Here is a 57,671-nt window from a genome sequence, read left to right on the forward strand (position 1 = left end):
TGTGCAGGGGTTGGGGCTACCGGGCCCGGAGCATCGGGTCAGCCGATGGCGTCCGGGGCGGTCCAGCCGCCGGGCCGGATCACTGCCCCGGGTCGCTCGGCCCGTGGTTCAGGAACACGTTCGGCTCGGTGGCGGTCGCCGTCGGGGAGGGGGCGGCCAGGGTGATCTGGGCGATCGCCTCGGAGGAGAACTGCGGGCCCTGGTAGGTGGCCTGGACGGGCAGGGAGTAGCCGCCGAGGGTGGCGTCCCCGGGCGGGGTGACGGTCCAGGTGGCGGTGACGGTCTGGCCGGGCTTGACGTTGGGGAACTTGTTGCGCGAGGTCGCCACGGCGGTCCAGCCCTTGGGGGCTGCCAGGTTGAGCCGGAGGTCCTTGAGCGTGGTGGTGCCGTGGTTGGTGTAGGTGGTGGTCACGGTGGTGGCGGTGCCGGGGGAGGTGGCGGCGGGCGCGTCGATGGTGACCGGGGCGGAGACCTTCTGCGGAGTGCTGTAGGTGATGATGCGGATCTGGGCGCTCGAGCCGGCGGGCCCGGTCGCCCGGTAGCTGATGGTCTGGTCGCCGGCGGCGAGGGTCGCCGAGCCCTGCGCGGTGACGGTGTTGAGCACGTGCTGGGTGTGGTCGTACACCTTCGCGGTGCCGGTGCCGTCGGTGACCAGGGTGGCGCCCTTGGGCACGGTGACGGGATAGGTCACGGTCTTGCCGCCCACCGTGAACGAGGGGTTGGTGACGCTTCCCTTCGAGGCCAGCAGCTTGAACTGCAGGGGCTGCGCCTGGTGGGTGTTGGTGTACGTCCAGTCGGTCGGCCGGCCGTCGTTCGGCGCGCTCAGCGCGTCCTTCTGGTAGTCGACGTTGTAGAGGTTCCACTCCTTGCCCGGCACCGTGTTCTCCAGGTGCCAGTAGGAGTTGGTGTCCTTCATCGCCGTCATCTGCGCGTCGGTGAAGGCGTGGGCGTTGCGGGCGGCCTCCCACTGCTTCCAGGCCTCCAGCACACCGGCCGTGTTGCCGCTGCTGTTGAGGGCGCCCACGCTGGTCTGCAGTCCGGCGCCCGCGTTCCAGGCCGCCATCTGGGACAGCAGCCGTTCCTGGTCGAGCACCGTGTCGGAGTTGTTGTAGACGACCCAGCCCATCATGTCGGACATGTAGTTGCGCTGGTAGTACGCCTGGTGGCCGATGACCTGCGACCACGGCGTCCCGTGGAGGCCCTCTCCCCAGCTGACCCGGGCGGTGGCGTCCCAGGTGCCGGGCAGCAGGTTGCTGGCCTCGGAGATGAAGTTGTCGGTGTCCTTGATCTGCCGGTACATGCCGTTGACCAGCTTGTTGGTCCCGAAGGTGCCGTAACCCGCCAGGGTGGCGGTCTCCAGGCCGTCGAAGGACATCGACTTGATGCCGGTGGTGTTGAAGATCTGTGCCAGCCGGCCGGCGATCTCGGGGAGCATCGTCATGCCGGCGTCGAACTGGCTGTAGGCGTACCACTGCATGCGGGCCAGGTCGGCGCCCGCGGGGTAGGCGGCCGCGGTGGTGCCCCACCCGCCGCGGTTCTTGAGCGTCACCTGGTACTCGTTCGCGGAGCCGTCGACCTTCGTCACCGCGTCGTATTCCAGCAGTTCGTCGCCGATCCGGATGGCGTCCCCGTTCCCGCCCTTGAAGACGGTGTCGCCGTCGACGTAGACCGTGTCGGACGAGTCGTCCAGGGGCCGGGTCAGCTTGACCGAGCCCTGGGTCGCCAGGCCCTTGGCGGGTACCGGCTGCACGTACGGGTCGTTGTTGTCGATGGCGTTGGCCAGCGTGTGCACGCCGACCGACACCCCGTTGGCCGCAGCCGTGCGGGCCAGCCCGGCGGCGCCGGCGTCCGAGCTGCCGAACTGGGAGTTGAACTGGTAGTGCCCGGTGGACTGCCAGGGGCCCACCGCGTTCGGCAGCGAGTAGACGGTCCGGATCCCGGCCTTCCTGGCGTACTCGCTCGCCTTGGCGGCATTGCCGGTGCTGAGGTCGTCGAGGACCAGGAAGGACTGCGAGGCCCCCTGCGAGGTCTTCTCCCACTCCCCGTCGATCTTGGTGTGGATCAGGCCCTCGCCGGTCTCGATCCCGGACAGGGTGCCGAGCACGTTCCCGGGCGCGGAGCCGAACAGGGCGATCTTCGAGCCCTTGATCACCGCGTCGTCGCCGCTCAGCGGCGGCACCGCCACGTCCGGCTCGTTACCGCCCCACCCCACGTACCGGTGGCGGGTCTTGGTGTAGTCGTAGGTGTACGCCTGGAGGATGCTGCCCCACGTGGTCGGGGCGGCGCTGAACCAGCCGAACGCCCAGCCCCGGATGGAAGCGTCGGTCTTCGCCGGACCGTCGGTGTAGGTGAGGTTGTCGAACTCGTCGGGCCAGCCGCCGACGCTCTTGTCGTTGAGCCCGTGGATGCCGATCGCGAAGTCGTTGTCGCGGACCACGCCGACCGTCTCGCCGACGGTCTGGTTGATGGTGGTGGTGATCGGTCCCCAGAGCAGGGTCTGCACGTCCACGCCCTTGGGGGCGTTGACGCCGGTCACCTCGAGGGTCGCGTAGCCGGACTTGGAGGTGACCTTGACGCCGACCTTGATGCCCTTGGCGCCGAAGGTGAAGGTGTAGGTGGACGACGAGGGGTCGAAGGAGAGCGCGGTGGGCAGCTGCTGCCCACCGTCGGCCACCAGCTTGATCAGCGGCTGCTGGTGGTCGCTGCTGGCGTAGTCGTGGCCGTTGGCGGTGTCCAGCAGGCTGGTGACCGTGCCCGACGGGCTGAGGCCGATCCGCAGGGATCCGGCCGCGATGGTGAACGGCACGTGGGGGGCGGCCGCCGCCGTGGGCGCGATGCTCGCCGCGATGGCCAGGGTGAGGGCCGCCGTCGCGGCTCTGAGGGCGGTGTTCCGCTGCTTCTTCATGGGGGATTCCTCATCTGGGTGTTGACCGGCGACCCGGCCGGGGTTGGGTGGGGGACGCGCCGAACCTGAGGGGACGGGTGGGGGAGTTCCCGTCCGGTGGATGTGGTCATCGAAGGTGGGACGGGCCGGCCGGTCCCGGAGCGGCATCGGCCGGGGCCTCCGGCGATCAGGTCAGGGGGACGGCGGGCCTCCCTTCTGGCCGTCCGCGAAGTAGGCGGCCACCGTCGGGTCCACGGCGGCGACGTCGATCAGTTGTCCGCCGGCCCGGAGCGACATGGTGGCCGCGTACCCGGCGGCCACCGCCTCGCGGGCCGCGACCGGGGAGGTGACGGTGGCCCCGCCCTCCCGGACGAATCGCAGGAACTCGGCGACCAGCACCGGGTCGGCGCCGCCGTGGGTGCCGGACGGGGTGTGGACGCGGACCACCACGTCGGCCTCGGCGCGGTAGTCGGAGCGGCGGTTCCAGACCCGGACCTCGGAGCCCTCGGAGTCGCCGAAGTTCTCCAGCCGCCCCTCGGTGCCGATCACCGTGTAGTTGCGCCAGTAGTCCGGCGTGTAGTGGCACTGCTGGTAGCTGGCGAACACGCCGTTGTCGAGCTGCATCTGCATCATGCTCAGGTCCTCGACGTCCACCACCGGGTGGAGGCCGGTGTGGCTGAGCGGCGGCCAGTTGTCGGTCGACAGCCACTCGGTCATCCGCTCGCCGCTGCGGTCGCGGCGCGAGGTGATGTCGCCGTAGACCGTCAGCCCGCCCATGGCGTTCACCCGCCGGGTGTAACCGCCGGCCAGCCAGTGGATGACGTCGATGTCGTGGGCGCCCTTCTGCAGCAGCAGACCGGTGGTGTTGCGCCGGTCGGCGTGCCAGTCCTTGAAGTAGAAGTCCCCGCCGTGGCCGACGAAGTGGCGGCACCAGACGGCCTTGACCTCGCCGATCGCCCCGCTGTCGATCAGCCGGCGCATGGCCACCACGACCGGCATGTGCCGCATGTTGTGGCCGACGTACAGCGGCGTCCGGTGCCTGTGGGCGGCCGCGAGCAGTCGGTCGCAACCCTCGGTGGTGATCGCCAGCGGCTTGTCCAGGAAGACCGGGACGCCGGCCTCGAGGAAGTCCAGGCCGATCTGCTCGTGGGTGTGGTCGGGCGTCAGCACGAACACGCCGTCGAGTCCGGCGTCGAGCAGGTCGCGGTGGTCCCGGGTGGTCCCCACCCCGCTGCCGAAACGGGTCCCGGCGTTCGCCAGCAGCCGGGGGTCGAGGTCGCAGACGGCGGCGACCAGCGAGCCCGATCCGGGTCGGTGGGCCAGCTCGGGCAGGTCGCTGCGGTTGCCCAGGCCGATCACGCCGAGCCTGATGTCGTCCAAGACGATGTCCTTTCGGAGGTGTTGACTAGCCCTTGCTGCCGGTGAAGGCGATGCCCTGGATGAAGTGCCGCTGCAGGAGGACGAAGGCGACGATCATCGGCGCGGTGGCCATCAGCGAGCCGGCCATCAGCACCGAGTAGTCGGTGAAGTGCTCGCCCTGGAGGGTGGCGAGGCCGGCGGAGAGGGTCATCTTCTGCGGGTCGGTGTTGATCACCAGCGGGTACATCAGGTCGTTCCACGACCACAGGGCGGTCAGAATGGTGAGCGCCAGCAGGCCGGGCCTGGCCAGCGGGAGTGCGATGCGCCAGAAGATCTGCCACGGGTTGGCGCCGTCCAGCCGGGCGGCCTCCTCGACGTCGTGGGGCAGCGCCATGAAGAACTGGCGGAGCAGGAAGGTGCCGAAGGCACTGAACATCCCGGGGACGATCAGGCCCTGGAGGGAGTTGAGCCAGCCGAGGCTCTGGATGATCTCGTACTGCGGGATCAGGAAGACCAGGGCCGGGACCATCAGGACGGACAGGAACAGTCCGAACAGCAGCGCGCTGCCGCGGAAACGCATCCGGGCGAAGGCGTAGCCGGCCATCGCGCAGAAGACCACCTGGGCCGCGGTCCGTCCTGCCGTCATCAGCACGGTGTTGAGGAACATCCGCCCGAACGGCAGGGACTCGAACACCTTGGAGAAGTTCGACCACTCCCAGTGGTGCGGCAGCAGGGTCGGCGGCAGCTGGGTGGTTTCGGCGAACGGCTTGAGGGCGGTCACGACCTCCCACAGGAACGGGCCGACCATCAGGACCGCCCCGGCGATCAGCACCGTGTGGGTGGCCACCGACTGGGCCAGGTGCCGTGGGGCACGGGAGCGGGGCTGGGTTTCAGACATAGTGCACCCACCGCTTCTGCAGGCGGAACTGGACGAACGTCACCAGCACGATGAAGCCGACGAGGACGAAGGCGACCGCGGCGCCGAAGCCGATGTCGTGCTCGATGAACGCCTTCTGGAAGAAGAGGTAGGTGATCGACCGGACCTTGGGCAGTGCCGGGTTGGCGGCGCCGGCCGCGCTGCCCGGGGTGCTCATCATCATGTAGGCGAGGTCGAACATCTGCAGGGAGTTGATCACCGTCAGGATGGTGACGAAGAAGATGTTCGGGCTCAGCATCGGCACGGTGATGCGCAGGAAGATCCGTACCGGACCGGCGCCGTCCATCCGCGCGGCCTCGTAGAACTCGGTGGGCACCCCTTGCAGGCCGGCCAGGAAGATCACCATGTTGTAGCCCAGTGACATCCACAGGCCGATCGCGGCCAGCGAGTACAGCGCGATGTCCGGGTCGGACGCCCAGTGCGGTCCGTGGATCCCGACCGTGGACAGCAGGTAGTTCACCAGGCCGTAGTTTCCGTCGTACATCCACCGCCACAGCATCGCCACGGCCACCGGCATGGTCACCACCGGCAGGAAGTAGAGCACCCGGTAGACCGAGCGGCCGCGCAGGCCCTTCTGGTTCAGCAGCGCGGCCACCAGTACGGCCAGCGGGATGCCGGCCAGCTGGATCGCGGTGTACAGGAAGGTGTTGACCACCGCCTGCCCCACGGTCGGCTCCTGCGCCAGTGCGGCGTAGTTGGCGGTGCCGGCCCAGGTGCTCCCGCCGAACGGGCCCGAGGACGTGAAGCTGTCGTAGAAGGTCTGCGCGATGGGCCACAGGTAGAAGACCGACAGGCCGATGGTCGTGGGCGCGATCATGAGGTAGGCCCAGGCCCGCTCCCGGCGGCGTCCGGGGCGCCTCCCGCGCCGGGTCGCGGCGCGGGAGGGCCGGGCCGCGGGCCGGGCGGCCGCGGTGTGCGTCATGGGTGTGCTCACTTTTCCTTGCTCAGTGCTGCGTTCATCACGCCGGCCATCTTCTGAGCGGCGGTCGCCACGTCGGTCGTGCCCTCCCAGGCGGGACCGAAGACGACGGCTTCCTGGCTCTGCCAGGCGGAGGTGTTCTTGGACGTGGGGTACGTGACCGCGTACGGCACCTCGTCCAGGAAGGACTGCAGGTGGAACTGGGGAGTGGCGTTCACCCAGGACTGCTGGGTGGAGTTGAAGGCCGGGATGACCCCGCCCTCCTGCGCCTCGATCTCCGCGGCCTGCTTGGAGCCGAGGAAGGCGAGGAAGGCCGCCGCTTCCTTGGGGTGCTTGGTCTTCGCGTAGGCGACGTTGGCCAGGCCGTGGATGGCCACCGCGCGCTTGGTCCCCTGCGGCAGGACGGCGACGTCGACGTTGCCCTGCAGGTTGGGGTTCTTGGCGAACTCCAGCGTGTCCCAGCTGCCGCCGTAGTACATGGCGACCTTGCCTGACTCGAAGAGCTGGCTCGGGAAGGTGTCGGTCATGGTCTTCAGCGACGGCGAGGCCCCCGACTTGACCAGGTCGGTCCAGAACTTCAGGCCCGCGACGGCGGCCGGCTGATCGAAGCCCGAGGACGTTCCGTCGGCCGAGATGACCGAACCGCCGGCCTGGAAGATGGTGTCGTAGTAGTTCTCCTGGCCGAACGGCGGCGCCAGGATTCCGTACTGGTCCTTGGACGCGTCGGTGAGCTTGCGGGCCGCGTCCTGGAGGGTCTGCCAGGTCCAGGTGTCGTCCGGGTACTTCACCCCGGCGGCGTCGAACAGCTTCTTGTTGTACCAGAGCCCGACGGTGTCGAAGTCCTTGGGGACGCCGTACTGGGTGCCCTTGTAGCTGTAGAGGTTCACCAGGCTCTGCGGGTAGTCGGAGAGGCTCACGTGGTTGGCGGCGAGCTTGTCCGACAGCGGCATCAGGATGCCGTTCGACGCGTACAGCTGGGCGTTCGGGCCGTTCATCCAGAACACGTCCGGCGCGCTGCCGCTGGTGGCGTCGGCCTGGAGCTTCGTCCAGTACTCCGCGTTCGCGGTGAGCTGGACGGTCACCTTGACCGACGGGTTGGCGGCCTGGAAGGCGTCGACGATGTGCTGCATGGCCGGCTGCTGGCTCTTGTCCCAGATCCGGTACGTGAGCTGGACCGGGCCCGAGCCGTTCGTCGTGCCCCCGGTCGAGCCGCCCGCGCAGCCGGCGGCGCCGAGGGCCAGAGCGGCGGCAGCGGCGAGTGCCGCCGCCCGGCGTCTGCCGGTCCGACCGGCGGGTCCACTGGTACGACGAGTGTTCATAGGAGGGTCCCATCTGAGGTGCGAGGTCTGAGGAGTATAGATCTGATACATGCCAGATCGGTGGGACTGGCAGGGGGCCGAATTCTCCCGAAGCTCTCCGTCGATGACGGGGCTGGAGGGTGGCCGTCCTGATCGGACGGCCACGCGGGATAGGGCGAAACGGCCCAGGTGGGATGGGGACGAGTCTGGAGCGGTCGGACCCTGGCGTCAAGGGTTTGGATATGGTTCACTGAAAAGAGAGCAAGCTGATATATCAGAAACATGCAGTGCCGGTGGGTGTCGAGGCGCGTGCTTCGACCGGCGGCCTCGAGCGCGAAGTGAGGGAGAGCCGTTGACCGACTCTGGGAAGATCGCTGCACCCGCCCCTTCCCCCGTGGGTGCAAGGGGCGGTTACCGTCCCGGTTACGAGGTCGCCGCCGAGCGCATCCTCGAATGCGTGGTACGTGCCGGCCTGAAGCCCGGCGCCCGGCTGCCCACCGAGAAGGAGCTGGCGGACGAGGTGCAGATGAGCCGGACCGTGGTCCGGGAGGCTGTGAAGATCCTCTCCGCCCTGGGACGGCTGTCCGTGCAGAAGGGCCGCGGCATCTACGTGGCGCAGCCCGAGCAATCGTCCTGGCAGCAGTCGCTGGCCAACTTCCTGCCCGCGGACCTGCGGCAGGTGGACGAACTGTTCGAGTTCCGCCGCCACCTGGAGACCACCACCGCGCACCTGGCCGCCCAACGCGCCACCCCGGCGCAGGTCAGGGCGGTCCGCGAGGCCGCGCGGCAGTCCAGCGAGGCGGCCGACCGGGGCGACATGGACGCCTTCACCGCCGCCGACGAGGCCTTCCACGTCGGCATCGCGAGCGCGGCATCGAACATGTTCTTCGCCTCCACCGTCGACGCCGTGCGCCGGCTGCAGCGACAGGCGAGCGTGATCGGACTGGCCGGGGCCGCCGGCGGCTCGCTGCGCGTGGCCGCCGGGCAGCACGAGGCGATCGCCGAGGCGATCGCCGCGGGCGAGCCGGATCGCGCCCATGCCCTGATGGCCGACCACATCGACCTGACCGCCCACCAGTTCCAGCGGGAGATCTGGCGCCGCGTCGTACCCGGCGACGGCGACAACTCCTGATTACCCTGAACCTCCTGCCCTGAAGGACACCCATGCGAATCACCGACGTGACCGTGGAACTGGTCGAACTGCCGGCCCAGCCGCCCTTCCGGTGGCGTGCCGGACTACCCGGCTCCGAGCCGGCGGTGGTCGGCGGCATCCTGCGCGTCCACACCGACGAGGGCCTGCTGGGCGAGGCGCACACGAGGCGCGGGGTGATCGTCGCCGACCTGGTCGACCGCCGCATCCGTGCCGACCTGATCGGACGCGACCCCTTGATGCGCGAGCTGCTCTGGCAGCGGCTGTGGGAGCTGGACCGGATCGAGGAGCTTCCGATCTATGCCCTCGGCCTGGTCGACGTGGCGTTGTGGGACCTGGCCGGCAAGGCGGCCGGGCTGCCGGTCCACCGGCTGCTCGGCGGATACCGCGAGGCCATTCCCGCCTACGCCTCCACGGTCACCTTCGACACCGTGGAGGAGTACCTCGACGTCGCCGACCAGTGCCTGGAACTGGGCTACGTCGGCATCAAGCTGCACGCCTGGGGCGACGCGAAGGCGGACGCCGACCTGTGCCAGAAGCTGCGGGCCCACGTCGGCGACGACATCCCGCTGATGTACGACGGTTCGGCCGGCTTCGACCTCGCCGACTCGGTCTACCTCGGCCGCGCGATCGCCGAGGCCGGCTACCTCTGGTACGAGGAGCCGATGCGCGAGTTCAGCGTGACCTCCTACAAATGGCTGGCCGAGCAGGTCGACATCCCGCTGCTGGTCGCCGAGACCTCCGACGGCGCCCACATGAACGCCGGCGACTTCATCGCGGCCGGCACGGCGGGCCGGGTCCGGACCAGCGCGCAGCTCAAGGGCGGCATCACCGGGGCCATGCGCATCGCGCACCTGGCCGACAGCTACCAGCTGCGCGCCGAGGTGCACGGCTCCGGCGTGGTCAACGCCCACCTCTGCATGGCGATCCCCAACACCACCTACTACGAGTCCCTGGTCTACACCAACCCCGTGGTGCGGGAGCCCTCGGTGGGCTCCGACGGGCTGGTGAAGGCCCCGACCGCCACCGGCATCGGGTTCGGCCAGGAAGGCTGGTGACACATCTCCCGCCGGCCCTCGGCGCGGGCCGGCGGGACCCCACTCCCACCCACGCAGAAGGAGGCGGCACCGTGCCCGTCCAACGCTTCGCGGCGGTCATCCGCCTGCGCCCCGAGCTGGAGGCCGAGTACCGCGCCCTGCACGCGGCGGCCTGGCCGCAGGTGCTGGCGACCATCAAGCGCGCCAACATCGGCAACTACTCGATCTTCCTGCGGGACGGCCTGCTGTTCAGCTACCTGGAGTACACCGGCGAGGACTACGCGGCCGACACCGCGCTGCTCGCCGAGTGCCCGGTCACCCGCGACTGGTGGGCCCGGACCGACCCCTGCCAGCAGCCGCTGGACAGCGTCGACGAGGGCGAGTGGTGGGCGCCGGCCGAGGAAGTCTTCCACCTGGACTGAAGCGGCGCGCTCGACCGAACTCCACGGGACTCAGGACGTGCTGTCGTCGGGCACCACACGATTCCAGATCGCCCGCTGGAACTGCCGGGCGGTCATGTCGATGTGCTCGGCCATCAGGGCCGCGGCACGCTCCGGCTCGCCTGCGGCGACGGCCTCGGCGATCGCCTCGTGCTGGTCGGCGGCCACCATCAGCGACCCGCCGGCCACCCCGGCCAGCCCGATCGCGGTGACCTGGCGCTGCAGGCGCCGGATCGCGTCGACCGTGGAGGCGAAGAACATGTTCGAGGCCGCGGTCGCGACGCCGACGTGGAAGGCGTCGTCGGCGCGGGTGAACGCGTCGAGGTCGCCTCGCTCGGCTGCCTCGGTGGTCTGCCGCGCGGCCTCCCGGACCGCCCTGACCTGCGCCGGGGTGGCCCGCTGCGCGGCCAGGTTCGCCGTGGTGGTCTCCAGATGGCGGCGGTACTCGAACATCTCGTCCACCTGCCGCAGGTCGGCGGGCAGGAAGTTGGCGAGCGAGGTCTGCCAGGTGGCCTCCTCGGGCTCGGTCACGTAGATGCCCCGGCCCTTCTGGACCGACAGCCGTCCCAGCGCGGAGAGGATCTTCACCGCCTCCCGGACCACGGTCCGGCTCATCCCGACCTCGTCCGCCAGGTCCTTCTCGGTCGGCAGCCGGGTGCCGGGCTGCAGCCCCTCGCGCACGACGTACTCGAGGATCCGCTCGGCGGCGACCTCGTAGCCGGGCCGGTAGCCGCCTCCGTTGGCCGGTGGCGGTGGTGCGGACGGCCTGTCGGAGTCAGACAACGGCTCTTCCCCTCCTCGTGCTGCGGACAGAACGGTTCCAGTCCATACCAGGAACCCTAGTGCTCTGATCGCACAGGTTCACCGGTTGGTGCCTGCCGGTCGAGGACAGTCTCGCAACTCCGCTCCAGGCGTCAGTCGCCGAGGCTCAGGCGGAGGGCGAAGCCGGCGATCACGAGACCGGTGACGCGGTCGAGGATCTTGCGGGCGTGCGGCTTGCGCAGCCAGTTGCCAAGGGCTGTGGCGGAGCCGATGAGGACAGGGCCTCCGGTGCAGCTCGTGGTCGTCGAGGACCGCGAGTGCGCCAGGAGGCCCGGTTGTTGCAGGATCACAAGCCGTAGGCCCGGGCGGCGGTGCCGCCGAGGACCTCGTCGCGCTCGTGCGCCGACAGGTCCGCCAGGAGCTCGTGGGTGGTGGCCACGACCTCTTCGTAGTCGGCCGCCAGGGTGCAGACCGGCCAGTCCGAGCCGAACATCAGGCGCTCCGGGCCGAACGCCTCCAGGGCCACGGCCACGAACGGTCGCAGGTCGGCGACGTCCCAGGAGTGCCAGTCGCCCTCGGTGACCAGCCCGGAGAGCTTGGCCACGGTGTTGGGCAGCCGGGCCAGGGCGTGCAGATCGGCGGCCCAGGTGTCCGGGTCGCGGGGGCGGATCGGAGGCTTGCCCAGGTGGTCCAGGACGAAGGTGAGCCCGGGCCGGCCGCGGGCCGCCACGACCGCCGCCGACAGCTGCTCCGGGCGCAGCACGAGGTCGTAGGCCAGGCCGGCGGAGGCGACGGCGGCCAGTCCCCGGTCCACGTCGGGCCGCAGCAGCCAGTCCGGGTCGGCCTCGCCCTGCACCTGGTGGCGGATGCCGACCAGGCGGTCGCCGCCGGGCAGCTTGCGCAGTGCGGCCAGGGCGTCGGCGACCGCGGGGGAGGTCAGGTCGGTCCAGCCGACGACGCCGGCCACCAGCGGGTCGACGGCGGCCAGGGCCAGGAATTCGGGAGTCTCCTCGGGCACGCAGATCGTCTGCACCAGCACGGTGGCGTCCACTCCGGCAGCTGCGGCCAGCGGGCGCAGGTCGTCGAGCGTGAAGTCGCGCCGCAGCGGCTCCAGCCCGGGACCGGAGAGCCAGTCCTGGTCGCGGACCGACAGGTCCCAGAGGTGCTGGTGGGTGTCGATGACGGTCACGGCCGCCACCCGGGCCCGGTGGGCCGGTCGGTGCCGTGGAGCAGCGCTGTTCGCATCAGGGGCGTCCTTCGTCGTGGTGGGGGACCGGCAGCGGCACGTCCGTGGGGAGCAGGCCCCGGGAGCGCAGCGCCGACCACAGGTCCGCGGGGACGGGGTGCTCGAACATCGCGGCGGCGTCGGCCACCTCGGCGGCGCTGCGCGCCCCGAGCAGGACGCCGGCGACCGCCGGATGCCCGAGCGGGAACTGCAGCGCCGCCGCGCGCAACGGGACGTCGTACTCCTCGCACAGGGCCTTCAGCGCGAGGGCCCGGTCCAGTACCGGCTGCGGGGCCGGGGCGTACTCGAAGGTCGCACCGGGCCTGGGGTCGGCCAGCAGGCCCGAGTTGAACACACCGCCGACCAGGACCGACACGCCGCGTCGGGCGGCCTCGGGCAGGAGCGCGGAGAGCCCGCTCTGGTCGAGCAGCGAGTAGCGGCCGGCCAGCAGGACGACGTCGACGTCGGTGTCGCGGACGAACCGCGTGAGCATCACGGTCTGGTTCATGCCGGCGCCGATCGCGCCGACCGTGCCCTCCGCGCGCATCCGCTCCAGTTCGGGGTAGGCGTGGTCGAAGGCGTCCCGCTCGTGTTCGTCGGGGTCGTGCAGGTAGACGATGTCCACCCGGTCCAGACCGAGCCGGGTGAGGCTGTCCTCGATGCTGGTCCGCACTCCGCGGGCGCTGAAGTCCCACACCCGCTCGTGGGCGGCGGGGACGGCGAAGCCGTTCGCCAGGTCGTCGCCCTGTGGCTGTGCCAGCGGGCGCAGCAGGCGGCCGACCTTGGTGGAGAGCGTGTACTGCGACCGCGGCCGGGTGCGCAGCGCGGCTCCCAGCCGCCGCTCGGACAGGCCCAGTCCGTAGTGCGGGGCGGTGTCGAAGCTGCGGATCCCGCAGGACCAGGCGGCCTCGACGGTGGCGGCCGCGTCCTCGTCGCTGATCGCGTGGAACAGGTTGCCGAGCGCGGCGGCGCCCAGGGAGAGTTCGCTGACCGTGGTGGCGCTGCGCCCGAGAGCTGTGGTGTGCATGGACTCCGAGGTTGCCTTTCACTGGTGGCCGGACGGGACGGCGGGAATCAGCCGTCCCGCCCGGCCCGGCCGGGTGCCCGGGGGATCAGCCCGTGGCGGGGCGCAGTCGCAGGCCGGCCATGCCGCCGTCGACGGCGAGCGCGACGCCGGTGGTCGAACCGGCGAGGGGTCCGGCGAGGTAGGCGATCGCGGCGGCGACCTCCTGCGCGCTGACCAGTCGGCCGTGCGGCTGGCGGGCGTTGAGGGCGGCGCGTTCGGCCTCGGCGTCGGGGGAGCGGTCCAGGAGGCGGGCCACCCACGGAGTGTCCACGGTGCCGGGGTTGACGCAGGTGACCCGGATGCCCTCGCCGATGTGGTCGGCGGCCATGGCCAGGGTCAGCGCGTAGACGGCGCCCTTGCTGGCCGAGTACAGCGCCCGGCCGGGCAGCCCGGCGGTCGCCGCGATCGAGCAGGTGTTGACCACTGCGGCGTGTGCCGACCGTCGCAGGTGCGGCAGCGCGGCGCGGGTGGTCCGGACGACGCCGAGCACGTTGATGTCGAGCACCTGCCGCCACTGCTCGTCCGGGTTGTCCTCGACGGTGCCGACCGCGCCGACCCCGGCGTTGTTGACCAGGATGTCCAGTCCGCCGAGTGCCTCCGCGGCCGCCTCGACGGCCGTCCGTACGCTGGCGTCCTCGCCCACGTCGGCGGTGAATCCGAGCAGGGGCGCGGGCAGCACGCCGGGCGCGAGGTCGAGCACGGCCACCCGCGCGCCGCGCTCGGCCAGCAGTTCGGCGGTGGCCAGTCCGATGCCCGAGGCGCCGCCGGTCACGATGGCCCGCAGACCCGCCAGTTCCGTCGGTTCCGTCACGGTCGGTCCTCCTTCCGGGCCGCTGCGAAGGTCTGCCGCTGGCTGCCGAGCCCGTCGATGCCGAGCTCGACCGTGTCACCGGGGCGCAGGTACGGCTGGCCCGGCAGGCCGAGCGCGACGCCGGCCGGCGTTCCGGTGTTGACCACGTCACCCGGTTCGAGGACCAGGTACTGACTGAGATACCACAGCAGGTACGCCACGTCGAAGATCATGTCCGCGGTGGTGCCGTGCTGCCGCCGGACGCCGTTGACCTCGGTGGTCAGCCGCAGCCGCTGCGGGTCGGTGATCTCGTCCGGCGTGACCAGCCACGGGCCCAGCGGGTTGAAGGTCTCGCAGGACTTGCCGAGGTCCCACTGGCCGGAGTACTCGAGCTGGAACTCCCGCTCGGACACGTCGTTGCTGATCGCGTACCCGGCCACGCAGCCCAGGGCCTCCTCGGGGGAGTCCAGGTAGCGGGCGCGGCGGCCGATGACCACCGCGAGCTCGACCTCCCAGTCGGTCTTCACCGACCCGCGGGGGATCTGCACCCGGTCGTACGGGCCGACGACGGTGCCCGGGTCCTTCATGAAGACCACCGGCCGGGTCGGGACGGCCGCGTTGGTCTCCCGTGCGTGGTCGCGGTAGTTCAGGCCGATGCAGACGACCTTGCCCGGGCGGGCCACGGGTGCACCGACCCGCAGGCCGGGGGCGGTCAGCTCCGGGAGCCGGCCCTGCTCCAGGGCGGCCCGCGCGCGGGCCGCACCGTCTTCGGCCAGGAACCGGCCGTCGATCTCCACCGTGACCGGTGACAGGTCCAGCAGCCGTCCGTCCTCCGTCAGCACGGCCGGTACCTCATGGCCGGCGGGGCCGACCCGCAGCAGTTTCATCGGAGAAATTCCCTTCGGGCCTGGATCGCGTGTGCGAGGGAGCCTAGGAGGCTTGATCGGGTGATGCAAGGAGTACATCAGATGTATTTGCCTCGGGCAAGGGTGGCCTCGGGGTTGTTTGCCCAGTAAAACGGCCTTCGGCTTCTTCCGGGGAGGGAAAATGAATCAGAAACATCGCGGACTTGCCTTGATGGATGTACGAGCTTCTGCCTAGAGTTGAGGAGCGGCCTCTTCCGGCCACGACTTGTCAGGATCGACCACGAGGAGGCGCGCGATGAGTCTGTCCTCCATCCCGCTCACCCGCATCGCCCCGGTCGTCGCGGCCGTCCGCGCCCGCGAGGTCGCCGACCCGGTCGCCCTGTGCACGGCCCTCGCCGAGGGCGGCATCCACTGGGTCGAGTTCAACACCGCCGTCCCGGCACCGGCCGCCCGGCCGGTCGGCGCCGCCGGCCGACCCGGAACCCGGGTGGGCGTCGGCCCGATCCTGACGGTGAACCAGGCCGAGTCGGCAGCCGCGCGAGGTGCCGCCTTCCTGGTCGCGCCGGGCTGCGACCCGGCGATCGCCCGCGCGGCGCGACGGCTCGGCCTGCCCTTCGTCCTGGGCGCCCTGACCGCCACCGACATCGCCGACGCGGCGCACCTGGGCGCGTCGGCGGTGAAGGTCTTCCCCGCCGGCACCGTCGGGCCGCGCTACTTTCAGGAGATGCACGACCGCTACCCGCACCTGCCGATGATCGCCGCCGGCGGGGTGGGCGCCGACGACGCCGCCGACTACCTGGCGGCGGGAGCGGCCGCGGTCTGTGTGGGGGAGGACGTCGTGTCACCGGCCGCGGTCGCCTCCGGCGACTGGGCCGAGATCACCCGCCGGGCCCGGGACTTCACCGCCGGCCTGCCGGAGTGGTGCGCCGCGTCGCGGGCCCCGGGCCGCCCCGGCCAGCTGGCGTCGGTCACCGCACGGGCCATGGCCGTGCCCTGGTAGGCCGCGGCCGTAGCCTGCCGTTCCCGCCTCCGCACCACGCCGGGGCCGTTGATGATCTCCAGGGAGTTGCTTTGCGAGTCGCGCTCTTCGTCACCTGCGTCAATGACGCGCTCTACCCCGGGACGGGGCGGGCGGTGGTGAGACTGCTGGAGCGGCTCGGTGTGGAGGTCGACTTTCCCGAGGCCCAGACCTGCTGCGGGCAGCCGCAGTTCAACACCGGCTACCGGGCGGAGACCCTGCCGCTGGCCCGTCGCACCGCCGCCGCGTTCGCCGGCTACGACTACGTGGTCACCCCGTCCGGCTCGTGCGCGGCGATGATCCACGACAACTATCCGAAGCTCGGCCTGCCCGAGGCCGAATCGCTGCCCGGCCGGGTGTACGAGCTGACCGAGTTCCTGGTCGACGTCCTCGGCGTCACCGACGTCGGCGCGTACTACCCGCACACCGTCACCTACCACCCGTCCTGCCACGGCCTGCGGATGCTCGGGCTCGGCGACCGCCCGCTGCGGCTGCTGCGCGCCGTCAAGGGGCTGGACCTGGTCGAGCTGCCCGGCGCCGAGGAGTGCTGCGGCTTCGGCGGCACCTTCGCGGTCAAGAACCCGGCCGTGTCGGCCGCGATGGCCGCGGACAAGGTACGGAATGCGCTCGCCACCGGTGCCGAGGTGCTGTGCGGCGCCGACAACTCCTGCCTGATGCACCTCGGCGGCACCCTGCGCCGCCAGGACGCCCCGCTGCGCACCGTCCACCTCGCCGAGATCCTCGCCTCCACCGAGCACTCCACCGAGAAGGAGCCCCTGGTATGAGCGGCACCTACCTCGGCATGCCGGCCTTCCCCAAGGCCGCCGCCGTCTCCACGCAGAACGCGCAGCTGCGCGCCAACCTCACCCACGCCACCCACACCATCCGCGACAAGCGCGCCAAGGCGGTCGCCGAACTCGCCGACTGGGCGGAGCTCCGGCAGGCCGGCAAGGAGATCAAGGACCGTACGCTGCGCCGCCTCGACCACTACCTGCTCCAGGCGGAGGCGGCCGTCACCGCGGCCGGCGGCACCGTCCACTGGGCGCAGGCCGCCGCCGAGGCCAACCGGATCGTCGCCGACCTGGTCAAGGCCAAGGGCGAGCGCGAGGTGGTCAAGGTCAAGTCGATGGCCACCCAGGAGATCGGCCTCAACGAAGCGCTGGCCGCCGAGGGCATCACCGCCTACGAGACCGACCTGGCCGAGCTGATCGTCCAGCTCGGCGACGACCTGCCCTCCCACATCCTGGTGCCCGCGATCCACCGCAACCGCGGTGAGATCCGCGACATCTTCCGCGAGGCGATGAGCCGTTGGGGCCGCCCCGCGCCCGAGGGCCTGACCGACTCGCCGGCCGAACTCGCCGAGGCGGCCCGCCTCCACCTGCGGGAGAAGTTCCTCCGGGCCAAGGTCGCCGTCTCCGGCGCCAACTTCCTCGTCGCCGAGACCGGCAGCCTGGTCGTGGTCGAGTCCGAGGGCAACGGCCGGATGTGCCTGACCCTGCCCGAGACGCTGATCTCCGTGGTCGGCATCGAGAAGGTCGTCCCCACCTGGCGCGACCTGGAGGTCTTCCTCCAACTGCTGCCCCGCTCCTCCACCGCCGAGCGGATGAACCCGTACACCTCGATCTGGACCGGTACCACCCGCGGCGACGGCCCGTCCGACTTCCACTTGGTGCTCCTCGACAACGGCCGCACCGACACCCTCGCCGACGAGGTCGGCCGCCAGGCCCTGCGCTGCATCCGCTGCTCCGCCTGCCTCAACGTCTGCCCGGTGTACGAGCGGGCCGGCGGCCACGCCTACGGCTCCCCCTACCCGGGGCCGATCGGCGCCATCCTCACCCCCCAACTGCGCGGCCTCACCAGTGAGGTGGACGCCTCCCTGCCGTACGCCTCCACGCTCTGCGGGGCCTGCTACGAGGTCTGCCCGGTCGCCATCGACATCCCCGAGGTCCTGGTCCACCTGCGCGAACAGGTCGCCGAGCACGGCACCGGCCACCGCGCCGAACGCGCCGCGATCAAGGCCGCGACCTGGCTCCTCGACCACCCCGCCGCCTACCGCACCGCGCTGCGCGCCGCCGCCCGCACCCGCCGCCTCCAACCCCGCCGACTGCCGCTGCCCGGCCCCGCCAAGGCCTGGAGCGACACCCGCGACCTGCCCACGATGCCCGAACAGTCCTTCCGCGACTGGTGGAAGACCCGCGGACAGGAGAACACCCCGTGACGACCGACTCCCGCGAGCGCGTCCTCGCCCGGATCCGGACCGCCCTCGGCGACGTCCCCGCCACCGACGAGCCGCCGCTGCGCCGCGGCTACCTGCCGGCCCACGTGACCGAGGACCGCCCCACCCTGCTCGCCGTCCTGGCCGAGAACCTCGCCGAGTACCGGGCCCACGTCAACCACGCCACCCCTCAGCAGCTCCCGGAGGTGATCGGCCGCCTGCTGCGCGAACACGACACCCGCTCGCTGGCCGTCCCCGCCGACCTGCCCCCCGGCTGGCTGTCGGCCGTCGGCGGCGTGCGGATGCTCACCGACGGGCCCGCGCTGACGGCCGAACGGCTGGACGGCATCGACAGCGCGCTGACCGGCTGCGCGCTCGCCGTCGCCGAGACCGGCACCATCGTGCTGGACGCCGGACCCGGCCAGGGCCGGCGCATCCTCACCCTCGTCCCGGACCACCACATCTGCGTGGTCCGCGCCGACCAGGTCGTCGCCTCCCTGCCACGCGCCCTCCCGCTGCTCGACCCCACCCGCCCGCAGACCTGGATCTCCGGCCCGTCCGCCACCAGCGACATCGAACTCGACCGCGTCGAGGGCGTCCACGGCCCCCGCCGCCTCGACGTCGTCCTGGTGGGCGAGGCACCGCGATGAGCCGGGTGGCCGTCACCGGTAGCGCCAGCGGTACCGCCACCCCTGCCGATCGAGGGCGGCCCGGTCACCGCACCGTCCGCGTCGGTGAGTTCTCCTTCGCAACCGCAGCGATCGGCAACCTGCGCACCCCGGACGGTGACCTCCACGCCGAACAGACGGTGGACGCGGCCTGGAAGTCCGGCATCCGCCACTTCGACACCTCCCCCCACTACGGCCGCGGCCGGTCCGAACGCCGCCTCGGCCGGGCACTGAGGGGCAGGCCGAGGGACGAGTACACCCTCTCCACGAGGGCCGGTTGCGTCCTCGACCCCGCCCCCGACGCCCGTGGCCGCGATCGCGCCGACGGCCTGGCCGGCCCGGCCGCGTACCGGCGGCGCCGGGACTTCAGCGCCGAGGGCATACGCCGCTCCGTCGAGGAGAGCCTGAACCGGCTCGGCCTCGACCGGATCGACCTCGTCTACCTGCCCGACCCCGACGACCGGACCGACCAGGCTCTGGACCACGCCTACCCCGCGCTCGAGCGGCTGCGCGCCGAGGGCGTGATCGGCGCGATCGGCCTCGCGGTGGACCGGACCGAGCAGCCGGACCACATCCTCCGCGACACCGACCTCGACGCGCTCCTGCTGACCGGCCGCTACACCCTCCTCGACCAGCGCGGCCTGGCCGGACTGCTGCCGTTGGCAGCGGAGCGGGGCGTCGCCGTGGTCGTCGGCGGGGTCTTCAACTCCGGTCTGCTCGCCGCCCCCGGGCCCGAGACGGCCTTCGACTACGCGCCCGCGCATCTGCAGCTCCTGGAACAGGAAGTCGAGTTGAGGACCGTCTGCGAGCGGTACGGCGTTCCGCTCCGGGCCGCCGCCCTGCGCTTCCCGTTCGGCCACCCGGCCGTGGCCCGAGCCCTGGTCGGCACCCGCAGCGCGCGCGAGGTCAGGGACGCCGTGGCCATGCTCCACTGCCCCATCCCGGACGCGCTGTGGACGGAACTGAAGGCACGCCGACTGCTCCCCGCCCACGTGCCGACCCCCAAGCAGGCGGGCTGACCCGGACCGCCCTGTCCCTGATGGTGGTTACGCCCCGTCCAGCGCCTCCACGAGGGCCGCCAGGAACTCCTTCGGCCGTTCCAGCTGCACGCTGTGCCCGGCCCCCTCGACCACCACCTCGCGCACCCGCCCGCCTGCCGCGGCGTACCGGTCCAGTACGGCACGGGTCTGCGTCACCATCGGCTGCGCCGGGCATGCGTCGGCGCCGGGCCAACCAGGAACCAGGCCGAGAGCACCCAGGTGGGCCAGGTCGAAGAGCGAGGTGTCGGAGACGATCACATCGGCCGAGCCGCGGATCCACAGGATGGGCGGTTTCGGCTCGACCAGTTCCAGGTCGTCGATCCGGAAGTGGGTGGGCGCCATCGAGTTGAGCACCCCTCGCTCGCCGGGGGCGAAGCCCGGCCAGGCATCGCTCGGACGGCTGTCGCCCGGGTAGTGGCCGTCCCCGACCCGGGTGGTGAGCATGGCGGTCAGGTAGCGGTCCGGCTCGGCCAGCGGCTCGCTGACGTAGGCGGTGTCCAGGACCGAGCGCGGCGCGAACGGGGACGCGGAGCCCAGGTCACCCTCGCGCAGCAGCCGGACGAACTCGGGGGCCGCGCCGCCCGCGCCGGAGCCCGCGCCGTCGGGCGAGTTGAGCTGCCCGTCCACTCCGTGGGTGCCGCCGAAGCCGTACGGGGAGACCGGGTTGACCAGGGTGAGCGAGCGGACCAGGTCCGGTCGGTCGCGCAGGAGTTGCAGGACCACACCACCGCCCATGCTCCAGCCGACCAGGTGCACCGGGCCGAGCGCCAGCGCCCGGAGGAAGGAGAGCAGGTCCTCGCTGTGGTCGCGCAGGCCCCGGGTGGCGTCCACCGGCAGCGGCTCGGTGCCGCCGAAACCGCGCAGGTCGGGCGCCAGCGGGCGGTAGCGGGTGGGGAGCGCGGCCATGGTCGAGTGCCAGAAGACACTGGAGGAGACGTTGCCGTGCACCAGGACCACGGGTTCCCCGGTGCGGTCCTCGATCTCGGCGTAGCTCACGGTCAGTCGTCGGGTTGCGGTCAGTCGATCGGCAATCATGTGACCGGTCCTCAGTTCAGCCAGCCGGCGACCTGCGCGCTCGCCGCGCTGTCCCAGCCGAGTTCCAGGTGGTTGGCGAGAGCGATCAGCGCGGTGCCGCCGACGGTGGCGAAGCCGCCGGTGTCCAGTGCGCTCGCCACGAAGACGACTCCGTCACTGGGGCCGCGGTTCTCGTTGAAGATGCCGACGATGTCGGGCGTGCCGCCGGCCAGCAGGTAGGCCGTCACCGAGGCGGGCACGCCGGCCTGGTGCAGCGGGGCGATCAGCGAGCCGGCGTTGATCGCGACCTGGATGCCGCCGCCGTCGGTGTAGAAGCCCTGTCCGCCGTAGTACGTCGTGTACCAGTCCTGCTGGCTCTGGTCGACGCTGAAGACCGAGTCCCAGCGGGCCAGCATCTGCCGTTGCCCGGGGTAGTCGTCGTAGCCCCCGGTGGGGGTGAAGGAGAACTCCGGGTGCGCGGTCCAGGTGCCGTAGCAGGTCATGCGCAGGTGCGGGGAGGGGGCGTTGACCGCGCCGCCGCACTGCGGCCAGATCGAGAAGTCGTGCGCCCATCCGTGGGCGTAGGGGTAGTCGTAGCCGCCGTTCGGGCCGCCGAGGGTGATCAGCTTGCGGACGTCGCCCGCGTACGGGCGGCCCCAGGCGGGCTTGACCGAGGACACGTAGGCCCGCGTGGACATCTCGCCCTTGCTCCAGCCCACCAGGTCCACCTGCGGGACGCCGAGCTTGGCACGGATCAGCGCGACGGCGTCGCCGACCTCCTGGGCCTGCATCAGGTTGTCGCCCTGCTTGTGCGCGAAGCCGATCGCGAACACCCGGTAGCCCCGCCCGGCCAGGTACTGCATCAGCCCGGTGTTCGGGCAGGAGGCGGCGCCACAGCCGTAGCCGCCGGACTCGCCGGGATTGGCCCAGGCCCGGTCCGGGTTGTCGTTGGCGCCGTGCACCAGCAGGACCGGGACCTGGTGTGCGCCGGTGTTCCAGCCCGGGGCCGAGTAGAGCAGGAAGCGGCCGGAGAACGGCTGCTTGACGCCGCCGAAGAAGGTGAGCCGCTGGCCGTCCTGGTCGCCGCGGCCGTCCGGCGGGTACTGCTCCTGGTGGAAGCCGGGAGTGGTGTCGAGGTACCGCTCGACGTGGTCCCAACCGTTGGCCACGCTGCTGTAGGTCGCCTCCAGGGTCAGCCGGGAGGGCACCGCCGCCGAAGCCGGCCCCGACGGGAGGACCGCACCGATCAGTGCCAGCAGGCCCGCGAGCAGCCGGCCCAGACCTCTCCGCACCCCGTATCCGTTTCTCCGCATATCGCGCCCACCCCTTCACCCCGCGAGTCAGTGCGCGACACGCTACGGAGGCCGGAGGGTCCTCCCCATGGCGGCGGCGCACACCTCGGTCGACCCGGTGTGGACGCGGGCCACGTGGCCAGGACGCCGACGGTTGCCACCGAACGGAGCACCCGTACGAGAGCGGGCGCGCGAAGGGCCCGCGTCGCCGCGGGCCCTTCGTGGTGCCGGGTGCTGGTCAGAAGGTCAGCTTCCAGCTGTCGATGTAGCCGGCCAGCTCGGCGTACATGTCCTGGACCTTGAGCCGCCAGGTGCCGTTGGCGGGCTCGCTGGAGGCGTTGACCTTGTAGGTGGCGATGACGTCGTAGCCTCCGTCGCCCGGGCTGCGCTCCTTGAGTCGGTAGGCGGTGCCGTCGGGGGCCACGAGGTCGACGACGACGTCACCGCGCCAGGGGTGCTTGATGTCGACGTCCACCGTGAGGGTGCTGGGCGCGTTGCCGGTGCGCCCGCTGACGACGATGTCGGAGTAGACGGCCGGGCCCTCGTCGGGGATCGGGACGTCGGTGGTGTTCTCGAAGGTGGTGAGCACGGACACCGCCTTCCAGGTGAACGTCGCTGTCGAGGCGGCGCCGGTGCTGTCGGTGGCCTTGACCGTGACGCTGCTGGTGCCGAGCTTGGTGGGGGTGCCGGAGATCAGGCCGGTGGAGGCGTTGATCGACAGGCCGGCCGGCAGGCCGGTGGCCGCGTACGACAGGGCGCCCGGGTTGGTGCTGCTGGCCTGGATCTGGAGGCTCGCCGCCTGGTTGACCACGCTTTCCTGGGTACCCGGGTCGGCCACCGAGACGCCCAGGGCCATCCGGCTGCCGACCGCGACGCCGGCCCAGGCGTTGGCGGTGTTGACGTACGTGACGCTGTTCAGGCCGTACAGGTCGGCCGCGGCCTTGAGGGTGGCGGTGCGGGCGCCGGCGTAGTCGGTGGTGGAGGTCATGTACGTGGTCAGCGCGCGGTACCAGATGTTCGCGGCGGCGTCCCGGCCGATCGGGGTGACGGGCCGGTTGTCGGCGGTCGGGCTGTCGTAGGTCACCCCGTTGACCACCTTGTGGCCGCTGCCCTCGGAGGCCAGGTAGAACCAGTGATTGGCCGGGCCGGAGGAGTAGTGGACGTCGATGTCGCCGAGGCCGATGTGCCAGTAGTCCTTGGAGTAGCCGTCCTTGGAGGGCTTGTCCATGTAGCGCAGCGGCTCGCCGTTGCCGTAGACGTTGATCTTCTCGCCGATCAGGTAGTCGCCGGGGTCGGCGGCCGAGTTGACGTTGAACTCCACCGCGGTGGCCATGATGTCGGAGGTGGCCTCGTTGAGCCCGCCGGACTCGCCGCTGTAGTTCAGCTTGGCGGTGGCGGCGGTGACGCCGTGGGTCATCTCGTGGGCGGCGACGTCCAGCGAGGTCAGCGGGTTGGCGTTGTTGTCGCCGTCGCCGTAGGTCATGCAGAAGCAGTCGTCGTCCCAGAACGCGTTGACGTACCCGTCGCCGTAGTGCACGCGGCTGGACGAGCCCTTGCCGTCGTCGTTGATGCCGGTGCGTCCGTGGACGTTCTTGTAGTAGTCCCAGGTCGCCTGGGCGCCGAAGGCGACGTCCACGGCGGCGGTCTGACGGTTGCTCTGCTTGCCGTTGCCCCACACGTCGTTCGCGTTGGTGAACAGCGTGCCGGTGCCGTCCTCCGCGCCCTTCAGGTCGTACGTCCTGTGGTTGCCCCGGGCGCCGTCGGTCATGGTCCAGCCCGAGCCGGACTTGGTGGTGCCGATGGTCACCTTGCCGTTGTACTGGCCGGTGCCGGAACCGGTCTCGATGGCCTGGTACTCGAAGAGCTTCGCGCCGGTGGTGGCGTCGGTGATGACGTGCAGCGCGTTGGGGGTGCCGTCGGGCTGGAGGCCGCCGACCACGGTCTCCCAGGCCAGCACCGGGGTTCCGCTCGCCGTCCAGACGACGGACCGCACCGAGTCGGCCTTCGCCTGCTTGGCGCCGGCCGCCTCGGCCCGGCCGACGGCCAGGCCCTTGGCGGAGTCGGCGCTGTGGGCCGGGGTGGTGGACGCCACCGCCACCGAGCCCCTGGCGGCCTTGTCGACGCCCTTGATCGAGCCGTCGGGGGCGGTGTGCACGACCAGGTCGCCGCCGAGCACGGGCAGGCCGGCGAAGGTCCGCTCGTAGCGGGTGTGGACCGTGCCGTCGGCGTCCTTGAGCACCGAGCGCGGCTGCAGCTTCTCCTGCGCATCCAGGTGCAGCGCGGCCGCCGTACGCGCGACGTTGGCCTCGGCGGCCTTCAGCAGCACGGACCGCTCGCCCGGGCCGAGCGGCGCGGCGAGCGCGCCGGCCAGCGGCTTCGCGGAGACCGCCAGGGTCTGGGCGGAACGGCCGGACTCGGCGCTCGCCGCGCCGGCGGGGAGGGTCGCGGTGACCAGCGCGGCGCCGACGATCCAGGCGCTCACGGCCGCGACCTTGCGGGGGGAACGTAACAACGGAACTCCTTCTGCGACGGCCCGGGGGTTGGGGCCGGTGACGGCCGGACGGCTCGGTTGCCGCCCGGACGGGGCTGGAGGTGCGTTGGTGCGTTGTGGCGCGGGGTTGGTGAGGGCATGTCATCCCCCACCGCCGGCGGCATCCTTGCCGAGGAATCGTCAGGGTTGCCATCCGTAACCCCGTTTCTACGGGTACGTACAGATGGCGGCAGCACCCCTGGGTGACGGATCCCGCCGAGGTCGGCGCGCCTCGGGACACCGGCCGCCGGGCCGATCGGCACAGATCCGGCGTGCCGGTTCGCAGTGGCACGTGGAACGTTCGGGCCGGCGGTCTACGACTCGGGCTCCGCCGTTGGAGCGGAAGGCCGGCAGCGCTCGGGTCGGGCTGATCGGGGTCGTGATCGGACACAGGTCGGGCGGAACCCGAATCCGTGGCGCCGAGGCTGCCTTCGAGTGGTTCTGTTGGCCCACCCGGGTGGGGAGGCCGGGCCCTCCGTGAGACAGCGTTCCAGCTGGTGATGCTCAGGTCTCCAACACCGACAGATCAGGAGTTTTTCTCATGGACGCGCTCAGCGGCCTGCTCGGCAACTTCAGTGGCCTTCTCGGAGGCCTTCTCGGCGGCCTCGGACTCGGCTGAACCAGGAGCCCCCGTGGTGGAGGGGCCGCCTCCTTCCGACGGCCCCTTCCACAGGCGAGCGCCACGTCCCGCGCCGCCGGCCACTTCGCCGCCGCCCAGCACCTCTGGCAGGACATCGGCCGCCCCTACGAGACCGCCCTGGCCGCCGAACACCGCGCACGGGCCTGCGCCGAGACCGACCCGGCCGAAGCCGCCCAACCGCTCGCGCAGGCCACGGCCGCCTTCACCGCGCTCGGAGCCGCCGCCGACCTCGCCCGCGCCGACCACCTCGCCCGGCACCTCGGACTGACCAGACCCGAATCCGTCGGACGGCGCGGCTACGGAAGCCGGCTCTCCCCCCGCGAGCGACAGGTCGCCGAACTCCTCGCCACGAACGCCACCAACCAGCAGATCGCCGAAGCCCTCTTCCTGTCCCCGCGGACGGTGGAGCAGCACGTCGCCAACGCCCTGCGCAAGCTCGGGACCACGCGAAAGAACGTCGGCGCGAAGCTCTCCGAGGACGAGGCGGCCGACTGACGGTGAGAGCCAGGGGCCGGGGATCCGCAGTGCGGGCCCGGCCCCCGGTACCGCGGGGTGCGGCTCGGTCAGCGGGATTCCTGCGCGTGTTCGGGTGCGGACGCGGTGGGCGGATGGTCGGTGGCGGCCAGGGCCTCGAGGTGGTCGGCGGCGCGGGAGGCGCCGCCCGCGGCCCGGAAGGAGTCGGCGATCCGGCGGGCGGCGTCCTGGTGGGTGGGATCGTCGAGCACCGCGTCCACCGCCCGGCCGAGGCGGTCCGCGTCGGTGCGGCCGAACCGGATCCGGACACCGGCGCCGGAGGTGGCCACCTGCTGGGCCACCACCGGCTGGTCGTCGCGGATCGGGGCGACCACCAGCGGCACGCCGTGCCAGAGTGCCTCGCAGACCGTGTTGTGGCCGGCGTGACAGACCACGGCGTCGGTGCCCGGCAGCAGGCTGAGCTGGGGGACGGCGGGCAGGGCGAGGACATCGCGGTTGGGCGGAAGGTCGGCCAGCACGCCTGCCGGGTCCACGATCACCGCCTGCAAGCGGTCGGAGCGGGCCTGGAGGGCCTGCTGGCAGACGGTCAGGAAGGCCGCGCCGGCGTCGGTGTTGGCCGTGCCGAGCGTGACCAGGACGGTGGCGCGGGCCGGGTCGAGCCACTGCCACGGGAACGCGGCAGACGTCGGCCGGGCCGCCAGCGACGGGCCGACGAAGCGCACCCGGCCGGTTCCGGCGCCGGTCGGCTCACCGGCCAGCTCCGCCGTGGTGAACGCGAGCGCCAGGTGCGGGGAGAACCGCGGGTCCGTGTCGGCTGCCGGGTCGCCGAACCGCCCGCGCAGCCCGTCGAGCAGCTCGCGGACCCACGCCTCGACCAGCGGCATGCCGTCGAGCGCTCCGGTGAACTCGGCCGAGGTGGTCGCGGAGGTGGCCCACGGCAGACCGAGCCGCTCCGCGACAAGGGCACCTGCCACCGCCTGCTGGTCCACCACCAGGACGTCGGGACGGAAGCGGCGGCAGGCCGCCTCGATGTCGGGTGCCATCGCCTCGGCGAGCGGGATCAGGAACTCCTGCCAGAGGAACTTCAACGCGGCCGGCCCGCGCAGCTCCGGCGGGCGGTGGGGGGCCAGGGGCGGAATGGCGCACGGGAACACCTCGGTGTCCTCGCCGGCCAACTGCCCCACCAGCTCGGGCAGTCCGGCCCAGGCGACGGTGTGCCCGCGGGCCGTGAGTTCGGCGGCGACGCCGACGAGCGGGTTCACGTGCCCGACCAGCGGCGGAACGACGAGGAGGAGACGGCTCACCTGAAACTCCGTTCCGCCGGCTCGGGAATCTCCGACCCGCGCAGCCCGACGCCCTGCTCGCGCAGCCAGTTCAAAGTCAATGTCCTGACCAGTGACGGAGCTTCGATGAGGACGGAGTGTTCCTGCCCGGCCGCGAACTCGCTCCGGCAGGCCGGCAGCAGGCCGTCCAGCCAGGACGCCTGCTCGGCCAGGTCCGACTCCGTGCCGTACACCGCGAGCACCGGGCAGCCGATCGCGCGTAGCTGCGACTCGGTCGGCAGCAGGCTCTCCGGGATGTCCCGGGCGAGCGAGGTGGCGGCCAGCAGCCGGCCCGCCGAGCGTGCCAACCTGGCCGTGTGCCGGCCGCGTTCGGCGGCGACCCAGGCCAGCGAGGACTCCGCGGTGAGTTCGATGCGGGCCCGTCGCAGGATCCCGTCCAGCTTGGCGGCCCAGGCCGGTGAGGCGGGCTCGGACTCGATCGCCAGGATGCTCGCGACCCGCTCCGGTCGGCGGACGGCCAGGCCGAACGCGACCGTGCCGCCGAACGAGTTGCCCACCAGGTGCACCGGCCCGGCGACCGCCAGCCGGTCGAGCAGCGAGTCGAGGTCGGCCACGAACCGCTCCACCTGGTAGCCGCTGGCCGGCCGTCCGGAGCGGCCGTGGCCGCGGTGGTCGTACATCACCACGTCCAGGCCGGCGGCGGCGAGAGCGGGGGCCAGCGTGAAGTAGTAGCTGGCCAGGCTGTCGGTCAGCAGCCCGTGCACCAGGACCACGGTCCCGCAGGGCGGGCCGCCGTCGCTCGGGGCGAGCCGCTGCACGTGGCAGCGCAGTCCGTCGAGGTCGAGGAAGGCCACGGTCAGCCCCGCCCGTCTGTGTTCAGCCGCGCCACCACGTACTCGACCAGTCGGCCGACGGACAGTTCGATGATCTCGTCCAGTTCCATGCCCGCGATGAACTCGGCGAAGTTGACCCGGTCGCCCCAGCGTTCCTGGAGCCGGCCGGCCAGGGTGACCAGGTCGATGCTCTCCAGCTCCAGGTCCTCGGTGAACCGGGTCGCCATGGTGACCTCGGTGTCCTGCAGGCCGTACTCGTCCAGGACGGCGGCCAGCATGGCGGTGATCTCACCGAGGACCCACTCGGCGGTGGGCGGGGTGCGGTCCACGGTCTGCTCGCTGACGGTCACGTCGTTGTCGTCCTCTCGATGTCGTGCTGGTGCTTGTGGGGCTGTTCCTGAGGGCCCTCGCCGGTGGTCCAGGCCGCCACGTACTGGCGGAGCGGCAGGCCCGGAGGGCTGTCGACCACGGCCCAGTGCACGTGGTGGCGCTGCGGGCCCCGCGGCCCGGCGGCCTCGACCACCAGGGCGGACCCTTCGGCCGCGACCACGGCGAAATCGCGGGGACGGCCGCGCAGCCCGGTGCCCGCGGCCTTGGCCGCGGCTTCCTTGGCGGCCCAGAACCGGGTGAACCACAGGGCCGTACTGCCACCGTCGCTGCCCCGGCATTCCGTCAGCAGCGCCGACTCGGCCGCGCCGAGGGCCACCTGCAGTGTCTCGGCGGGCCGGTCGACGACCTCTTCGAGATCGATGCCGACCCCGCCCCCGGCCGGCCGGACCAGGGCTGCCGCCGCCTCGGCGCGGTGCGCGAGCGAGACGTCCAGCGGCGGGAGCACGCGGCCGTGCAGCCCGGTCACCACCGGTCGGCCGTCCGGATCGTTGCGCACCTCGATCTCGGCCGGGAAGACCGGTCCCTCACCCTGCTCCCACAGCCACCGACGGACGGCGTCCTTCACCGCGATCCGGCCGAGCAGCCAGGCCCGGCGGGTGCGCGGCGGCTGCTGCGCGTACCGTTCCCGTTCGGCTGCGCCGAGGTGGTTGCGCATGATCAGGTCGCGGGAGGCGAGGTCCGGCCAGCGCTCGTGCAGCAGCACCCAGCCGCCCGGCTGCGGTCGCCCGAGGGTGTGGCGATCGACGAACCGCTCGACCGGGCGGGTCTCGGGGTGGCTGTCGAAACGGCGGTCCTGCCAGCCGTGCAGCTCTGCCCAGACCGTGCCGTCGGCGAGGCGCAGCTGCCCCTCGGCTTCGAGCACGTTGTCGGTCAGGGCGGTGATCCGCAGGTGGCAGTGGAGCCGGGCGCCCGGCCGGGGCGCCGGTCCGTGGTAGCGCAGCCGGCGGATGGCGACCGGGAAGACCACGGTCCGCTCGGTGCGGGTGGCCATGATCCAGTACCCCAGCAACTGCCCGACGTTGTCCAGCAGCGCACCGGGTGCGGCGGGCGCGGTGATCACGCCGCGTACGTGTGTCGCACCGATGGCGGTGAGCTCGGTCAGGCCCTGGAAGGCCGGACCGTGGAACATCCACCGGTCCTGGTAGAGGCGGGCGGCGGTCAGCTCGGGGCGCTGCTCGGCTTCCGGGTCGACCGGCCAGGGGGCAGGTGGATCGTCGTGACGGTCACCCAGTTCCACCACGCCGTCCGCGAACTGTCCGAACCTGGCGTTCAGCAGGTCCGGGCCGGCCTGCCGGAGAGCGATCTCGACGTCGAGCGGCTCGGCCGCCGGCACCCACTGGCCGAACCGCAGGTCCCGTGCGCCGACGGCGATCCGGCCGGGCGCGGCCGCCTCGGCGGAGTCCAGCAGGTGCTGGACGATCGTGGTCGCGGGGACGACCGGCCAGCGGTCCGAGGGATCGGGCCAGTCCGGGCGCTGGCGGAAGAAGCAGTGGTCGGCCAGGTACGGCATGGTGTCGAGTGAGATGTGCAGCCGGGCGGTGTCGCGTCCGGCGTCCCCGCGCGGCGCGGCAGCCGGCACTCGCCTTGCCAACTGTTCCGCTGCACCGATCAGTTCGGTGGCGGTGCGTTCGGTTTCCCTGAGCAGGGCGTGGAGTTCGGCCGCCAGGGGAGAGTGCTCGCCGAGTCGCCCGAGGGGGTCGGCCTCGGGACGGCTCCGCGGAGCCGTCTCGGCGATCAGCGGGCCGAGCGCCGCACGGTCCAGCGAGACCAGCGCGCTGCCGAGGTCCAGCGGCACGGCCGGGTGCTCGCGCCGTGCCGCCGCCTGTCCGGCCCGTGCCGGCCGGAGCGCCGCGGCGTCCGGTTCGGCGCCGTCGACCCACAACGCCGCCGCCACCCGCCGCAGTTGAGCGAGCCCGTCGCGCTGCGGGGCGTTCGCCGCGACGGCCAGGTGCTCCCGGTCGTGCAGCGTGTCGGCCACCAGCGAGCCCAGCTGCCCGGTGCCCACCTGGACGAACGCCCGGAAGCCGGCCGCGTACAGCGCCTCGACCAGCGGGCGGAACCGCACCGGCTCCAGCAGGTGGCGCAGGAACAGCGCGCGCACCTCGGCCTCGGCCGCCGGGAACGGCGCGGCCGTGGTCCCGGACCAGACCGGCACGGCGGGCGTGTGCAGCTCGAACTGCTCGGCGGCCTGCCGGATCGGCGCCAGGTACGGGCCCAGCATCGGCGTGTGGAACCCGGAGCGGAACGGCAGCACCTGACCGAGCACTCCGCGCTCCCGGAACCGGCGGACCAGCTCGGCGACCGGCTGCTCCAGTCCGCAGACGATCGCCTGCTGCGGGGCGTTGTCGTGCGACAGCACGACCTCGGTCATGCCGGGCAGGGTGGCCAGCGCGTCGAGAACCCGGTCCGCGGACGTGCCGAGAGCGGCGAACGCCAGGCCGGGCACCCTTAGCGCGTCCGGGTCGAAGGCGGTCAGGAACGCGTCGACCGAGGCGCCGGAGTACAGGCCGCCGGCGATCATGGCGGTCCACTCGCCGACGCTGTGGCCGGCCACGGCGTCCGGCCGCAGGCCGATCCGGCGCAGGGCCGCGTCGAGCAGGCGCCCGACGGCGACCACACCCGCGCCGTGCCGGCCGACGTCGCCGACCCGGGTGCCGTCGCCGACGGGCGGTCGGGGCAGCCCGAAGTGGTCCGCGACATCGGCCACCCGTGGTGCGAACTCGCCCTCCAGACCCGGGAAGAGGAACGCCAGCCGGCCGCCGCCCGGGCCGAGCAGCGGAGCCGGTGCGTGCCAGACGTCGCTCCGGCCGCGCCACGCCCGACCCCGGGCCACGGCGCGCCGGGCCACGGCGAGACGCTTCGGCGTCGGGTCGACCACCGCGAGGCGGCAGCGCGGTGCCGGGCCGCCGTCCTCGGGCCGACCCGCGCGAAGCAGGGCGGGGTCGTCCGCGCCGGCGACCAGCGCGGCCAGTTGCGCGGGCGAGTCGGCGGCCAGGCGCAGCACCCGTTCGGGCTCGACCACCTGTACGGTCGCGGTCGCCGGCCCGGGGTCGGCCGACCGAGCGGCCCGCCCGACCAGCGGCAGGACGGGGGACGGCGTGGTACCGGGCGCCTGTTCGAGGACGACGTGCGCGTTGATCCCGCCGAAGCCGAAGGCGTTCACCCCGGCGCGTCGCGGGCCGCTCCCGGCCTCCCAGGGCTCGGCGGCGGCGATCGGCCGGAACCGCGTGCCGGCCAGCGCCGGGTGCGGCTCCTCGCAGTGCAGCGTCGGCAGCAGCACCCCGTGGTGCACGGCCAGCGCGGCTTTGACCAGCCCGGCGATGCCCGCGGCCGGCATGGTGTGGCCGATCATCGACTTGACCGAGCCGAGCACGGCCCGCTGCTCGCCGGCCCGCGCCTGGCCGAACACCTGGGCCAGGGTGGCCAGTTCGGCCGCGTCCCCGGCCGGCGTCGCGGTGCCGTGCGCCTCCAGCAGGCCGAGCGCACCGGGCGCCGCCGGGTCGCATCCGGCGGCCCGCCAGGCCTGCTCCACCGCGCGCCGCTGGCCGCCCGGGTCGGGGCTGGCCAGCGCGGCTGTGCGGCCGTCGCCGGCCACTCCGGTGCCGCGGATCACCGCGTACACCCGGTCGCCGTCCCGCTCGGCGTCCTCGAGCCGCTTGAGCACGACCACGCCGGTGCCCTCGCCGATCAGGATGCCGTCCGCACCGCGGTGGAACGGGCGGATCCGCTGGCTCGGGGAGAGCGCCCTGAGCTGGGCGAACACGCTCCACAGCGTGACGTCGTGGCAGTGGTGCACCCCGCCCGCGAGCACCGTGTCGCACCGTCCGCTCGCCAGCTCGCCGACGGCCTGGTCCACCGCGACCAGCGAGGAGGCGCAGGCGGCGTCCACCGTGTACGCGGGTCCGCGCAGGTCGAGCCGGTTGGCCAGCCGGGAGGCGGCCAGGTTCGGCACCAGGCCGATCGCCGCCTCCGGCTGGTCCGGTCCGAGCCGCTCGGTGAACGCCGCTCGCACCCGATCGAGCTGATCGGTCGTCAGCTGCGGCAGCAGTTCGCTCAGGGTTCGGGTCAACTGGTGTGCCCCGCGGACCCGCTGGTCGAGCCGGGCGATGCCCGGGGTCAGGTACCCGCCACGGCCGAGCACCACGCCGACCCGGTCCCGGTCCGGCAGCCGGTCCGGGCCGCCGGCGTCCGCGATCGCGGCGTCGGCGACCTGGAGGGCGATCAGCTGGTCCGGCTCGGTGGCGGCGACGGAGTTCGGCATCATGCCGAACCGGGTCGGCTGGACCTGGGCGAGGCCGTCCACGAAGCCGCCGCGACGGCAGTACAGCCGGTCGGGCGAGCCGTCGGCGGCCTGCGGGTCGTAGTACTCCGGGTCCCAGCGGCCCGCCGGCACCTCGCCAATTGCATCGACGCCGTCGAGCAGGTTGCGCCAGTAGGTGGCCAGGTCCGGGGCGCCCGGCAGCAGCACCGCCATCCCGACCACGGCCACGGGCGGCATCCGGCGGCTCGTCACCCCCCTCACCAGCCCGAAGCGGTGTAGACCACGGACCGCGACTGCGGGTCGCCCCAGGCGAGTTCGCGGAGCAGCGCCTGGGCGCCCGCGTCCGGGGCGATCAGCTTCACGCCGCGGCCGGCGTAGTCGCGGGCGAGCTCGACGGAGACCATGCCGTTGTGCCGGGCGGACGGAGCCCACGGGCCCCAGTGCACGGTCAGCGCCCGCCGCCCCGTGTGCCGGGCCCACCGGGCGCCGAGCTCCTCCAGGGCGTCGTTGGCCGCCGCGTAGTCGGCCTGGCCGCGGTTGCCGAGGGCCGCCGCGATGCTGCCGAACAGGACGGTGAACCCGGGTCCGACCGGCAGTTCGGACAACGCGTCGAGCAGCGCGCGGGCGCCGTCGACCTTGGTGGTGAAGACCCGCCGGAAGGAGGCGGGGTCCTTCTCGGCCAGCACCTTGTCCTCGATCACGCCTGCGGCGAAGATCACGCCGTCCAGTCGTCCGTGTTCGGCGTACACCTCCTTGACCGCCTGGCGCAGCGCGGCGCCGTCGGCCGCGTCCACGGTCCGGTAGCCGGTCGGCGAGCCCAGCGCCTCGAGCTCGGCCAGGGTCGCGGCGACCTCGCGGCCCGCGAGCAGCCGGGACGCGGCGGCGTCCACCTCCGGCAGCGGCACACCCCGGCGGGCCAGTACGGCGCGCAGCGCGGCGCGGTCGCGGGCCGTGGCGGTCGCCGGGTCCTCGGGTCCGTCCGGCGGCGCGGTGCGGCCGAGCAGCTCCAGGCGGCAGCGGCTCGCGGCGGCCAGCGCGGTCGCCACGTGGGCGGTGATGCCTCGGGCGCCGCCGACCAGCAGCACGACGGCCTCGCCATCCAGGCCCAGCGCGGCGGCCTCGGCCACGCCGTCGCCGGCCGGGCCGGCGCCCGTGCTGCCGAGCACGCCGAGTCCGGTCTCGCGCAGCACGAGGCCGCGCCGACCGGTCGCGGTGCGCAGCACCACCGTCTCGTGGTCGTCGGCGAGCAGTTCGGCGACGACGGCGTCCACGGTCCGCGCCTGGTCCGCGGAGTCGGCCGGGCCCTCGGGGCGGTCGAGTTCGAGGAGGCGGGCCGACATGTCGGGGTACTCGCGGGCGAGGGTGCGGAACAGGCCGCGCAGGCCGTCCGCACGTCCGCTCCCGCGGTGCCCGGTGCGCTCGGCGGGGCTGATCGCGAGCAGTCGGCGCGGTGCGCGAGCCAGCGCCGCCTGCAGCGCGGGTACGGCGCCGGGAAGCACCGCAGTGCCGTCCGCGGCGAGCGGATCGAGCAGCAGGACTCCGTCCGCCTCGCCGTCGGCGGGGGACAGGTGGTGGTCCACCGGGTGGGAGGACACCTGGGCCCCGAGCGCGCCGAGGCGGGTCGCGAGCGCGGCGGCGAGGCCGTGGCCGTCGTCGCCGAGGAGGTGGAGGTGCCGGCCGGCGAGGATGTCGGCGGGTGCCGGGGCCTGCGGCAGCGGGACCTCCTCGAAGCACAGCCGGAGCGGATCGTGACCCGCCGGCACCGCGGGGCCGTCGGTCGGTGCGGCGTCGGGGTCGGTCGGCCGGAGTGCGGGGACGTCCTGCGGTGCCGCGGCCGTGGTCTGGTTCGGGCGGCCGAATCGGTCGGTGAGCCAGGTGGCGATGGCGGCGGCGGTGCGGGTGCGGGCGAGTTGCTCGATTTCGTCGTCGTTCAGTGGTGTGGTGTCGGCGCCGGCCCGGTCGGCGAGTCTGCGGACGAGTTGGCCGATGATTTCGGTGCGCTTGATGGAGTCGACGCTGAGGTCGGCTTCGAGGTCGAGGTCGGGTTCGATCATGTCGGCGGGGTAGCCGGTGCGTTCGCCGATGACGTCGATGACCACGGTGAGCAGGTCGGTCGCGTTCATCGGGGCGGCCGGGTGCGGTGCCGCGGCCGTGGTCTGGTTCGGGCGGCCGAATCGGTCGGTGAGCCAGGTGGCGATGGCGGCGGCGGTGCGGGCGCGGGCGAGCTGTTCGATTTCGTCGTCGGTCAGTGGTGTGGTGTCGGTGTCGGCCTGGTCGGTGAGGCGGCGGACGAGCTGGCCGATGATTTCGGTGCGCTTGATGGAGTCGACGCTGAGGTCGGCTTCGAGGTCGAGGTCGGGTTCGATCATGTCGGCGGGGTAGCCGGTGCGTTCGCCGATCACCTCGACGACCAGGGCGAGCAGGTCGCTCACGCCCCTCGGGCTCGCGGGCTGCGGTGCAGCGGCGGCCTCGGGGACGGACACCTGAGCGACAGGCCGCGGAAGGTGAGGAGCAACGGAGCGGACCGGCGGCACCGCCGGTTGGGCGGCCCCGAGGTAGGTCAGCAGCACGTCCCGCTGAGAAGCGATCAACTCCCGGCTGGTGCTGAGAAAATCGGCGATCAGTGCCTGCGGGTCCGCGGATCTCGGGTCGGGCGTGGACATCAGGGCCTCCGGTACGGGTCGGGCCGGTGCCAGCGCACCGGGCAAGGTCTCTCCTGCGGCGGTCCGCACCAGCTGGCCGTCCACCGTCCAGCCGGGTCGGCGGGGGGCCGGCCCGCGGCCCGCAGGCACCGCGTCGCGGCCGCGGAACAGCCGGTCGGTGTGCACCGGCACCCCGGCGACGGCGAGTTCGGCGAGCGCGTCGAGGTAGCCGGGCAGGCCGGTGCGCCGCCGCTCCAGCGGTACGGCCCGGTGCGGCCGGTCGCCGAGCACCTCGGACACCAGGCGGGTCAGCACCGACCCGGGCCCGGCCTCCACGAAGACCCGGGCACCCGCCTCGTACATCGCCTCGATCTGTGCCGCGAACCGAACCGGCGCACCGATCTGCGCCGCCAGCTCGGCCCGGATCGCGGCCGGGTCGGCGGGATAGGCGTCTGCCGTGCGGTTCGACCAGACCGGGAACTCCGGTGCCCGCACCGACCGTTCGGCCAGCGCCGCCGCGAACGGCTCGCCCGCGCCGGCGACCAGCGGACTGTGGAAGGCGCACGCCACCGGCAGCCGCTTCGCCCCGTACCCGGCCTCCCGCAGCAGCTCGGTGGCGGCCGCCACCTGCTCGGTCGGCCCCGAGATCACTGCTTGCCGCGGCGCGTTGTGGTTCGCCACCACTACCGCGTCGACCGCCTCGGAGCCCGACAGGACCTTCTCGATCTCCTCGGTGCCGGCCCGGACGGCGGCCATCGCTCCCGGGTCCCGCCCCGGCGCTGCGCCGACCGCGTCGTCCTCGTCGGCCCCGACCGCGGTCAGGATCGAGCGCGCCCGCTCCGCACTGAGCCCCGGCAGGTCCTGCGCCGCCAGTGCCCCCGCCGCGCAGAGCGCGACCAGCTCGCCGTAGCTGTGGCCCGCCGCGAGCTGCGGCCGCACGCCCGCGAGCGCGAGCAGCTCCTGGGCCGCGAGCCCGGTCAGGCCCAGCACCGGCTGGGCGACCCGGGTGTCGGTCACCGCGGCCCGCTGCGCCGCTCGCTCCTCGGAGGTGAACGCGGCGGGCGGGTACAGCAGGTCGGCGTACCGGTGCCCGAGCCGCAACTGCCGTTGCAGCGCCGGGAACGCGGCGAACAGCTCGGCGAACATCCCTGGCCGCTGGCTGCCCTGGCCGGGGAAGAGGAAGGCGAGCCGACCGCCGGGCTCCTCGTCCGCCGCGTCCAGGTGCAGCCCGTCCTGCGGCGCGTGCTCCTCGGCCAGCGCCCGGTTCAGCAGCGCGACGAGCTGCGCGACATCCCCCGCCACGATCGCGACCCGCACCGGCCCGTGCCCGGCCGCGGCTCGCCGGGAGGCGGCCAGCGCGAGGTCGCGCAGCCGCCAGGGCCCGCCCGGCGCCGTCGCGAGCCCGAGCAGTTCGGTGACGCCGCGCAGCGCCCGGGACCGGTCGGCGCCGCGGAACAGGAACAGCTCGGCCGGCCACTCCTGGAGGCCGTGGACCGGTTCCGCGCCGTCGTGACCCCGCAGCACCGCGTGGAAGTTGGTGCCACCGAAGCCGAACGCACTGACCCCGGCGACCCGTTCACCCGCCGGCGCGGCCCATGGCCGGGCCTCGGTGTGGAAGGCGAACGGGCTCCGCTGCGCCTCCCAGGCGGCGTTCGGCCGCTCCAGGTGCAGGGTCGGCGGCAGCACGCCGGTGTGCAGCGCGAGCGAGGCCTTGATCAGCCCGGCCAATCCGGCCGCGCACTTGGTGTGCCCGATCTGGGACTTCACCGACCCGAGCGCGCAACTCCCGGGCGCCGCACCGGCTTCGGTGAAGACCTCGGTGAGGGTGGCCAGTTCGGTGCGGTCACCGACCACGGTGCCGGTCCCGTGCGCCTCCACCAGGCCCACGGCGGCCGGTTCGACGCCGGCGCTGCGGTAGGCCCGTTCGAGTGCCGCCCGCTGGCCCTCGGGCCGGGGCGCGGTCAGCCCGAGCGAACGGCCGTCGCTCGCGCTGCCGACCCCCTGCACCACCGCGTACACCCGGTCGCCGTCCCGCTCCGCGTCGGCCAGCCGCTTCAGCACCAGGCAGGCGACCCCCTCGCCGAGGGCGATGCCGTCCGCTGCCGCGTCGAACGGGCGGGACCGGCCGGTGGGGGAGAGCGCGTGCACCGAGGCGAAGAGCAGGTAGTCGTTGATCCCGTTGTGCAGGTCCGCGCCGCCGCAGAGCATCAGGTCGGCCGTCCCGGAGACGAGCTCCTTGCACGCGACGTCGAGCGCCGCCAGCGAGGACGCGCACGCGGCGTCCACCGTGAAGTTGGCGCCGCCCAGGTCCAGCCGGTTGGCGATCCGCCCCGAGATCACGTTGGCCAGCATGCCGGGGAAGGAGTCCTCGGTGAGCCTGGGCAGCTGCTCCGCGAGCGGGCCCGGCACCTCGCCCAGGTAGGAGGGCAGCACCGCGCTCAACACGCCCGCGTTCGACAGGTCGCTGCCCGCCTCCGCGCCGAACACCACGCCGGCCCGCCCCCGGTCGAAGGCCCGGCCGCCGTCACCCGCGCCGCTGTCGTACCCCGCGTCCAGCAGCGCGCGCCGGGCCGCCTCCAGTGCGAGCAGCTGAACCGGCTCGATGCTGCCGAGCGCGGTCGGCGGGATGCCGTAGGCGAGCGGGTCGAACGGGATCCGGGGGAGGAAGCCGCCCCACTTGGACGGGGTGCGGCCCGGCTCGCCGTCCGGACCGTAGTACACCTCGGGATCCCAGCGGTCCGCCGGAACCTCGGTCACCGCGTCCACGCCGTTCAGCACGTTCGCCCAGAACGCGGGCAGGTCGGGAGCCTGCGGGAACATGCCCGCCATGCCGACCACCGCGATCTCCAGCGGTCTGGGCCGCTCGACCGGCTCGGCGGACGCGCCGAGCCGGTCGGCGAGTTCCGCCGCCCGCCGGGCGAGGAAGGCACCGGCCCCGCCGGTCACCGCGGCGTGCAGCTCGGGAATGGTCGTGGTCGCCGAGCGCAGCACCGCGACCTGGCCGGCCATGAACATGCCCCGCGCCAGCTGCCCCTCGTCGTCGATCGAGGCGAGCTCCCCGGCCACCCGGTCCAGACCCTTGCTGGCGATCCGCAGCCGCCCGACGTTCAGCCGCTCCAGCTGCTCCCAGACCTCCCGGTCCGGCCGTCCCTCGGACCGCAGCCGCTCGCCGGTCTGCCGGAACTCCTCGGTGAACGGGCTCGGTACGCAGCGCGTCGCGTGCCCGGGCGCCGAGTGCAGCAGTTCGGTGGCGCTCGCCGCCAGCACCTGGCGCTGGAACCGCGGCTGCACGGCGCCGAGCGCCACCGCCTCCTCGGTGACCAGGTACGCGGTGCCCATCAGCACGCCGGCCGCGACCCCGCGCTCGGCCAGCGGCGCGGCGAGCGCCGCCACCATCGCCGCCGAGCGCTCGTCGTGCACGCCGCCCGCGAACAGCACCTCGACCGTCGGCGGCTCGCCGCGCTGCTCGTCGAGGAAGTCCGTCAGCACTCCCAGCTGCGCCTCCCAGAGCGGGAAGCTGTGCAGCGGGCCGACATGCCCGCCGCACTCCGAGCCCTCGAAGACGAACCGGCGGGCGCCGTCCGCCAGGAACTGCCGCAGCAGGCCGGCCGAGGGCACGTGCAGGAAGGTGCGGATCCCGGCCTCGTCCAGCACCCGCGCCTGTGCCGGGCGTCCGCCGGCGATCACCGCGTGGCTGGGCCGCGCGGCCAGCACCTCTTCGAGCTGCGCGCTGCGCACCTCCTCGGCGGCGAAGCCCAGCACGCCGACGCCCCAGGGGAGTCCGCCGAGCGCGGCACCGGTCCTGGTGAGCAGGTCGCGGGTCTGGTCGCGGTCCGCGAGGGCGAGCGCGACGAACGGCAGCGCGCCTGCCTCGGCCACCGCGGCGGCGAAGTGCGGCTGGTCGCTGACCCTGGTCATCGGGCCCTGGGCGAGCGGGAGCCGGGTGCCGAGCGCGGTGCCGAGCGGTGACCCGGCGCCGAGCAGCCGGGCGCCCGCGCCGCTCGCCGCCTGCCGGACGGCGTCCCGAACGGCGTGCACGGTCCGCCCGGCGGTGCGCCACCGCTCGGCGAACCGGGCGGCCAGGAAGCCGTCCTGGCCCACGGCCAGCTCGATCGCCCCGGCGGCCCCGGCGGCCGGGCCGGCCCCGGCGCCACGCCGGAGCACCCGTCGCCCGTCGACCACTGCGGTCTCGGACCCGTCCATCGAACGCAGCGCGGCCGCGACGTGCTCCGGCACGGCCGACTCGGCGAGCAGGGCCAGCTGGGTGTCCAGCACCACCCCGGCCGCGCCGCCGACCACCGCGGCCGCCGCCGTGTGCGGACCGATGCCACCGGCGGCCCAGACCGGGATCTCGATCCCGGGGTTGTCCAGCAGCAGTTGGAGCAGCACGAAGGTGCTCAGCTCGCCGACCCGTCCGCCGCTCTCGCTGCCGCGCGCGATCAGCCCGTCCGCCCCGGCGTGGACCGCGGCGAGTGCCTGCTCCAGATCGGTCACCTCGACCAGCAGGCGGTGGCCGGTGAACGGCTTCGGGTCCCAGTCGGGCGTGCCCGGTGCGGGCGAGACGTCCGGTGCCAGGATCACGGTGTGCGGTCCGGTCCCGTCGGCCCGGCGCAGTTCGCCGGGCGACAGGGCACAGCCGGGGCCCAGCCGGACCCCGAAACGGCCGGGGACGCGTTCGCGGAGCCGGTCGAGCTCCTCGCGCGACCGGCGGTCGCCGGCGCCGAGGTCGAGCACGCCGAGCGCGCCGGCGCGGCAGACGGCCTCGGCCAGCGCGGCGTCCGGTTCCTGGTGCGGGGTGACGCCGATGACCAGGTCGTCCGGCGGCAAGTGGGGACTCATGGGGGCTCCGATGGGCAGCATGGCGGATGCGGGGGGTGTGGGGGCTTCGGCACAGCACAGCGCGGGGCCGCCCTGCTGGGGGCACGCCGATGCCCGAGCACCGTGAAGGTGCCAGGGCATGGGGTGCCCCGGCACCGTTTCGGGGGTCCGATGTCCGGGCCTCGCTGATGCTTACCGACCGGTAGCGTCCACAGGGTAAGCCGGGCTCGTGCGCACATGTCAACCACACGTCGCGGGCCCCGGGAGGGTCTGACTCACCGTCAAGTCCTGTTCCCTGAAGGCATTTTATGGGTCTGGCCAGCTCGATCCGGTCGGACGCGTGAGCACGCTTGAGTAATGGATGCCGTAGTTCTACCAATGCGCCGGCGCCGCCGCCCTTGCGAGCGTGATGGTCGGCACTCGACTCCCGACGCCGTTGACGCCGACCCGGTCGCCCCCACCCGACCGCCGGCGTCGCCTCGCAGCCCTTACTCGGATTTGGGGGTAGCTTTGCGTGACACAGCCATCGTCGGCATGGGGTGCAGGTTTCCGGGCGCGCGGGACCTCCCGGACTACTGGCGCCTCCTGCGGCGCGCCGAGCGGCAGTTCCGGCCGGTCCCACCGGAGCGCTGGAACCACGCGCTGGTCCACACACCGGACGACCGCCGGGCCCGCAACGGCACCTACACCGATCAGCTCGCGACGATCGCTCAGGTCGACCACTTCGACGCCCGGCACTACCGCATGTCGCCCCGCCGGGTGCAGGGGATGGACCCCCAGCACCGGCTGCTCCTGGACGCCTCGCGCGAGGCGCTGCAGGACGCCGGATGGGAGAGGGGCGAGTTCGACCGCGAGCGGACCGGTGTGTTCTTCGGACTCAACCTGTCCGAGTACCTCGGACTCGTCCCGGACGTCCGCACCATGGGGCCGTTCGTGCTGCCCGGGGTGCTGCTGAACATGGCCGCGGCCAACGTCAGCCAGTTCTTCGGCCTGCACGGGCCGAGCTTCGCCGTCGACGCGGCCTGCTCCGCGTCGACGGTGGCGCTGCACCAGGCGGTCGCCAGCCTCACGGCCGGCGAGTCGAGGGTGGCACTGGTCGGCGGGGCGTACCTGGCCCTGGATCCCGGCACCCTGCTGGCCTTCTCGAAGATCGGCGCCGTCTCGGCGGACGGGGTGTGCCGGCCGTTCGACACGCGGGCCGACGGCTTCGTGCTCGGCGACGGCGTCGGCGTCCTGGTGCTCAGGCCGCTGGACGACGCGCTGGCCGCCGGTGACCGGGTCTACGCCGTGATCCGCGGCGTGGGGATGTCCAACGACGGCGCGTCCGAAGGGCCGATGACTCCCCGGGCGGGCGGCCAACTGCTGGCCCTGGAGCGGGCCTACCTGGACGCCGGCTTCTCCGCCCGCTCGGTCGGCGCCTTCGAGGCGCACGGGACCGCGACTGTCGTCGGTGACGCCACCGAGATCGAGGCGATCACCCGGATCCGCACCGAGGGCACGGGCGAGCGCGTGGAGGCGAGCCTGGGTTCGGTGAAGTCGCTGATCGGGCACTCACTGGGCGCCTCGGGCGCGGCCTCGGTGATCAAGGCAGCGCTGATGCTGCACCACCGGACCATCCTGCCGATGCCACCCACCCGGATCGGCCGCGAGGCCGAGTTGCACGGCGCGGGCCTGCGGATTTCCGACAGTCTCCAGCCCTGGCAGCACAGTGCCGACACCCCGCGCCGGGCCGGCGTCAGCAACTTCGGCTTCGGCGGGACCAACGTGCACGTCGTCCTGGAGGAGGCCCCCACCCGCGCCGCGACCGGACCGGCCGCACCGAGCAGTACCCCTGCGAAGCGCACGGAGGCAGCGACGGCCGGGACCCGGGACACCGAGCCGCCGTACCTGTTCCTCTTCTCCGCCGGTTCCGTGGACCGCCTCGTCTCCCACCTCGACCGGTTCTCCGAGACGGTGGCCGAGACGCCGGACCTGCCGCTCGCCGGCATCGCGCGCACCCTGGCGGCCCGCCGGTTGCTGACGGCACGCCTCGCCGTGGTCGCGGCCGGACGCGACGAACTGCGCGCCCGGGTCGAGCAGGCCCGCTCCGCCCTGGCCCAGGGCCGCACCGGCACGCTCGGGGAAGGCATCTGCGCCGCCGACAGGCCGCTGCCCGAGGCGGAGCGGGCGGTGGCGTTCCTCTGCCCCGGGCAGGGGAGCCAGTACCCCGGGATGCTGCGTGACCTGTTCGACCGCTTCCCGGTGGTGCGGGAGACCCTGCAGGGCTGGGACGCGACGGCGACGGCGCACCCGGGCGGGTTCTCGCTGCTGGCGGCGGTCCACGGGCCGGACAGCGACAGCCCACGGGGGCGGGCCCGGCTGACCGGCACCGACGTGTGCCAGCCGGTCCTGGGGGCACTCGGCGTGGCCGTCGGCTCGCTCGTCCGCTCACTGGGCCTCGCCCCGGCGGTCAGCCTCGGCCACAGCGTGGGCGAGTTCCCCGCAGCGGTGCTGGCCGGCGCGCTCGAACCGGACGAGTGCGCGCGGCTGCTGCTCACCCGCGGAGCGCACATGCGGCGCGCGGAGTCCCACCGGCAGGGCGGGATGCTCGCCGTCCGTGCGGCCGTGGAGCGGACGGAAGCCCTCACCCGCGACCTCGACGACGTCTGGGTGGCCTGCTACAACCACCCCGGCCAGACCGTCTGCAGCGGAACACCCGCCGGGCTGGCGGAGTTGGCCCGCCGCTGCGCCGCCGCCGGGGTGACCGCCGGCGCGCTGGAGGTGTCGAACGGATTCCACTCCCCGCTGCTCGACCCGGTCCGCGAGGACCTGGCCGCGGACCTGGCCACCCGGCGGATCGACCGCCCCGTGGGCGGGTTCGTGTCCACGGTCAGCGGCCGGCCGGAGTCGGATCCGTCGGTCCTGCGGGAGCTGTGGGCCGGGCATGCGAGCGCCCCGGTCCGCTTCAGCGACGCGGTGCGCTCCGCCCACCAGGGCGGAGCCCGGATCTTCGTGCAGTTGCTGGGCGGCAGCAGCCTGCTCGGTGCGGTGCGGCACAGCGTGCCCGACCCGTCCGCGGTGCGCTGCGTCGCGCTGACCGGGCAGACCCCCGACGACGCGCGCAGCCTGCTCGGCGGCCTCGGCGAGCTCGCGGTCACCGGGGTGGGGTTCGATGCGACCGGGCTGGTTCCGGCCGGGACGCCGCTGGTCACGCTGCCGCCGTCCCCGCTCGCCGCGACGGCGCACTGGCACGCCCGGGTGGTCTCCCGGGTGCCGGGACCGCCGACCACCCCGGGCCTGACCGCGGTCCTGGCCGGCGAGGTGGACAGCACCCCGGTCGTCCCGTACGCCGACGCGGCCACGGCGCCGGTCGTCCCCGTCCCCGCCGCCGACCGTGTTGCCGTGCCCGACCACAGCGACGGCCGGCCGCGGCCCATCCCTCCACGACAGAGCCTCGACGGACAGGAACCCCCCATGAACGACGTCGTCATGCTGATGCGTGAGCAGTTGGAGGTACTGCGGACCCTCACCGGGGCGTCCGGCCGGGACCGGTCGTCGGCCGGCGGCCCGCAGTCCTCGGTGGAGTGGTCGGGCCCGCGCCCGGCGTCCGCCGCCGAGGCGGCCGAACCCACCGCGTCCGAGCGCGCCGCGGTGGCGGCCGAGGAGCAGGGGACCACCGCGTACCAGCAGGTCCGCCGTCAGGTCCAGGCCGAGATCGCGGCGGTCAGCGCCTTCTCGGTGGACCAGCTGGCGGACGACACGGTGGTCACCCACGGCCTCGGCTTCGACTCCCTGATGGTGACCGAGCTGCTGGAGCGGCTGCGCCGGCACTTCCCGGTCGCGGCCGACGGGATCGGCCCGGACCTGCTCTCCGGCGAGCCCACGATCGCCATGGTGGTCGACGCCGTGGCCGACCTCGTCGGCGCGCCCAGGGTGGCCGCCGCCCCGCATGAACTCCGCACCGACACCACTCCTGGGACCGGGACCGGGACCGGGGCCGCCGCGATGGAGAGCCGCATCGAGGACTTCCCCGAGCTGCTCGCGATGGAGCGGCGCGCCGCCGCGCTCGACCGCAACCCGTACTTCCTGCTCAACGAAGGGACGATGGGTGCCACCACGCGGATCGACGGCCGGGAGCTGATCTCCTTCTCCGGCTACAACTACCTGGGGCTGTCCGGTCATCCGGAGGTGACCCGGGCGGTCAAGGAGGCCGTGGACACCTACGGCAGCTCGGTCTCCGCCAGCAGGTTCCTGTCCGGCAACAAGCCGCTGCACCACGAGCTGGAGGCCGAACTCGCCGCTCTCAACGGTTGCGAGGCGGCGATCGCGCTGGTCAGCGGCCACGCGACCAACGTCACGGTGATCGGCCACCTGGTGGGGCCCGAGGACCTCATCGTCCACGACGCCCTCGCCCATGACAGCATCCTGCAGGGCTGCAAGCTGTCCGGCGCACGCCGCCGCCCGTTCCCGCACAACGACATGGCGGCCCTCGACGACCTGTTGAGCCGGGTCCGCGGGCAGTACCGCCGGGTGCTGATCGTGGTCGAGGGCGTGTACAGCATGGACGGCGACATCGTGGATCTGCCGGCCCTCATCGAGGTCAAGCGCCGGCACGGCGCGCTGGTGATGATCGACGAGGCCCACAGCATCGGCACCGTGGGAGCCACCGGCGGCGGCGTCGGCGAGCACTTCCTCGTCGATCGCCGGGACGTCGACCTCTGGTCCGGCACGCTGTCCAAGTCGCTGGCTGGCTGCGGGGGTTACGTCGCCGGTACGCGCCGGGTGGTGGACTACCTGAAGGCCGCCACCCCCGGCTTCGTGTACAGCGTCGGCATGACCCCCGCCAACACCGCCGCCTCGCTCGCCGCGATCCGGGTCATGCGGGCGGAACCGGAGCGGCTCAAGCAGCTGTGGACGAACTCCGAGGCGTTCCTCCGGCTGGCCCGCGAGGCCGGGATCGACACCGGTGACAGCTACGGCACCCCGGTCGTCCCGGTCATCGTGAAGGACTCCGCCAAGGCGGTGGCGCTGGCGGCAACCCTTTCGGACCGAGGGATCAGCGCCAACCCGATCCTGCACCCGGCCGTCGCCGAGGAACTGGTGCGACTGCGCTTCTTCATCACCAGCGAGCACACCGCCGACCAGCTCACCCACACCGTCGACACCCTCGCCGAGCAGCTGCGCCGACTGAACGGCTGACCCGCACCGCGGGCCCGATGGTGCGGTGGCCGGCGGACCCAACCGCCCGGCCACCGCACCATCGGGCCGTCCCTCACCCCGCGGTGCCGGCGCCGATCTGTCCGCCGATGACCCGGGCCAGCTCGGTCCGCGACGACAGGCCCAGGCGCCGGTACACCCGACCGAGGTGGGCGTCCACGGTCCTCGGACTGAGGAACAGCCGCTGGGCGATCTCCCGCGACCGCAGCCCCGTGGCCGCGAGTGCGGCGATCTCGCGTTCCCGCTCGCTCAGCATCGCCATGGGCCCGGCCTGCGGCTGTGTCGGGTCGCGGTCGGACCCGCCGGTGGCCAACTCGGCCCGCACGCGCGTTGCTTCCTCGCGCACCCGGAGCGCGCCGAGCGCGTCCGCGACCGCCGCGGCCGAGTCCAGCCAGTCCAGCGCGACGTCCTGCCCCTGTGACGCCGCGGCCGCCTCGGCGCCCGAGACCAGCGTCCAGGCCCGCTGGATCGGCATCCCGGCCCGGTGGAACCCCTTCGCCGCCTGCTCGAACAGTGCGGAAGCGAGGTCGGGGCGACCATCGGTCAGGTGCAGCGCCGCCCGCGCGCGCACCGCCCACGCAGCCTGCCCGGGCAGCCCCAGGCGCTTCGCGGCGGCTTCCGCCTGGGCCGTCCAGCGCCGCGCGGAGGTGGTGTCGCCACAGCTCAGGGCGGCGGCCGCCATCAGCGCTCGGAGCGAGGGTTCGAGCGCGGGCTGGAGCAGCGCCACGTCCTCCCCACCGGCTCCGTCCAGCATGGTGCGCAGCGCGCCGTCCGCGTCGCCGGCGACCAGGCGCACCTGGGCCGCCAGCCCGATCGTACTGCGGCACCACCAGCTGTCCCGCGAGGCGATGTCGACGAGAGCGGATTCGGCCAGTGCCAGGGCCTCACCCGCGTCGCGCCGGCCGCCGGACCAGACCAGTGCGGCGGCCCGCACCGTCCGGGCCAGTCCTGCCATCTCCTGCGAGCCGATGGCGGTGGCCGACCGCTCGGCATCGGTGGCCCAGCGCGCGGCCTCCGCCAGCCGGCCACCGCACAGCTCGACCGCCGCCAGACCGACGAGCTGGTACGAGGCCAGGTGCTGCTGGGCGGGGGCACCGGGGATCTTCAGGAACCGTCTGAAGTGGCGGGCGGCGGCGTCGAGCCGCTCCAGGTAGAACTCGGCGGTGGCGAGGGTCAGGAACATCTCGGGCGACCGTCCGGCCTGGGGATCCGGGAGCGCGTTCGTGATGGCGACACACTGCCGCACCGCGGGGACGGCTGCGACGACGTCCCCCAGATAGGCGTCCTGCGAGGCAGCCAGACAGCGGATCGCCACCCTCGTCGGGTGCGCGGACTCGAGGTTCGTGTCCAGGGCCGGGCGCAGCATGGCGCGGGCGCGGACGTGGTCGCCGCGCATCGACTGGACCAGCGCGTACTCGTAGATCATGGCGGCGGCTTCGAGCGGGGGAGCGTCGCCGTCCCCGGAGACCGGGAGGCGGTGCAGTGCGGCGGCGGCGATGGCCTCCGCCTCCTCGTGGCGGCAGAGCAGGCGCTCGACGTCCGCGGCGGCGCCGAAGGCCCGGACGGCCACCTGCCACGGCAACTCCTGGATTCGGCAGAGGACTTCGTGAATCAGCGTGCGGGCCTCGTCCAGCCGCCCCGCGCCGATCAGGGCCCGGGAACGGAGGACCTCCAGCTCGGACCGCGTCTCGTCGCCCGGTCTGCCGCGCGGCGTGTGGTCGAGCGCCAGGCGCAGCCAGCCGGCCGCGGTCGCCGGCTGGTGCGCGAGGACCTCGGCCGCGGCCCGGGCGAGGACGGGCGTGGCTGCGGCGGAGTCCGTTCCGAGCAGGTGCACGGCGTGCCGGGCCTGCTGTGCGGCGGTGCTGCCCTGCTCGGTGAGCAGGTTCAGCGCCCGCCGGTGGGCCGTCGACCGTTCGAGGATGTCCACGTGCTCGTGGGCCACCTGCTCCAGCACGCTGTCGCGGAACCCGAACGTGCGGCCTTCGCCGCGGAGCCGCACGAGGTCGGCGCGGGTCAGTTCGCCGAGCGCCGCGAAGGCCCGGTCGGGATCGAGCCCGCAGACCGGCGGGACGTCCTCCGGGCGGAACGGCGCACCGAGGACGGCGGCCGCGCCCAGGACCGCGCGGGCGTCCGGTGACACCGCCTCGAATTCGGCGGTCAGGGCGGCCGCTTCGCGCAGCAGTACGCCCGGGTCGTCCCCCCGGAGCGGCGACAGGCTGGGATCCCAGTCGGCGGCCAGCAGGATGCGCAGGTTGCGCGGGTTGCCGCCGGCCGCATTCTGCAAGCGATCGAGGTGGTCCTCGTGGTCCCCGCCGCTGCCGGGCGCCCCCGGGCGGGCCGGGACGCCGTCGGCGGACCAGCGGGCGAGGAGCTCGCGGACCGCATCCGGGCCCAGCGGTGCCATCGGGATCCGGGTCACGGTTCCGGAGCGCACGCCGTCGTCCAGGGCCTCCAGCAGGATGGGGCTGGTCTGCCGGGGGCGGTGTGCCAGGGCGAGCAGGAACGGCCCCGGGACCGGATGACGGATGAGCCGCCGTACGAGTTCGACCGACCCCGGGTCGGACCACTGGACATCGTCGAGCAGGAGGGCACCACCGGCGCCGGCGGTCCAGTCCAGCACCAGCTCCCGGGCCGAGCGGAGGAACCGGTCGTCGTCGAGGTCGCGCCGGTTCAGCGCGGGATGGTCGCCCCAGGCGTCCCGGAAGACCTGGCCGGGGCCGGCACTCCCGCGGATGGCGTGACCGCGGGCCAGCCGGATCCCGGACCCGGCGACGAGCCCGGCGAGGACGCTCAGCAGGCTGGTCTTGCCCAGGCCCGGATCCCCCGCGATCTCCAGGACGGTCCCGTGCCCCGATCTCAGCAGGTGCACGGCCCGTTCGAGCTGCGCGATCTCGGCCGTTCGCCCGACGGGCGGCGGGTCGAACCGATGGGGGGCGGGCGGGGTGTTCGACGCGCGGTGCCGGGTGGGCCAGGCGAGGTGGGCGGGACTGTCGCACCGGGCGGGTTGCTCCTTGCTGGCGCCCCGCCAGGCGTCGAGCGGCCAGCGGCGCTGTTGCCCGTGGCCCTGCTCTTGGTCGAACGTGTTTCGGCGATCAGGGAGTTGCGTGTCCGAACGGTCGCCGGAACCGGGCGCGCCGGGCAGTGGGCCGAAGGAGGGGTCGAGGTCGTGGATGTCCGGCATCAGCGCTGCGACGTGTGGGGAATCGCGATTCGGCGGGGACGACATCCCGTTGGCCGTGCCGAGGGTGACGACCCCGGCACGGCGCGGTGGATGAGCGGGGACACGTGAACCTCCGAGGAGCGCGGTGGGGCGCCGTCCGATGGCGCGGGTCGTGCTACCGGGTGCCCCTCCGGCGCGTGCACTGTCGTTCCGCAGGGATGTCGGCCCGGTCCTCACCTGCCGCGGACACGACCGTCGTGGTCGTCCGACCCTGTGGCGCGATGGCCGGTCGGCAGGTGTGGCAGGCCAGAGCGTATGGGCGGACCAAGTGAACATTCAATACGCCAGTAAGTTAATTAAATTCCTTCCTTCCCTCCTCCTCGATGACGCCGCACTCACGACCACGAGGTCCCCGGCGCTCGCCGGGGACCTCGTGGTGCGCCCGGTCAGGCGAGGGTCGCCGCCGCCAGGGTCGCGTTGCCCTGGCCGTCCGCGCTGTGCGAGACGGTGACCTGGTAGGTCACCGTCAGGGTCTGGCCCTCGGACGCCGCCGCGAAGTTCAGCACGGCCGTGGCGTTGCCGTTGCTCGACTGGGAGTCGAACGTGCCGGACCAGGGGGGAGCGGAACCGTCCGACAGCATCGCGCTGACCGTGGCCAGCGCCTTCGACGCACCCAGGTGCAGGCTCAGCTGCTGCGGTTCGGTTCCGGCCGGGACGGTGAGCCGGAAGCCGTTGCCCACCCGGCGCAGGAAGAACCCGGTGGGGGTCGCTGTGGCTGCCGCGGTGGGTGCGCCGTCGGTCCAGCTGTAGGTCACATTGCCCTCGTTGAACACGTGCAGCGTGTCGTTGCCGATGACGCTCACGTCGCTGATCCTGGCGCCGCCGTCGGCCTTCCGGTCGGTTCGGCCCGCCAAGCCGTAGTGCACCCAGTCCGTGGTGCCGGCGGCGGTGAGGTCGACCGGTCCGGGAGCGGTGGTCGTGACGGCACCGGCGAGGGTGCCGGCCACCGCCGATGCCGGGCGGGTGATCCGGTACGTCGCCCCGGCCTTGGCCTTGAACGTGTAAGCCTCCGCTCCGTCGCCCGTGCCGGGGCCGCCCGCCCTCTCCTTGGAGACGGGCACGGTGGACGTCTTGTGACCGTCGGATTCGACGAGCTCGACGATCGGGACGAGGCCGGCCCAGGGGTTGGCGAAGCGGACCGTCCCGGCGTGCTCCGCCAGCACGTCGACCTGCTGCACCCGACCCTGGCTCAGGCTTCCGCTGACGACGTAACCGCCCTTGGCGCGCAACCTGGTGAACGAGGCAGGGCGGTGGGCGGGCCAGACCGGGAAGAAGCGCAGCAGACCGAACTCACCGGTCAGCAGCATCGAGTTCAGCATCTCGATGTTGGCCGTGGTCTCGAGGCCCCCGCCGGGCTGCGCGTAAGTGAGGTTCGACGGCCGCCACCGCTTGGCCGTCTGTGCCTTGAACCTGGCCAGGAGGTCCGGACCCGACCAGCCCACCCGGGCGGCCATCAGGAAGGTCTTCGGGTAGCTGTTGCCGGTGGAGCCCCATTCGTTCTGCAGGGCGAGCGAGTCGCGGGCGCGCTGGACATCCACCGGGGCCGAGCCCAACTGCACGACCCCCGCCGGGTGTACGACGCCTTCGAGATTGATCGGCTGGTCGTGGACGACGAAGGGCGAGTGGCGTGGGTCGACGACCTCGGCCAGCGTGTAGACCGAGGTTCCACCGTAGGTGCCCGTGGGCTGCGCGGAGAGCTTGGCCAGGACGTGCTGCCACTCGCTGCGCATCCGCGCGTCCTGGTTGAGCAGGACGGACGCCTCCAGCAGGACGGTGTACACCCTGCGGATGAAGCCGAGGTCCAGACCCGGGTTGAAGTCGTCCCAGTTCTCGTGCGAGCCGGAGTGCTCGACCGTATAGCGCGTGCCGTCCCAGGTCATGTAGTCGGCCCAGAACGCCGCGAGCTCCTTGAGCGCCGGGTAGAGCTCCTTGCGCAGGTAGTCCTCCTCGCGGTAGTACTGCCAGCGGTCGATGGCCGGCATGAAGCCGAAGCTGCCGTTGGACTTCTGGTCGGTGAGACCGCGCGGGTTCTTGGTGGCGGCCACCGGAACCGGGGCGGGTGCCGGCCTGCCGATGTGCTGCGGGGTGAGTTTGCGACCGTAGCAGGCACCCTGGTAGCCGAGCTGCGCGGTGTTGTTGCGCTGGTAGGGCAGCTCGTCGAGGAGCGGCCGGCAGTAGGACTCGAGCAACCCCGGCCGGTTGGCGGATCCGGCGCCGTAGAACGTGGCCTCGTAGTCGTAGTTGAGGAAGTACTTGTTCTCCCAGTTGGGCAGGTCGGTCGTGATCCACCCGCCGTACAGTGCCGGCGGCAGCTTTCCGGCGCGGGTCGAGGCCCCCAGCACGTACAGGGCGCCGTAGTAGTAACTCTCGAGCGCCGGGTCGCCCAGATCGACGTACGAGCGCATCCAGAAGTCCCGCCACCAGTCGTGGTGTTCGGCACGAAGGCTGTCGAGACGGCTCGCGGTGATCGCCTTGGCGGCGGCCTCGGCCCGGTCGGCGAGCGTGGCCGCGGCGGGGCCGCCGGGGCCGCTCCGGGCGTCTCCGCGCACGGCCGTCACCACGTGCACGGACTTACCGGCGGTGAGGGTGAAGGTCACGGTGGCCTCCTCCGCGGTGGCCGAGGCGCTGGTGTGGGAGGCACCGATCAGGCGGACGGCCAGGGCCTGGGTGGAGCGCCAGTCGCTGGCCGGGAACGGGTCTCCGCTGCGGGTGAGCCGCAGGGTGGTGCCGTCGGCGGAGACGCTCGCCACGGTCGGGTACTGGACGTTGTGGCCCGGGGAGGAGGAGCGGGCGGCGAGGGCGACGGTGATGCGGGCGTCGGGGCTGCCGGCGGGTACGGACAGGTCGGTGACGAAGACGTTGTCGCAGTCGGCCGTCCAGGAGACCATGCTGACGGTCGGCGTCCCGAGCTGCATGCTGGTGCGGACCTCGCCGGTGCGGATGTCCTGCGTCATGCGGTAGGCGTCCGCCGGGGACGGGGAGGTGTCCGGGGAGGAGATCGTCAGGTTGGCGATCGACAGACAGCTGTCCGTGAGGCCGGTGCTGGGGCCCCACGTCGTGCCCCAGTGCTCCATGCGGCCGAAGTAGAAGCGCTGGGCGACGTCCGTGTAGCCGACGACGACGCCCAGGTCGCCGTTGCCGAGCAGGGCGCCGCGGGTGTAGCCGTTGGTGACCACGCCGGTGGGCGGAGTGGTGGACACGCCCTGGATGCCGTCGAGTCTCGCGGCGAGCGTGTCCCATTCGGTGGGTGCGACGCCGGAGCCCGCTGCTGCGGGCGCGGTTGCGGCGGCGGCCCCGGGCAGGGCGGCGGCCAGCGCCATGCCCGCGCCGGTGGCGACTGCTGCGCCCAGCACCTGCCGGCGGCTGAGCCCCGATCCGGGGGTACGGGGGTGGAAGGACGATGACATGGTGACCTCCTGGGGTAAGGCCGCGGAGGGGACGTTGCCCGACCGCGACGCTGCGGACGTGCTGTTCTGGGTGTGCCGTACTCGGTGCGGCTGTACTGCTGATCTGCCGTGGCGCCGACCGCGGTAGGAGTCGGGCGATCCGGCCCGTCAGGCGCTCCTGCGGCAGATCGGGACGGCCTGGGCCCTGAGCGCTGTTCGGTTCAAGGAGAGTCGGCGGGTGCCGAATCCCTCGTAGAGCGGTCCAGGACCAGGTGGTTGCGGGTGTTGGTGTCGTCGGCGGGGCACACCGACCGGGCGTTGTTGATCGCGGCGCTGGGCGCACTGATGGCTCTTCAGGTCGGCTGGGTCCCGGCGCCGTTCCGTCACAGGTGATCAAGATCGGGGACAGGGACCCGGCCGCCCCGGGACGGTGGGGCCGGGGCCCTGTCGACGCCCCTCTCAGAGTTCGACCACGCCTCCGGTGCGGCGCGCGTGTTCGGCGGCGAAGACCACGCGGTGGCTGGCCAGGGTCGCCTCGATGCCGGAGACGATGAGTTCGGGGCGGCCGCCGTGCAGAGCGTCGAGGTAGGCGTTGAGGAGTGCCCGGTCGCCTCCACCGTGGCCTTCGGCGGCCGACGGTCCGTCGACCGCAGTGTCGTGGAGGGTGCGCTGCTCGGTGCGGAAGTCGTAGATCTCGATGCGGCGGCCGTCGCCGGTGAGCTGGCCGTGGCTACCGAAGATCTTGGTGTGACGGTTCTCCAGCGGAGTGAAGGCGGTCAGGGTGAAGCCGGCGGTCACGCCGTTCTCGAATTCCAGGTTGACCACCTGGTGGTCGGGGACGTCGTTGTCACTGCGGTAGACGCAGCGCCCGTAGGGGCCGTCGGTGAGGGCGTCTGCCACGGCCTGTTCGGTCAGCTCGCCGCCGGTGACGACCCGGGTCATGTACCGCTTGGCGCCGCCGTCGTCGGCACGGCCGTCGCGAAGGCCGTCGCGGTAGAGCGTGGTGGCCGAGTAGGCGCAGGAATCCTGGAGCAGGCAGGTCACGCACCGGTCGGAGGCGCCCTCGGGGGCGGCTTCGGGCCGGAAGTGGGTGAGCGACCCGAAGGAGCTGACCCTGGCCACACGTTGTCCGACGATGTCGGCCATCCAGTCGATGTCGTGGCAGGACTTGCTCAGCAGCAGCGGGGAGGACTCGTCCTCGCGGCGCCAGTTCCCGCGGACGTAGGAGTGCGCGAAGTGGTAGTTGCCGATCGGCTCCAGGTGCTGGAGGGAGACGATGTCACCGATCGCGCCTTCGCGCAGCAACTGCTTGAGCTTGACGGTGTAGGGGGTGTAGCGCATGACGTGGCACACGGCCAGGGTGATGCCGTTCCGGCGCGCCGCCTCGGCGATGGCCTCGCAGTCCGCCTCGTTGGTGGCCATCGGCTTCTCCAGCAGGATCTGGTAGCCGATCCCGGCAAGCGCGGTGGCCGCTGCCGCGTGCTCGGCGTCCTGCACGGCTATCAGCGCGATGTCGGCGAGCCGCGGGCGCGCCAGCAGGTCGCGCCAGTGGGTGAACCGGAACTCGGGGGCGATGTGGTGCTTGGCGGCGAGGTCGCCGCGGAACCGCTCGCGCGGTTCGGCCACGGCCGTCACACGCGCCACCTCGGGCCGCTCGGCGACGAGGTCGGCGAAGGCGGTGCCGCGGGCTCCCGCGCCAAGAATGGCGATGGTCAGTGGGCGGCCGAGGGGTCGGCTGAGGTCGCCGGTGATGAACGCGTCGGCCGTGGTCTCGGTGCTGGGGTTCACGTGGTGCTCCTGTGAGGAAGATCGAGGTGTGGGCGGGCCGGTCTGACGGTCCGTCATCCCTTGGTCGCGCCGCCGGTCAGGCCCTTGACGAAGTGCTTCTGGAAGGCGAGGTAGAAGATGAGGACGGGCAGGGTCGCCAGGAACATGAGGGCGAAGACCTGGCCGAAGTCGCTGTGGTGCTCGCCGATGGCGCGGTAGATGCCGACCGTGACCGTGGTGCCGCTGGCCGGGCCCAGGAGGAGCAGCGGGTTGAGGAAGTCGTTCCAGACCCACACGCCGAGGAAGATCAGCACACTGGCCGAGGCGGGCCGCAGCAGCGGGAAGACGATCTGCCAGAAGATCCGGAAGCGTCCGGCCCCGTCCAGGGCCGCGGCCTCCTCCAGTTCGATCGGGATGGTCTTCATGAAGCCGGTGAAGACGAAGACACCGAACGGCACGTAGTAGCCGACGTTGACCAGGACCAGGCCCACGATCGTGGTCATCAGGCCGAGTGAGCGCAGCACCTCGGTGACCGGTTCGAGGATCACCGCCGGCGGGATCATCAGGCCGCAGAGCAGGAACGCGAGCGCCGCCCTTGCCCAGCGGCCCTGCGAGCGGGCGAGGTAGTGGCCGAGCATCGCCGAGATCACGGTCACGGCCGTGATGGAGATCGCGGTGATCTCGACACTGTTGACCAGGCCGTACCAGAACAGGTGGTCCGGGCGGGAGAGGACCTGCCGGACGGAGTCGAGGCTCGGCGGGACCGGCAGGCCCACCGGATCGGCGGTGATGTCCTGGCCCTGCTTGAAGACGTTGACCAGGACCACGTACAGCGGCACGAAGAACACGGCCGTGACGAAGGTCGCGGCGAAGGGCCGTAGCCACGAGGTGGTGCGCAATCCGCTGGGGGTGCTCACAGCGTGACCTCCCGTCGCTGCAGGATGCGAAGGGCGAGGACCGCGAGCGCTGCGATGATCACGAGCATCGCGGTCGCCATGGCCGCGCCGTAGCCGATGTGGTTGCCGGTGAAGGTGGTCTGGACGACCTGGAAGGCGATGGTCGAGGTGGTGCCGTTGCCGGGACCGCCGTTGGTGAGCACCTGGATCTGGTCGAAGGCCTTGAAACCGGAGATCAGCAGCATGATGGTGTTGATGGTCACCGCCGGTGCCAACATGGGCCAGGTGACGTGCCGGAAGCGGGCCAGTCGGCCGGCGCCGTCGATCTCGGCGGCCTCCAGCAGTTCGGTCGGGACGCCGGCCAGGCCGGCCAGGTAGACCACCACGCAGAAGCCCAGTGTCTGCCAGGTGATGATGGACGCCACCGAGTACAGGGCGATGTCCGGGTCGGACAGCCAGCCCGGTGGGTCGGCCACCCCCAGGTTGCGCAGCACGGTGTCCAGGAGGCCGTCGTCGGCGAGGATGGCCTGCCAGATGACCGAGACCACCACCGAGGACAGCACGACCGGGGTGAAGAACACCGAGCGCAGCAGGTTGTAGAGCCGGCCCGGCCGATCCAGGAGCAGTGCGATGGCGAGCCCGAGCGCGTTGGCCGCGACGGTCACGATGACCGAGACGATCACGGTGTTCCACAGGGCGCCGGTGAAGTCGCTGTCGTGGAGGAGGCGGGTGTAGTTGTGCAGGCCCACCCAGGTCGTCGGTGGGTTGGCGGGGTTGCGATTGGTGAAGCTGGTCCGCACCGTCATGACGATCGGGAGCATCACGAGGGCGAGGTAGATCAGCAGGCCGGGTGCGCCGAAGGTCAGGAAGTGCAGTGCCTTCGTGAGCCGTCGGCGGCCGTTCCTCGGGGTCGTTGCCGGTCTGCCGGCTCGGAAGCCTTCGCCCGCTCTTTGGGTCAGTGTCGCGGCCATGGTGCTCTCCTGGTGTCCTAGCTCTTCGGTGCTGGTACCCGATGGTGCGGTCGGCGACCGGCCCGGCCCGGATGGTGGGCCGGTGCCGGTCGTTCGTGGTGGGGCTACTGGGTTGCCTTGGCCCACTCGTTGTCGAGGAAGGCGCTGAAGTGGTCGGCGTTCGTCTTGCCGCTGATCAGGTCCGCGACTCCGGAGGCCGTCTTGCCCGCGAGTCCGGCAGGCATCGAGCCGTCACCGGTCTCGACGGAGAAGGAGTTGACGATGGCGTTCTGCTTGACCGCCTGCTGGTAGAGGTCAACGGTCTGGGCGTAGACGGGGCCCACCTCGGTGGGCGGGGTGTAGCCCTTGATCGCGATGATCGAGGCGTCGGTCTTCACCGACACGTCCGACGAGGTCTTGTCGAGGGTGAAGGCCAGCGCCCACTTCTTGGCCAGGTCGACGTCGGGGGCCTTGGACGAGACCACCGGGCCGCCGCCGGTGTAGGCCGGCACGGCCAGCGAGCCGTCGTCGGTGGGCCAGGGGAAGACGCCGATGTCGAAGCTCGGCTTCCGGGCGTCGGCGGAGGCCGCGAACCAGGAGCCCATCGGGTACATCGCGCCCTTGTTGTCGCGGAAGGCCTGCTCGGTGTCGGCATAGGAACGGGACAGGCCCGCGGTGTCGATGTAGCCCTTCTTGGCCAGGTCGGAGATCTTGGCGACGGCCTTGGTGAAAGCCGGGTCGGTGAACTTCGCCTTGCCTGCGGCCTTCTCGGCCAGCCAGTTGGGGTCCGCCTTGTACGTGTCGGCGCCGACGGCGGCGATCAGCGGGTACATGTCGGCCCAGGTGTCCTTGCCGCCGCCGCCGACCACGAACGGGGTGATGCCGTCGGCCTTGAGCTTGGAGCTGTCGTCGAGCAGCTCGGCGTAGGTCTTCGGTGGGCCGGTGATGCCCGCCTGCGCGAAGTCGGCCTTGTTGTAGTACACGAGCGGGATGGGCTGCGTGTTGTACGGCAGTTGGTAGATCTTGCCGTTGATCGGGTTGGAGTGCGGCGAGACGAAGTCGGTGAGCTCGGCGTCGGTCCACGACGCGAGCTGTCCGGCCTGGGCGAAGCCGTTCGGCGACACCGAGGCCATGATGTCCGGCAGTTGGCCGGAGGCCGCGAGCTGCTTGGCGTAGGCGCCTGGATCGGCCGAGGGGGCGACCAGCTTCTTGATGGTGACGCCGGGGACCTTGGCCGAGGCGCGGGCGATCGCGTCGTCCCAGTACTTCGCCGTCAGGTTCGGCGTTTCGAAGGTGAGGAACGTCAGGGTGACGGTACTACCGCCCTTGGCGGACCCGCCGTCGGAGGCGCCGGCTGCACAGCCGGACAGGGCGAGGGCGGTGGACAGGGCGACGGCGGAGAGCAGCGCTCTTTTGCGCACGATGGGTCCTTCCCGGCCCGCGCTCGCAGGGCGTGGGCAATCGGGTGGCAGGGGAGGGGGGTGGTGAGCGGAGTCGTGTGGACGCTCGGGAGTCAGTGCACTGGGGGGCATGCACCGCTCCGGGTGGGGGGTGATCACCCAGAGGTATTTTTTGAGGCACTGACTAAAAAAACTTGCTAGAGTCTGTTCGAGGCCAGCGCCCGATGTCAAGGGGTACCGATGGGACGAGCAGGTGGCGACGGGTCACTGCTTCAGCGGATGAACACCGTGGCAGTGCTGCGCGCACTGCACGCGTCCCGGCAGGTGACGCTTCGAGATCTCACCAAGGCGATCGGCGTGTCCCGCAACACCGCCGAGGACGCCGCGGTCGCGTTGGTCGGCGCGGGCCTCGCCGAGGAGTTCGTGCCGCAGACGGACGAGCGCCCCGTCGGCCGGCCGGCCAAGTGGTACCGCTTCCGCTCCGAGTACGGCTACGTCATCGGCGTCGACCTGGCGGTCCACGAGGTGAACGTGATCGTCACGGACCTGGCCGGGAGCGAGCGCGCTCGGCGCAGCGGCCCGCTGGATCCGCAGGCCACCACGGACGACCGGGCCCGGGCGGCCCGGGAGGTGATCGACTCGGCTCTCGGCGAGGCCGGGATCGAGAAGAGCCAGGTCCTGGCCGTCGGCGCCGCGATCAGCGGCATCGTCGGACCCGACGGAAGGGTGATCCGCAGCGGCCGGCTCCCCCAGACCGCGGGCTGCCGTCTCGGCGACGGGCTGGCCGTACTCCCCGAGGTGCCGGTTCTCGTCGGCAACGACGCCAGGCTCGCCACACTCGCCGAACGCTGGCGCAGCATCGGTCGGACGACCGACAACTTCGTCCACATCCTGGCCGGGCGCTACGTCACCTCCGGCATCGTCGTGGACGGCCGCGTGCTCCAAGGCGTCCACGGCGCAGCGGGAGAGATCGGCGCACTGCCGGAGTCCCGCTGGCAGGAGGCC

General features: G+C 72.7%; 35 protein-coding genes and 1 pseudogene (1 of these 36 running past the window's edge). 11 read left to right on the forward strand and 25 right to left on the reverse strand.

What is annotated here, in order from left to right:
• Positions 1-79: 79 nt before the first annotated feature.
• The 5 genes from FHR36_RS12555 to FHR36_RS12575 form a co-directional block, all read right to left on the reverse strand.
• Positions 80-2,905, reverse strand: a complete 2,826-nt coding sequence (locus FHR36_RS12555; RefSeq protein ID WP_253796438.1) for an NEW3 domain-containing protein — start codon at positions 2,903-2,905, stop codon at positions 80-82.
• Positions 2,906-3,076: 171 nt separating this feature from the next.
• On the reverse strand, positions 3,077-4,264 hold the full coding sequence (locus tag FHR36_RS12560; protein ID WP_253796440.1) for a Gfo/Idh/MocA family protein: 1,188 nt from the start codon (positions 4,262-4,264) through the stop codon (positions 3,077-3,079).
• 25 nt (positions 4,265-4,289) lie between these two features.
• Positions 4,290-5,141 carry a carbohydrate ABC transporter permease gene (locus FHR36_RS12565; protein ID WP_253796442.1) on the reverse strand — a complete coding sequence of 284 codons (852 nt, stop codon included), beginning with the start codon at positions 5,139-5,141 and terminating at the stop codon, positions 4,290-4,292.
• A complete protein-coding gene (locus FHR36_RS12570) occupies positions 5,134-6,102 on the reverse strand; it encodes a carbohydrate ABC transporter permease (RefSeq protein ID WP_253796443.1) in 969 nt (322 codons plus the stop codon). Before FHR36_RS12570 ends, FHR36_RS12565 begins: the two co-directional genes overlap by 8 nt.
• 8 nt (positions 6,103-6,110) lie before the next feature.
• Positions 6,111-7,418 (reverse strand): ABC transporter substrate-binding protein, encoded by a 1,308-nt coding sequence (locus tag FHR36_RS12575; RefSeq protein ID WP_253796444.1) that lies wholly within the window; start codon positions 7,416-7,418, stop codon positions 6,111-6,113.
• 373 nt (positions 7,419-7,791) lie between these two features.
• Here FHR36_RS12575 and FHR36_RS12580 point away from each other — a divergent pair, with 373 nt between their 5' ends.
• From FHR36_RS12580 to FHR36_RS12590, 3 genes are all read left to right on the forward strand, one after another.
• Positions 7,792-8,529 carry a FadR/GntR family transcriptional regulator gene (locus FHR36_RS12580; protein WP_407660818.1) on the forward strand — a complete coding sequence of 246 codons (738 nt, stop codon included), beginning with the start codon at positions 7,792-7,794 and terminating at the stop codon, positions 8,527-8,529.
• Positions 8,530-8,561: 32 nt separating this feature from the next.
• Positions 8,562-9,605 (forward strand): enolase C-terminal domain-like protein, encoded by a 1,044-nt coding sequence (locus tag FHR36_RS12585; protein ID WP_253796446.1) that lies wholly within the window; start codon positions 8,562-8,564, stop codon positions 9,603-9,605.
• A 71-nt stretch (positions 9,606-9,676) separates the two neighbouring features.
• Complete coding sequence (locus FHR36_RS12590; RefSeq protein ID WP_253796447.1) at positions 9,677-10,006, forward strand: L-rhamnose mutarotase; 330 nt, start codon at positions 9,677-9,679, stop codon at positions 10,004-10,006.
• A 30-nt stretch (positions 10,007-10,036) separates the two neighbouring features.
• Here FHR36_RS12590 and FHR36_RS12595 read toward each other — a convergent pair whose 3' ends face one another.
• The 6 genes from FHR36_RS12595 to FHR36_RS12620 form a co-directional block, all read right to left on the reverse strand.
• Positions 10,037-10,807 carry a FadR/GntR family transcriptional regulator gene (locus tag FHR36_RS12595; protein WP_253796448.1) on the reverse strand — a complete coding sequence of 257 codons (771 nt, stop codon included), beginning with the start codon at positions 10,805-10,807 and terminating at the stop codon, positions 10,037-10,039.
• Between the two features lie 131 nt (positions 10,808-10,938).
• Complete coding sequence (locus FHR36_RS12600) at positions 10,939-11,136, reverse strand: hypothetical protein (protein WP_253796450.1); 198 nt, start codon at positions 11,134-11,136, stop codon at positions 10,939-10,941.
• Entirely contained in the window at positions 11,133-11,975 is an 843-nt protein-coding gene (locus tag FHR36_RS12605; protein ID WP_253796452.1) for an amidohydrolase family protein, read from the reverse strand. The genes FHR36_RS12600 and FHR36_RS12605 overlap by 4 nt, the downstream gene beginning before the upstream one ends.
• 55 nt (positions 11,976-12,030) lie before the next feature.
• Positions 12,031-13,038, reverse strand: a complete 1,008-nt coding sequence (locus FHR36_RS12610; RefSeq protein ID WP_253796454.1) for an aldo/keto reductase — start codon at positions 13,036-13,038, stop codon at positions 12,031-12,033.
• Between the two features lie 85 nt (positions 13,039-13,123).
• Positions 13,124-13,888: an SDR family NAD(P)-dependent oxidoreductase gene (locus FHR36_RS12615; protein WP_253796456.1), complete on the reverse strand. Its 765-nt coding sequence runs from the start codon at positions 13,886-13,888 to the stop codon at positions 13,124-13,126.
• Positions 13,885-14,754 (reverse strand): fumarylacetoacetate hydrolase family protein, encoded by an 870-nt coding sequence (locus FHR36_RS12620; RefSeq protein WP_253796457.1) that lies wholly within the window; start codon positions 14,752-14,754, stop codon positions 13,885-13,887. Before FHR36_RS12620 ends, FHR36_RS12615 begins: the two co-directional genes overlap by 4 nt.
• Positions 14,755-15,028: 274 nt before the next feature.
• On the opposite strand from FHR36_RS12620, the gene FHR36_RS12625 reads away from it, so the two are divergent.
• The 5 genes from FHR36_RS12625 to FHR36_RS12645 all read left to right on the forward strand — a co-directional run bounded on the left by FHR36_RS12625 (position 15,029) and on the right by FHR36_RS12645 (position 19,653).
• Positions 15,029-15,733 carry a bifunctional 4-hydroxy-2-oxoglutarate aldolase/2-dehydro-3-deoxy-phosphogluconate aldolase gene (locus tag FHR36_RS12625; RefSeq protein WP_253796459.1) on the forward strand — a complete coding sequence of 235 codons (705 nt, stop codon included), beginning with the start codon at positions 15,029-15,031 and terminating at the stop codon, positions 15,731-15,733.
• Between the two features lie 71 nt (positions 15,734-15,804).
• Entirely contained in the window at positions 15,805-16,536 is a 732-nt protein-coding gene (locus tag FHR36_RS12630) for a (Fe-S)-binding protein (protein ID WP_253796461.1), read from the forward strand.
• Positions 16,533-17,969: a LutB/LldF family L-lactate oxidation iron-sulfur protein gene (locus tag FHR36_RS12635; protein ID WP_253796462.1), complete on the forward strand. Its 1,437-nt coding sequence runs from the start codon at positions 16,533-16,535 to the stop codon at positions 17,967-17,969. Before FHR36_RS12630 ends, FHR36_RS12635 begins: the two co-directional genes overlap by 4 nt.
• On the forward strand, positions 17,966-18,616 hold the full coding sequence (locus tag FHR36_RS12640) for a LutC/YkgG family protein (RefSeq protein ID WP_253796463.1): 651 nt from the start codon (positions 17,966-17,968) through the stop codon (positions 18,614-18,616). Before FHR36_RS12635 ends, FHR36_RS12640 begins: the two co-directional genes overlap by 4 nt.
• The gene (locus tag FHR36_RS12645; RefSeq protein ID WP_253796464.1) at positions 18,613-19,653 is read left to right on the forward strand and encodes an aldo/keto reductase; all 1,041 of its coding nucleotides are present in this window, start codon (positions 18,613-18,615) and stop codon (positions 19,651-19,653) included. The genes FHR36_RS12640 and FHR36_RS12645 overlap by 4 nt, the downstream gene beginning before the upstream one ends.
• A 27-nt stretch (positions 19,654-19,680) precedes the next feature.
• On the opposite strand, the gene FHR36_RS12650 is transcribed toward FHR36_RS12645, so the two are convergent.
• The 3 genes from FHR36_RS12650 to FHR36_RS12660 all read right to left on the reverse strand — a co-directional run bounded on the left by FHR36_RS12650 (position 19,681) and on the right by FHR36_RS12660 (position 24,492).
• Positions 19,681-20,709: an alpha/beta fold hydrolase gene (locus FHR36_RS12650; RefSeq protein ID WP_253796465.1), complete on the reverse strand. Its 1,029-nt coding sequence runs from the start codon at positions 20,707-20,709 to the stop codon at positions 19,681-19,683.
• An 11-nt stretch (positions 20,710-20,720) separates the two neighbouring features.
• On the reverse strand, positions 20,721-21,980 hold the full coding sequence (locus FHR36_RS39280) for an esterase/lipase family protein (protein ID WP_308199300.1): 1,260 nt from the start codon (positions 21,978-21,980) through the stop codon (positions 20,721-20,723).
• A 238-nt stretch (positions 21,981-22,218) separates the two neighbouring features.
• Complete coding sequence (locus FHR36_RS12660; RefSeq protein ID WP_253796466.1) at positions 22,219-24,492, reverse strand: M4 family metallopeptidase; 2,274 nt, start codon at positions 24,490-24,492, stop codon at positions 22,219-22,221.
• 922 nt (positions 24,493-25,414) lie between these two features.
• Here FHR36_RS12660 and FHR36_RS40290 point away from each other — a divergent pair.
• A pseudogene (locus tag FHR36_RS40290) lies at positions 25,415-25,543 on the forward strand (LuxR C-terminal-related transcriptional regulator); the annotation flags it as partial.
• A gap of 170 nt (positions 25,544-25,713) precedes the next feature.
• Here FHR36_RS40290 and FHR36_RS12675 read toward each other — a convergent pair.
• The 5 genes from FHR36_RS12675 to FHR36_RS12695 all read right to left on the reverse strand — a co-directional run bounded on the left by FHR36_RS12675 (position 25,714) and on the right by FHR36_RS12695 (position 39,872).
• Positions 25,714-26,928 carry a glycosyltransferase gene (locus FHR36_RS12675; protein ID WP_253796468.1) on the reverse strand — a complete coding sequence of 405 codons (1,215 nt, stop codon included), beginning with the start codon at positions 26,926-26,928 and terminating at the stop codon, positions 25,714-25,716.
• Positions 26,925-27,761: an alpha/beta fold hydrolase gene (locus FHR36_RS12680; RefSeq protein WP_253796469.1), complete on the reverse strand. Its 837-nt coding sequence runs from the start codon at positions 27,759-27,761 to the stop codon at positions 26,925-26,927. Before FHR36_RS12680 ends, FHR36_RS12675 begins: the two co-directional genes overlap by 4 nt.
• 2 nt (positions 27,762-27,763) lie before the next feature.
• Positions 27,764-28,018, reverse strand: coding sequence for an acyl carrier protein (locus tag FHR36_RS12685; protein ID WP_253796769.1), 255 nt, complete (start codon positions 28,016-28,018; stop codon positions 27,764-27,766).
• A gap of 68 nt (positions 28,019-28,086) precedes the next feature.
• On the reverse strand, positions 28,087-32,628 hold the full coding sequence (locus FHR36_RS12690) for a type I polyketide synthase (RefSeq protein ID WP_253796470.1): 4,542 nt from the start codon (positions 32,626-32,628) through the stop codon (positions 28,087-28,089).
• 20 nt (positions 32,629-32,648) lie between these two features.
• Positions 32,649-39,872: a type I polyketide synthase gene (locus FHR36_RS12695; RefSeq protein ID WP_253796471.1), complete on the reverse strand. Its 7,224-nt coding sequence runs from the start codon at positions 39,870-39,872 to the stop codon at positions 32,649-32,651.
• A 357-nt stretch (positions 39,873-40,229) separates the two neighbouring features.
• Between FHR36_RS12695 and FHR36_RS12700 the strand changes: the two genes are divergently transcribed.
• The gene (locus tag FHR36_RS12700) at positions 40,230-45,029 is read left to right on the forward strand and encodes a type I polyketide synthase (RefSeq protein ID WP_301330204.1); all 4,800 of its coding nucleotides are present in this window, start codon (positions 40,230-40,232) and stop codon (positions 45,027-45,029) included.
• A gap of 73 nt (positions 45,030-45,102) precedes the next feature.
• Here the strand turns inward: FHR36_RS12700 and FHR36_RS12705 are convergent, their stop codons facing one another.
• From FHR36_RS12705 to FHR36_RS12730, 6 genes are all read right to left on the reverse strand, one after another.
• Positions 45,103-48,228 carry a LuxR C-terminal-related transcriptional regulator gene (locus FHR36_RS12705; RefSeq protein WP_253796473.1) on the reverse strand — a complete coding sequence of 1,042 codons (3,126 nt, stop codon included), beginning with the start codon at positions 48,226-48,228 and terminating at the stop codon, positions 45,103-45,105.
• Between the two features lie 425 nt (positions 48,229-48,653).
• Positions 48,654-51,674 carry a glycosyl hydrolase family 95 catalytic domain-containing protein gene (locus tag FHR36_RS12710; RefSeq protein ID WP_253796474.1) on the reverse strand — a complete coding sequence of 1,007 codons (3,021 nt, stop codon included), beginning with the start codon at positions 51,672-51,674 and terminating at the stop codon, positions 48,654-48,656.
• 438 nt (positions 51,675-52,112) lie between these two features.
• Positions 52,113-53,441, reverse strand: coding sequence for a Gfo/Idh/MocA family protein (locus FHR36_RS12715; RefSeq protein ID WP_253796476.1), 1,329 nt, complete (start codon positions 53,439-53,441; stop codon positions 52,113-52,115).
• A gap of 53 nt (positions 53,442-53,494) precedes the next feature.
• The gene (locus FHR36_RS12720; RefSeq protein WP_407660819.1) at positions 53,495-54,337 is read right to left on the reverse strand and encodes a carbohydrate ABC transporter permease; all 843 of its coding nucleotides are present in this window, start codon (positions 54,335-54,337) and stop codon (positions 53,495-53,497) included.
• Positions 54,334-55,287: a carbohydrate ABC transporter permease gene (locus FHR36_RS12725; RefSeq protein ID WP_253796477.1), complete on the reverse strand. Its 954-nt coding sequence runs from the start codon at positions 55,285-55,287 to the stop codon at positions 54,334-54,336. The genes FHR36_RS12720 and FHR36_RS12725 overlap by 4 nt, the downstream gene beginning before the upstream one ends.
• Before the next feature lie 104 nt (positions 55,288-55,391).
• Positions 55,392-56,687 (reverse strand): ABC transporter substrate-binding protein, encoded by a 1,296-nt coding sequence (locus tag FHR36_RS12730; RefSeq protein ID WP_253796478.1) that lies wholly within the window; start codon positions 56,685-56,687, stop codon positions 55,392-55,394.
• A gap of 258 nt (positions 56,688-56,945) precedes the next feature.
• Here FHR36_RS12730 and FHR36_RS12735 point away from each other — a divergent pair, with 258 nt between their 5' ends.
• On the forward strand, positions 56,946-57,671 hold the 5' portion of the coding sequence (locus tag FHR36_RS12735) for an ROK family transcriptional regulator (RefSeq protein ID WP_253796479.1). Its footprint extends 372 nt past the window's final position; 726 of the gene's 1,098 nt are visible here — the first part of the coding sequence; the start codon lies at positions 56,946-56,948; its stop codon lies beyond the right edge, outside the window.

Source organism: Kitasatospora cinereorecta (genome assembly GCF_024172095.1).
Taxonomy (GTDB): Bacteria; Actinomycetota; Actinomycetes; order Streptomycetales; family Streptomycetaceae; genus Kitasatospora; species Kitasatospora cinereorecta.

Coding starts and splice junctions, on each gene's coding strand:
- FHR36_RS12555 (WP_253796438.1), bottom strand. CDS start 2,905: ATGAAGAAGCAGCGGAACACCGCCCTCAGAGCCGCGACGGCGGCCCTC.
- FHR36_RS12565 (WP_253796442.1), bottom strand. CDS start 5,141: ATGTCTGAAACCCAGCCCCGCTCCCGTGCCCCACGGCACCTGGCCCAG.
- FHR36_RS12570 (WP_253796443.1), bottom strand. CDS start 6,102: ATGACGCACACCGCGGCCGCCCGGCCCGCGGCCCGGCCCTCCCGCGCC.
- FHR36_RS12575 (WP_253796444.1), bottom strand. CDS start 7,418: ATGAACACTCGTCGTACCAGTGGACCCGCCGGTCGGACCGGCAGACGC.
- FHR36_RS12585 (WP_253796446.1), top strand. CDS start 8,562: ATGCGAATCACCGACGTGACCGTGGAACTGGTCGAACTGCCGGCCCAG.
- FHR36_RS12610 (WP_253796454.1), bottom strand. CDS start 13,038: ATGCACACCACAGCTCTCGGGCGCAGCGCCACCACGGTCAGCGAACTC.
- FHR36_RS12620 (WP_253796457.1), bottom strand. CDS start 14,754: ATGAAACTGCTGCGGGTCGGCCCCGCCGGCCATGAGGTACCGGCCGTG.
- FHR36_RS12625 (WP_253796459.1), top strand. CDS start 15,029: ATGAGTCTGTCCTCCATCCCGCTCACCCGCATCGCCCCGGTCGTCGCG.
- FHR36_RS12635 (WP_253796462.1), top strand. CDS start 16,533: ATGAGCGGCACCTACCTCGGCATGCCGGCCTTCCCCAAGGCCGCCGCC.
- FHR36_RS12645 (WP_253796464.1), top strand. CDS start 18,613: ATGAGCCGGGTGGCCGTCACCGGTAGCGCCAGCGGTACCGCCACCCCT.
- FHR36_RS12650 (WP_253796465.1), bottom strand. CDS start 20,709: ATGATTGCCGATCGACTGACCGCAACCCGACGACTGACCGTGAGCTAC.
- FHR36_RS12685 (WP_253796769.1), bottom strand. CDS start 28,018: ATGCTGGCCGCCGTCCTGGACGAGTACGGCCTGCAGGACACCGAGGTC.
- FHR36_RS12690 (WP_253796470.1), bottom strand. CDS start 32,628: ATGCCGCCCGTGGCCGTGGTCGGGATGGCGGTGCTGCTGCCGGGCGCC.
- FHR36_RS12695 (WP_253796471.1), bottom strand. CDS start 39,872: ATGAGTCCCCACTTGCCGCCGGACGACCTGGTCATCGGCGTCACCCCG.
- FHR36_RS12700 (WP_301330204.1), top strand. CDS start 40,230: ATGCGCCGGCGCCGCCGCCCTTGCGAGCGTGATGGTCGGCACTCGACT.
- FHR36_RS12705 (WP_253796473.1), bottom strand. CDS start 48,228: ATGCCGGACATCCACGACCTCGACCCCTCCTTCGGCCCACTGCCCGGC.
- FHR36_RS12710 (WP_253796474.1), bottom strand. CDS start 51,674: ATGTCATCGTCCTTCCACCCCCGTACCCCCGGATCGGGGCTCAGCCGC.
- FHR36_RS12725 (WP_253796477.1), bottom strand. CDS start 55,287: ATGGCCGCGACACTGACCCAAAGAGCGGGCGAAGGCTTCCGAGCCGGC.